Here is a 42,701-nt window from a genome sequence, read left to right on the forward strand (position 1 = left end):
AGATGGGGAGAGGAAGAAATCAGAAAATCAGAATATCGCGAACCCAACTCATTACTGAAAACCCTTGGGTTGCTATTTTCTTTAACTCTTTGCGTAACTCCGATTTTAAATAATGTTTGGGTTATGGGTGATATGAAAAACCAGGTATCTACTCGCAGCCATCCTATACACGAACCAATTACACAACTAAGAAAGAAAACTGCGCGAACTAAAAAGCTTTTTAAGATAACAAAAAAATTAGTAATTTTAAACTCAATTGGCAGACTCAAGCAAAGTATTAATGACATGAATAACACTCCACCAATAACTAATCCAATAATAGCTAATGCGTCCACATCTAAAATTGCTAGTGTCGCAATACCTCCTACACCCAACCATATACCTGCTAAAATACCTAAAATTAAAATAAATCCCAGGTTGGTAGATCCTTCTTTTATAGCACTTACCATAAAAATTGTTAGAGTCAAATTTAAGCTTAAAACAATAATTATACTTAGATAATTTGCTGTTTGCGACTTAAATTTTGATAAAAATCTATCTTTGTCAATGAGTACCAAACCCAAGCTCATAACCCACCCAAAGAAAATAGTATAAAAAACCCCTATCAATATGTATGTAGCATTCAAGGAAAAAAACATATATTTAAGAATTGCCATCCCAGTTAATAATGTAATGAATATGATTACCATTACTTGTATAAGTAACCGATCTATTATGGGATGAAACAAGTATCTTGAAATTTTTTCAGAATTTTTGTTGCGATCGGGAATAGATACTCTAGTGTAGACATACCAGCGCAAGGCTTGGGGAAAGAAAAACATCCAGTATAATAACCGCAAGTAATCGATGGGCTTTGATAATGAAAGAGATCCCTTGAATTTAGGAGCTAAGTCTAAACGGGGAACGTCGGTGTTGCGATCGCTCATTTTACATCCTCCACATATCGCGCATAATTTTGATAGCACAACTTCATCAGTCGTCGTGGATGACCGCCACTTTCTTTTACTAGCTGACTTGTTTCCTCTTCCGTAAAACACACCGAAGTCATCGTAAGACGAGCTTGAATAAAAGCACGGGCAGTTGCTTCATTCCAAGGTTTAATATAAAGGTCTTGAAAAATATTCTCAGGCGGAGAATTTGTTATCTCATCCTGACAGTCATTAAAGAGTCGCTTGAGGGGCTCGCTAGCAGCTACTATCATTTTAACAGACGCGTTTGACCCCTCAGCTAAATATCGCAAGTGTTCTCTCAATTCAAGGCTAAAACCTTCCCTAGCCATCTTTCCGTAATTATCTATAGCCAGCAGCACTCTACGCTTTTTCAAAGCACGATTCAGCATAGTTGGAGAGGTTTCAAAAATGCCAACTTCTTCGCAAAAAGCTGTATAGAATTCATCTTCATCTCTAATTCCATTGAGGTCTAAGTAAATTGGCTGCCGTGGCGATAATAGGAAATTTTCAGCCTGTTGACAAATAGCCCATAGCAGAGAAGACTTCCCGATGCCTTCTTCTCCTATTAAAGCTACACTGACTTTGTTGTTAAGAACCTCAAAAACATCCCTAATTTCCCCTTTTCTGCCAAAAAACAGTTGCGGGTCGTCAACTTTACCAGTCTGAGGAATAAAAGGGTTACAAGAAATAGCAGGGGTGCCATCGCCTGTACTGAATGCACTCCCTTCACTTGACCGCCAGTTTAAATACTTCGGTTTCAGCCAATTTAGAAATGCAGTATCTTTCTCCTCACTCCTCATGTATTTATGACCCAAAAAACCTTCCAGATTTTCTTTTGGACAGAAACGCTCATTGTATATCTTCCGTATTTGCCGTTCAACAGTCTCAAGGTTGCTTGGAATATCAGAATTTATGTCTTTGAGCGCTCCCTCTGCCATCTCTTCATTGCTCTTGAACGTGTTTTCATCGGGAAACTTAGCCAGAAGAATCTCTGTCTCTTTCGGACTCAAGCCATAAACAGTAACTATTTTTAATCTTAAAAAGCTTTGCCATAAGTTCACAGCCCCAGTCACTCCCACCCCTCTAATAACTTAGGATCTCTATTGTTGAGTTTAGCATAACTAGCGCGTAGCTCTAAAAATTTTCCGCTATTTTGAAAAAACGGAAAATTTTTTCCGGTTATTTTTGGGAGATCGGAAAATTTTTTCTGGAACTTTTTTGAAAGTAGCTTATAAGCTGTTATTTAGTGGTAAGCCTTCCACCGCAAACTTTGAAAAACTCAGGAGAGAAAAATGACACAACTAATTGAGTACATCCAGACAGCTAAAGAATTTGCTGATGCTTATGGCATAGCACATCTAGATCGCCTGCTGGCATTAGCTGAAACTGTCCCCGATTCTCCCAAAACTCAATCATCGACTTTTAAAGTTATGTCTAATACAATTTTGGAGGAAGTGGAAATGGCTGGATTTCATCTTAATCCTTGGCTAAAGACTTTGATTCTAAGTAACAATGTTGAAGTAGTTCGAGATGCGATCGCTGTAGTTGAGGAAAATCGCCGCCGGGGAATAGTGCGGAACGGCGAAGGGCTGTTAGTACAAGCTATCCGCAACCAATGGAAACCCCATATTTCAGCTTAAGTCGTTGAATATTACTCTCAATTACTGCTCAAGGGAAGAAGCAAGCTTGAAACTTGGGGGCGATCGCTATAAAGATTTGTGCGAAAAAACAACGGCTATTGATTTTGAACCGCAGATGTCGGCGGATGTACGCTGATGGACGCAGATGAAAATCCGGTTTCTTCTAATTTTTTGCTAATTCTGGCGGCCGCCCCATCAAGCCTGTCATCAAGCGCAAAGCTAAAAACCTCACTGGGGGAATTGTCCGCAAACACCACAATCCAAAGCGGCGAAATGCTACAATTGGCAGCCAAGTATTGGAAAATAATCTGTCTAGAAAATCGGTAAATCCTAACACGATTAAATTCTCTTTTTTGCGCCAGTTGTGATACCGTTTCAATACTCGCAAGTCGCCGATGTCTTCGCCTTTTTGGTGCGCTTGCTGCAAGATTTGGGCGATCGCCCCTGCGTCTCGAATACCCATATTCAATCCCTGTCCGCCGACGGGATGGCAGCAGTGGGCCGCGTCGCCAATTAGTGCTAATCTGGGCAAAACGTAGCGATCGCTCTGCATTAACTGCACCGGAAACAAAAAGCGATCGCTCTCCAATTCCAAACGCCCTAAAAGCCCGCCCGTGCGTTGTTCCAACAAAGTCAAAAACTCTGTTTCATCCATTTGTTGCAAAGCTTTTGCTTCCGCGTGGGGTGCTGTCCAAACTACTTGACAGCGGTTCCCAGGTAATGGTAAGACTCCCATCGGGCCGCTCGGCCAAAAGCGCTCAAAAGCGATATCATTGTGCGGTTTTTCTGCTTTAATAGTGATAGCAACGCAGGATTGCCAGTATTTCCAGCCGCGAGTGCTGATGTTGGCTTCGGTGCGGATGCGCGATCGCGAACCGTCGGCGGCGACTAATAATTTGGTGCGAATTGTCCGAGTTTCACCGTTTTGTTTGACTTCTATTTCGGCGCAATCGGTTAAATATTTTACCTCGACTACTTCCGCCGGACAAACCCAACTAAAATTCGGGTTTTTTGCCAAAGATTCTTGCAAAGCTGACAGCATGACTCGGTGCTCGCCAACGTAACCTAAAGCTGCTTTTGGTACAGGCAATTTGCCAGTATTTCCCAAATCCGGGCGGTGGAATTCGACGACACCGGGATAGTCGCCGTCGCAGAGGCTAATTTGCTCGAAGGTGGTGATTTGCGGCAATATTTGTTGCCACACGCCGATACCTTCTAAGATCATTCCTGATAGCAGGGTGATTGCATAGGCTTGTTTTTTGGCTGCGGCGGCGGCGGGGAGTTGGGTTTCAATTATTGCGATTTTTAATCCAGAATCTTTTAAGGCGCTGGCTAAGGTGGCCCCGACTATGCCGCCTCCGACGATGGCTATGTCAAAGTCGAGTGTCGGTGTTTGCGTGGAGGCTGTGGTTGGAGAAAGTTGGTTTACAGGCATTTTCAAGGGATTTTGTCAAAGTTAATTGGATTGTTACTTTGTTATTGTAAAGAATTATTTCGATTTAGGGCGATCGAGCGACGGAGACGGGAGATGGGGAGACGGGAGACGTTGAGAAATTTATGATTAATGACAACCATCAACGATCAACGATCAACTGCCAACTGCCAACTGCCAACAGTCAACCGTCAACAGTCAACTGTCAACAGTCTAATGACTAATGACCATTTCCTTTGTGTTTTCGGTAGCCAGCGCTGATAGTTTCTGGCAAATGGGAATTTCTATGACAAACTCTGCACCTTCCCCGGGCACGGAAATACACTGCAATTTGCCTCGGTGTTTTTCAACTATAATTTGATAGCTGATTGACAGTCCCAAACCTGTGCCTTTGCCGACTGGTTTAGTAGTGAAAAAGGGGTCAAACAACTTGCTAATAACTTCTTGATTGATTCCCATGCCGTTGTCGGCAATCCGAATTGTTACTGTGTCTGAATTCGCACTTGTGCTAATCCGAATTCGGTTGTGACGAGCATATATTTCTTTGGAATAATGAGTGCTGTTGTAGTCTTCGAGGGCGTCGAGCGCATTTGCTAAAAGATTCATAAATACTTGATTTAGCTGACCTACATAGCACTCAACTTTTGGGAAGTTGCCGTAGTCTTTGATAATCTCAATAGCGGGACGAAGTACATTAGCTTTGATTCGGTGCTGCAAAATTAGCAAAGTGCTTTCGATTCCTTCGTGAATGTCTACTCGCTTCATCTGCGATTCGTCGAGTCGGGAAAAGTTACGCAAGGATACAACTAAGTCGCGAATGCGATCGGCTCCTACTTTCATTGATTCCAAAATCTTCGCAAAGTCCTCCATTAAGAAATCAACTTCAATATCTTCGGCTGCTTCTACAATTTCTGGGACGGGATTTGGGTATTTTTCCTGGTAAAGGTGGAGCAAACCGAGCAAGTCTGTGGCGTATTGGCTGGCGTGGGTGATGTTGCCGTAGATGAAGTTAATCGGATTGTTAATTTCGTGGGCGACGCCGGCGACTAGCTGCCCGAGAGAAGAGATTTTTTCTGTTTGGATGAGTTTAGTTTGTGCTTGGTGCAACTCGTAAACAGCTTTTTCGAGCTCGGCTGCTTGCACGCGATACTGTCCCTCGGACTGCTTGAGCGCTTCCAAAACTTCCACCCGATCGCTAATATCGGTGTGAGTTCCCACCCACTCGCGAACGCTGCCGTCGGCGGCCAAAATGGGAACGCCCCGCACCCAGAAGTATCTGTAGCTGCCGTCAGCAGCCCGCAAGCGGTGCTCGATTTCATAGAGACTTTTTGTTTCTATGGCCCGCATCCAAGCTTGTATTGTGCGATCGCGATCTTCTGGGTGCACTGATTTTATCCAGTAGTCCTTGTCTTCAGAACTCAAGCCCGTATAAGCTATCCAATCAGGCTCAGGTTTCTCGGCGATTCCGTTAGCGTCTGTCATCCAAACCATCTGTGCGGTGGCCATTGCCAGCGATCGATATCTTTCCTCGCTCAGACGCACAGATTCTTCGGCTTCTCGGCTGGCTGTCACATCGCGCAAAATAGCTGTGAATATGATTTCGCCTGCAACTTCTAGTTTGGAAATAGAAGCTTCGGCGGGAAATTGCGTACCGTCTCGGCGACGGGCGAAAATTTCTTTGCGGTTGCCCATTTTTCGGGATTGTTTAACGTTGTCGCCGAAATTGCTGACGAGGTGGCTGTGAAGGGTGGCAAAAGCTTCGGGCAACAGCAGGCTCAGGGATTGCCCGATCGCCTCAGCAGCCGTCCACCCGAAAATCCTTTCTGCACCTTGGTTGAACAGGATAATTTTTTGCTCAGCATCCACCGAAATAATCGCGTCGTCGGCAATTTCTACAATGCCGGCGAAACGAGCTTGAGACAGTTGCAGCGCTTGTTCAGCTTGTTTGCGATCGCTGATGTCGCGGGCGATCGTCGAAATGTATGTGAGTTTACCGTCCGCTGTGGAGTGGGAGATGATGACTTGGCTGACGGGAATTTCGAGTCCTGATGCTGACACGAAGGCGGTTTCTCCGCTCCAAACGCCCCCGGAAACAGCAGTGGCGATCGCTTGATTCAAAGTGCTGCGGGCTGACTCTGCCGTGAATTCTGGAACTTGTCGGTTGGAGATATCTTCGTTTTCGTCTATACCCACCATTTTTCTGCCTGCTTTGTTGATGTAAACAACGCGTCCTTCGAGGTTGCAGATACCTACAAAATCGGGGGTTGCTTCCAGAATTGCTGCCAGACTTCTGTTGGCGATTTCGGCTTGTTTGCTTTCAGTAATATCCCGCGAGATGGTAACTATACCGCTAATATTTCCTAGTCCGTCCCGGTAAGCACTTTTTGTAGAAACAAATGTCCTCAAGTTACCTTTAACTGGCAGGTCTTCTTCGATCGCTTGCGTTTTTCCCGCTGTCATAATTGGGCGATCGGTTTTCCTAATGTTACCCGCAATTTCCGGCGGAAATAACTCGCTGTCATCTCTGCCGATAATGTCGTCTACAGACTTGCCAATTATACTGGCTCCCGCAGCATTCAGCATCAGGTAACGGCCCTGAATATCTTTGACAAATAAGGCGGCAGGCGTACTGTTGATGACTGCAAACAACAGGTTGTAGTTTTTTTGAAGTGCCTGCTTTGTTGTTTGAGAGTCGAGAATTTCCTGCAGCAATTGATCGTTGGCGATTTGTAGTTGGATAGTTCGTTTCTCAACTTTAGTTTCTAAGTCTGATTTAGCTTTCCTAAGTCCCTGTTCCGCTCGATAGCGCTTCCGGTCTGCGCTGCAAAGAGTTTTGGCGTTCTGCCAAATCAGAACTGTAAAAATAATCACGTTCAATACGCTTAACAGCGATATCCCTACCTCCGGCGTGTAGGCTTGTAACCGCTCTCCAGATAGGATGAAATAACCGACTAAAGGCGGGATAATAATTGCCCGTGGCAACAAGCGCCTCGCCATGATGCCGCCCGCGCGATCGCTGGTCATTACTGCGATCAATCCTCGCTCTGGACTGGCAAATAAAATGCCGAAGCTCAGCAACATAAATGCTGCCGACGTGTGCAAAGCCATTCCTGTATAATTGCCAATTTGGTAAAATAAAGCTTTGTCGTAGATGTAGCCTATCAAACCCATAAATGCAATTAAAAATGCACAACAGCTTAAGATTTGAATTCGCAGGTATTTAGGGCGACGTTGTGACAGCAGCAGCAGGGCTATTCCCACCACTAAAAAAGCACCAGCAGTATTCGGAGCCATGCGTCCTGGTATTCCGGCGCTTGTCAAGGTGTAACTTTCTTTAAATAGCAGTTTGTCGATGCCTAAGTCTATATTAAAGCTATATTGAACAAGGGTTAAGAGGCTAATTAATATAATTAAAAATGAACAGCTATAAATTAAAAAATTAGTAATTTTTTGATACTTTCTTGCCCTTAATTCGGCGCGCCGCCGCTGTTGGATGAATAGAGAAAACCCGCCCAAAATAAAGCAGACCGCAGTATTGGCTTTCATGGTCACGAGTCCGGGCAGAATGCTTTTTAACAGTTGCAGATCGAATATCCAACCCAAAAGGACTGTACAGCCGATCGCGATTACTGCAATACTCGCTTTTTTGGAAAAAGACTCGACAGCAGCCATTCGGGTTGAGGGCGTTTGCAGTTGTTGTGCTCGTTCAAAAACTTCCAATTTCTCGCTCCCTCTAATTATTTAGTTTCTACGTATCTAAGGTAACAATAAACACTCTAGTGAGATTGTTGTCCGCTATACAAAGCTGCTTAAAATTTTTTCAAAGCTTTTAAGCATAAAATATTAATTATATTATCTAACTGTAGATAGATAGTCAACTGAAGCTTGAAGGCTCTTATGTAGAAGGCATTCGGCAGAATTTAAAAATTTTTATTGCTTGTAACTTAAAACAAAAAATTGCTTGTTGCTTGTTCCTTGTTGCTTGTTGCTTAAGGCTGAAGCCTTGTTGCTTAAGGCTTCAGCCTTCTTCCTTGGAAATTAGGGCCCGATCGCTCGGCAAGACCGAGTGTTTTTACTCAGTACATCGAGGCGTAATAGTAGCGGATTAGTCGATCGGCAACAAGATCGCTCGCATTGTAAACCGGCTGCTGTGGCTGTGGGAAAGGCGATGGGCAGAACAGATAAGACTCGGCGGTTGAAACCGCTACTACAAAAACAAAGTCCCAGCAGAGAGGGACTAAAGAGGGATATTAAAGTCGGGTTTGGTAACTGTCAACCGACAACAGTCAACTAACTCCCAAATTTTGAAGTGCTTGCAAAGCTTCGGTTGCTGAGGGGTAACGCTGGGGGAAAGCGTAGAGCACCATCTTGTCTAAAACGCGAGCCAACTCCGGGGTGACAGTTGCATTTTTCTGCCAGATGAGATTGCCTAAATTATCCACTCTGAGTTGTTTCGGGCGCATCCCTGTCAAGGCTTGAATCCCGATGAGCCCGACAGCATAGATGTCGCTGCAAAATTTCGGTGAGCCGATGGCTTGTTCGGGGGGAATGTAGTCTTGCTGAGTACCGCCGCGCGATTTCGTTTGACCGATGCTGTTTTGTGAAGTGTTGATTTCTTTAACGGCCCCAAAGTCAATTAATACAATCTTGCCATCTGATGTCCGCCTGATTAAGTTTTGAGGGTGAACGTCGCGGTGAATTACATCTTGTTTGTGAACAAAGACAAGCACTTCCAAGATATCTTTCAACAAAGCAATAACCTGATGTTCTTCCCAGGGTTGACCTTCGATTAGTTCTTGATACAAGGGTTGCCCTTCGATGAATTGATAGACTAAATAAAAATATCCATCTTCTTCAAAGCGAGCTAACAATTCTGGTATCCGCTCGTGTTGGCCCAATCGATATAAAACCCGCGTTTCTCGATCGAATAGGTGGCTGCTTCTCTCAGACTGGTTTTTCAGGCGCTTGACGAGGCACAAAGGTCGATCGGGCAAATTTTCATCTTCAGCCAGATAGGTATCGCTGTACTCCGTGCTGACCAAATGTTCTCTGATTCGGTAACGCATCCGCAGCAGCTTTTGCAATATCGGATCGACTGAATTAGCTGGTTGTGTGCCTTTTTGTACAGATCTCATGATGCAGTCCCAAAGATTTGCTCCGACTACTCTTTCTTCTTCGCCAAGAATTCCTGCTTGTCTCAGTACCTTGGTGAGATATTTCCACAAGTTGTAGCCGACATACCGCCCCAGGTAGCCCACTGTGTACCCGCGGGCGATCGGATCGTTTTGCTGAATTTCTTGATACGTCAAACCCCCTACAACGCCTCGAATTATCGACTGTTGCAACCGACTCAGGTGTTTTTCCGTTTGTTCGTATACCAGATTGTCCAAAAAGATTATTGCTTCTTCTACCGTCATAGTTTCATATTTTAAGTGATTTGTACAGGAGCCACGCATTTTTATATCCCTAGATTTCTGTTATATATGATTTCTCTTAAATTTGCTAGATTGTCTACTTATTGAAATATATTTTTACCAATATGACTTTTATGACTTTATGTTATGAATTTTATGAATTGACGTTTTAAGTAGTTACTGCTACTATCTCAACTACAACTTTTAACGAGAGAGTACATTGCCAAATTAGGGTGTCGCAGATTCGGCTTTACAACTCCAAACACCAGAAACGACTGTTGTCAATTAATAGGTAAATTAATCATGTCTATCTTCAGTACCGCAACCAGCTTCCCTGTCGGCGAAGGGCCGAGTGACGTTGTTGTAGCAGATTTTAACAAAGACGGTAAGCCAGATATCGCCACAGCGAATCAAGGAACTAACAACATCTCCATTCTGTTGGGGACAGGCACTGGCAGCTTTGGCACTGCGAACAACTTTAACATCGGCTTTAGGCCCATAAGTCTGGCATTAGGGGACTTTAACAGCGACGGCAACCCCGACATAGCTTCTGTAAAGAGGAACAGCGCAGATGTAGGTCAAGTAGCCATCCTGTTGGGAAATGGCACAGGTAGCTTTGGCACTCCCACGAGCTTTGATACGGGGGAAGCTGATGGGAAGTCAGATTTTGGCATTGGTGTTGGTGCGGGTGACTTTAACAGCGACGGCAAGCTAGATTTAGTTACCATAGGCAATAACAATCTATCGATCCTGTTAGGAACTGGTACAGGCAGCTTTGGGGAGCCTACTAACCTTAATGTTAATGGGTCGAATTCGCGGTTTTTCGCCGTGGAAGACTTTAATGCTGACGGCAAGCTCGACTTAGCTTTCATAGACTCTTCTGATAATGTATCGATCCTGTTGGGGACAGGGACAGGCAGCTTTGGGACTCCTACTAAATTTAAGGCGGGTAACGATCCGATCGGGCTCGCCACAGGGGACTTCAATGGGGATAACAAGCCAGATTTAGCTGTAACAAACATCGGCGAATCTAAAAACGTATCAATCCTGTTGGGGACAGGGAAAGGCAGCTTTGGGGCTCCCACTAACTTTAATGCGGGGGACTTTCCCAATAGTGTTGCTGTTGGGGACTTTAACAGCGATAACAAATCAGACTTAGCTGTGACGAGCAATGGTATCTCCATTTTGTTGGGAAATGGTACGGGCAGTTTTGGTGCGCCCGCCAACTTTTCGGCTGGGGAAGATCCCTTTATCATTGCTGTTGGGGACTTTAATGCTGATGGCCTGACAGACTTAACTACGACAAACGATACTGAAGAATCTAGCAACGTCTCGGTTTTGCTCAACAACAACAATACGCCTGTAGTGAATTTTGGTGCTGCTACCTACAGCGGCAGAGAAGGAAACGCGAATAGGGTTGTTGATATTCCGGTGACAATCAGCAGCAGTCCCGTCAAAGATTTGACAGTCCCGATCGTAATTGACTCTAGCAGCACAGCCACCCAAAATTCAGACTACACTTTTTCACCTGCCACTGTCACATTCCGTGCAGGTACTAACACTCTCACTCAGAATGTTGCTGTCACTATCAAAGCTGACAATATCGCAGAAAACGCCGAAACAGCGGTGTTCAACTTTGGCACGATTACTGATGGGATTGCAGGTAAAACAAATCAAGCAAAATTGACGATCGCAGCTAATGATACTAATGCCATAGCTTACGCCATTGCTACTGATACTGCCAGTATGACCGAACGCAACATTATCACTACTCCCGTTACTTTTACCGTGACTCGCAGTGGAGGTATCAATGCTGCCAGCAGTGTAAATTACGCAATAGGAGGAACTGCTACAAATAGCAGCGATTACAACAATATCGGTGGCACTTCTGGAGCAACTGCTACTACTGGCCAGATTGATTTTGCTGCGGGTCAGAAATCGAAAACGATTACTCTCAATGTGTTAGGCGACACCATAATTGAAGCAGATGAAACTATTGCTGTCACCCTGTCAAATCCCACAGGTCCAGGGGTAACACCAACTATTACCACTGAAACGGCTACTACTACTATCAAAAATAATGATTTGGCCGGCTTTAGGGTTAATCGAAAAGCGGTATCAACAACAGAATCTGGTGGCAAAGCAGAATTTACGGTCAAATTAAAGGCTGCACCAACTGCTGACGTTACCATCGGCTTGAGTAGTTCCAATACAGGGGAGGGAACTGTTTCGACGAATAGCTTAACTTTCACTCCCGCTAACTACAATAAACCGCAAACAGTAACGGTGACTGGTGTTGACGATTTGGTAGTTGATGGCAATATTGATTACAAAATTGTCACGGCGGCTGCTGTCAGCACCGATCCTAATTACAATAACCTTAATCCTAATGATGTCACCGTCACCAACAGTGACAATGAAACTTGGGGAATTACGGTTAATTCGACTGAGGGATTAACTACTGACGAAGATGGGAACACTGCCAACTTTGATATAGTCCTGAATACCAAACCAACTGCTAACGTGACTATCGGTTTGAAAAGTGACAATGTTGCCGAAGGAACAGTTTCGACTAATAGTTTAACATTTACTCCTATTAACTGGAATACACCGCAAGAGGTAACAGTAACTGGGGTTGACGATCGCATTGGTGATGGTGATATTGACTACACAATTGTCACGGGTACTACTGTTAGTACCGATCCGAAATATAACAACCGAAATGTAGCGGATGTTAGCATTACTAATGAGGACAATGATACTGCTGGTGTTTCTGTTAGTCTTACCGAAACGGAAGTTACAGAAGGCGGCGCGAATGGCAGTTACCAGCTCAAATTAAAGTCGCAGCCAACAGCCCCCGTTACCATCACTCTCACAACCAATAATCAGATTCAGCCGATCGCCCCTGTGACTTTCACTCCAAATAATTGGAATGTTGCTCAAACCGTTACGGTAAAAGCTGTTGACGATACAGTTGCCCAAGGTACAGACAGCGCTAATATTACTCACACTGCAACCAGCACTGATGCTAAGTATAACGAAATTTCGGTGCCAGGGGTGATAGTGGCGATCGACGATAACGACACTACGCCGACACCGACGCCGACACCGACGCCAACGCCGACACCAACGCCGACGCCAGTTACGCCGACACCAACGCCGACGCCAGTTACGCCAGTGACGCCGACACCAGTGACGCCAGTCACCCCGACGCCAGTGACGCCGACGCCAGTCACCCCGACGCCTGCAGAAGTGACGCCGACGCCTGCAGAAGTGACGCCGACACCAGTGACGCCAGTGACGCCGACACTAGGGACGCCCCCACTGATACTTGAAAGTCCAGACATTATTATTAATGTACCACTGGGATTCTTAGTCACTTGGGAAGCAGGTGGCACAGCCAGATTCTTTGTCAAACTCAACAGCCCACCTACTGCTGATGTGAGTATTACTTTTAGTACCAATAATGCGGGAGAAGGAGTAATTGACAGGCCAACTGTTACCTTCAATTCTAGTAATTGGAATGAAATCCAGATGGTGAGCGTAAGAGGCGTTGATGATTTTGTATTTGATGGAGACCAAAATTACCTTATTATTGCCGACCCTGCTGTTAGCGCCGATCCCAATTACTCCGGGTTAACTACATCAATTGTTTCCGCTTACAATAATGACGATGACGATCCTCTTCTTGAGACGAGCGTTAGTATAGGCGAAGGCCATGTTATTGATGGTTACATCTCCGGTGCAACCATCTTCCTAGATGCTAACAAAAATGGCATTAAAGATAGTAACGAACCATCAACTACTACTGACTTTAACGGTGCATATCAGCTCGATATTCCCTTGGAGACTTTCGACAAAAATAAAAATGGGAAAATCGATGCAGATGAAGGCAATTTAGTTGCTTTTGGCGGGACGGATACTGCGACAGGTTTGCCGCTGGAAATGCCTGTTTCTGCACCTGCGGATGCTAATGTTGTCACTTTGTTAACCAGTTTGGTAACTGATTTGATGGCTGGGGGAATGACGCAGAGTGAAGCCGAGTCAAAAGTTAAATCTACTCTGTCTATTCCTGCGGGAGTTGACTTGAGCGACTTAGATCCGATCGCCTCTACAGCAAAAAATGAGCCTGGGGGCGTTGAAACTCTAGTCGCCATGACAAAAGTCCACAACGTCATCACCCAAACCAGCAGCCTCATAGACGGTGCATCTACGGCGGACAATGCTGCGATCGTCAAAGCTGTTGTCGGGGCAATTAACAGTAAAATTAAATCCGGTGGTTCCCTGGATTTGAGCGATGCGGCACAGGTAGAAAGCATTATCGAGCAATCTGTTGCCAAGGTCAAAGAAATTGACACCAATCTCAACACTGAAAAACTTTCCCAAATTTCCCCGGAAGCTGCGAAGGTAATGGCTGAGGCAAATCAAAGCACGGATAAAGTTAAATCTAACTTTTTGCCTGAGTTTATTCCCTCGGAAATTGCCAAAGTCCAAAAGGTGACATTAGGTGAAAGTTCGATCGCCCTCGAAGAAGCCGCCGCTGGCACAAAACCAATCGCCCAGGTAGTTTCCGAAAATACTGGCGAATTTTTAACTGCCAAAATTCAAGGAAATCCAGCACCGGCCGGGCCCGCTGTTCCAGTTGTGCAAGGTGATGTGGAACTTGTCAATACTTCTCCTGAAATTCTGGGCGCTGAGGGCAAAAATCTTGTCGGTACTGATGATAGCGATACTTTAATCGGCGACAGCGGTAACGATTTTATCAGTGGCAGAAAAGCTAGCGATTCCCTCGATGGTGGCGGCGGCAATGACACGATTTACGGTGGGCGGGGACTCGATACGCTGACAGGTGGCAGTGGCGATGATATCTTATTTGGAGGCCGCGGTGCTGACAGTTTGGACGGCGGTATCGGCAATGACAGTTTGTACGGTGGCAAGGGAGACGATACTTTGCTTGGCGGTTTGGGAGATGATTTCCTTAGCGGCGAGAATGGCAACGATTTTCTGATAGGAGGTAGCGGGAGCGATCGCTTTTTGTTAACTCCAAGTATCGGCTCGGATACGGTGGTTGATTTTGAGGTGGGTATCGATAAATTTGCCCTCGATAACGGTTTGACTTTCCAGCAGTTAGAAATTAGTCAAACTGCGGGAGGAACAGTCCTGAAAGTTATATCCACCGATCGAGTTTTGGCAACTGTGACTGGGTTGAATAGTTCGATTACTGCATCGGATTTTGTGTTGGTTTAGATTTACCTCCAGCGTAGGGGCAATCCTGTGATTGCCCTTCTAAATGAGGTAGGCACTAAAAACGAATCATTTGTTAAATCACTTTTACCGGGAGGAGCATCATGTTTAAATTTGGAAAACTGACCCTAGTATTCATCACCGCATCTGTTGCTGTTTTGCAGCCAGCTTTTCGGGTTAGCGCACAAGAAACCAGCAGCGAATTCAGGCAACTGCAAACCTTATTAGAAGCTAAGAAATGGGACGACGCCGATCGCGAAACCATCTCTTTACTCCGCAACAACCCCACGTCTTGTCCGAACCTCCGCGCGATCGACCAATTGTGGATGCAACACAGCAATAATAAATACGGCTTCACTCCGCAGTTAGAGATTTGGCAACAGACGGGGAAGGGTTTAAATTGTCAAACTTGCGAAGAAGAAATTAAAGAATTTAGCAAAAAGGTAGGATGGAAACTTGACTCGCGAGACACTCCTCTGCTAGGGGATTTTCCCGCTCAGTACCCAACTGTTGCTGCATTAGGTTGGCAAAACTACGTTGATAGAGATACAAGTTTTTTTGGCGATCGGCGTAATACATGGCAAGCGTCGAAAGTTCAAGGTTATAACTTGTTCTCTACTTTTGCTAATTGCGGCAAGTAAGTAGACAAACCTAAAAAAACCGAATACTCAGATACCCGACTTCTTTAAGAAGTCGGGTATCTAAAGCGCGAGGTCGTTTTACGTTCTTTTGCTTTCATACTTCTGCTTCTTTTAAAAAGCTGGTTTTGCTGAATACAGGTATGAATTAAAAATTTCCCAATTGCTATGGGCCAAGTATGGTGAGTTTTGTAACGTTGGAGAAAAGTTTATTCATACCGTAAATCAGCAACGCGATTTATAGAACACAGGCAAGATGTCTGTTCCACAAATATAGAATAAGAAATAACAATCAACAGTCAACAGTCAACTACTTAATCTTATTTACATAGCCCCACAAACTATAATCGCGACTCAACCAACCCCGGAAAAAAGCCATCTGAGTTGGATCTTCTTGCACCCGTTTGTAGCGGTAAATAATTCGTTCATTAATCATTTGCAGGGCGGTATTTCTGTTATTTGCCCCTTTCAGCGCTTCCTTGGTGCGCGAGTCAAAAACTCCCGTTTGTGGCAATCCTAATGCTTGCTGCAGAAAGGTAATTGAGTTATTAATACCGAAATTAACGGCGGTGTCAAACATGACGATCGCCAAAGCCGGCTGCATCGTGCCGGAGAGGCTCGAATCCCAGTAATGTTTATAAATTTCTAGGAGCTCTGCTTCCGACATCTGCGTCACGTCGAGGGGCGGAAGCCCACGACTGTAGCGGTAAGCGTTGTATTCCGTTTGCAAGACGCCCCTATAAGTTCTGCCGCCCTTATCTGCAGGGTGATTGCTGAATCCACCCTCAAAATATAGGGTGAAATAAAGAGCAGTTTGAAATAATTTCTGCCGAAAGCTGGCTGTCTGCTGCTGCTGTGCGAAAGTCTTTTGGGCAAAGGGTAAGGGGATTGCTAAGGTTAACAAGAGTATCCCCAACAGGAGGTTTGGTTTCCACTTGATGTTATGTTGGCGCTGTGTCGCTTGCTTGTCGCTCATAAATTCTGTGTGACGATCGCCCGTAATTCCGCTAAAACTGCTACTCTGCAAAATAATATAGATTCAACCTTTAACTTGATAGCACAGATAGGCCGCCAAATGAAGTCCGATTTTCCCAACCAATCCGAAACACCCCAATTTGAAGATGCTGCATCGCTGACAGTCGTTGCAGAAACCTATTACTCTCAAGGCAATTTAGCAGCAGCCGTCGCTGCTTGTCGCCGAGCTCTGGAATTGCAACCGGATTGGGCGGCGGCTTACGTGACAATGGGCAATGTGCAGCAAGCAAGCGGCCAAATTGAGGAAGCGATGCGGTTTTATTCCGAGGCGATCGCTCTGAATCCCGATTTTGCTGAGGCTTATGCTAATTTGGGCAGTATGCTCTACAAACAAGGGCATTTGGTGGAGGCGATTGTCAATTACGAAAAGGCGATCGAACTTAAACCTAATTTGGCTGCTGCTTACTGGAATTTGGCAGGGGCACTGAAACAGCAGGGGCAGCCGGATGCAGCGGTAGCATACGAGCAAAAAGCTCTCGAACTCAATCCCCAGCTTGCTGAGGTAGATTTTCACTTAAATTTAGGAGATAAATTAGCGCGGCAAGGGAAGTTAGATGAGGCGGTGGCTGCATGGCAGCAGGCGATCGCATTCAAACCCGATTTAGCCGAAGCATACTGTCAAATTGGCCGAGTTTTGCGCCACCAGGGTCAATTTAAAGACGCAATACCCAACCTTCAAAAAGCCCTAGAAATTAAACCAGATTTTATTTCTGCCCACCAACATTTGTGCGGCATCCTCAGAGATACTAGCAATTTAGCTGCCGCGCGGCAAGCCGTGCACCAATACAGCCAAATGTGTGGCGAGACAGATCCAATTATGACCGCGATTTACTTCATCAGCACCTATCAAGTGTCGGGATTAAATCAAATTGCGGGCGATCGATTTTTAGAGCTAGAGTCGTACTTGCAGCAAAACTTAGAAACCGCTAGCCCGGTGGAAATTAAATCGCTTTATGCAAACTTGTTATTCAGCACACCGTATGTGCGAGATGACTTGGAAGCCAACTCACAACTTTACAGATTAATTGCCCAAAAGTATATCGACCAATGTATTAAACCTAATTTTTCTCAACCCGCCAATTACAGTTTCAAACCAAATGCCCCATCCAGCAAGTTAAAAATCGGCTTTTTGTCCAATCACTTCAGCCGCCATTCTGTAGGTTGGTGCAGCGCTGACATCATTCGCGAATTGTCCGACATCACACCCAATGTGTATTTGTACGCTTCCGAAAGAATTATTCCTGACGATCGCACTCAGCAATTTGAAACTTGGGGCAAACTGACTTTTCCGACAACCTACCCGAACGGACTTGCCAATTCCGCAGAAATTATCGACAAAATTCAGCAAGATGAATTGGACGTTTTAGTTGATTTAGATTCACTCAGCGTCCCAGTTCACGCTGACATTCTCTACCAAAAACCTGCACCAGTTTGTGTTTCTTGGCTGGGATTTGACGCCCCTTACCTATCGCCAGAAAATTACTTTCTTACAGACTGGCACTCGCACCCAGCCGGGCGGGAAAAATATTATGACGAGCAGCTAATTAGGATGCCTGATTCCTTTGTAGCGGTGTCCGGTTTTCAGAGGTATGGAGTCGATACCGTTGCTTTGAGAAGGTCGCATCGGATCGGTTTGGATCAGATAGTTTACCTGTGCGTTGCACCAGGCAGAAAATTCAATCACGAGTTGGTACAAGCCCAAGTTGCGATTCTCAAACAAGTGCCAAACAGTATTTTAATTCACAAAGCTTTAGGCGATGCTGCGGTGTTTGAGGCTGCATATCACCAAGCTTGCGAAGCTGAGAAAGTGAGCAAGCACCGAATTAAGTTTTTGCCAAGGTTTGCTACTGAGGAAGAACACAGAACTATCTATTTGCTGGCCGATGTTTTGTTAGATTCTTATCCTTACAACGGAGGAACTCACACTTTAGAGGCTTTGTGGTTTAATTTGCCAGTGGTGACTCGCACGGGAGAGCAATTTTTGTCGAGAATGGGTTATTCGTTCTTGCAGGCTTTGGGAATTGAAACTGGTGTGGCTTGGTCTTGGTCGGAATATGTGGAAGTTGGTGTAAAATTGGGTAAAGAACGTGAATTGAGAAATGCAATTAAAGCACAGTTGGTGAAATCTAAACTTCCAGCCAATTTGTCCCCGCTGTGGAATCCGAAAAAGTTTGCTGGTGATATGTATGCGGTGTTTGAAAAATTAGGTAAAATAGGATAAATGCTGACTAATGACTAATGACTGATAACTGATGACTAATGACTTCAACACAGCCAACTATTAAGTTTTTAAAACAGCCGACTTCGGAAGCTTGGGTAGAACAGGCGATCGCCCATTTGGATACAATCTTATTAGACCATTCTCACTGCGAGCGGAAAGCGGCGGGAGTAGCGTTAAATTTAATGTTTCGCTACCCAGCAAGGGAAAAATTGGTGAGGATGCTAACGGCGATCGCCCGCGAAGAATTAGAGCATTTCGAGCAAGTCAACCAGCGGTTAGAAAAGCGCAGCATTGCTTTAGGCCCTTTGGCTGCACCTCCCTACGGTGCTGGTTTGTCCGCCCAAATTCGCAAGCAGGAACCCGAAAGACTTTTGGATTCTTTGTTGGTTTCTGGTTTGATAGAAGCGCGCAGTCACGAACGGTTGGGGCTGCTGGGCGATCGCTGTCCCGACGCGGAATTAGCTAAGTTTTACCGCAGTTTGATGGCTTCGGAGGCGCGCCATTACGGTGTATATTGGATTTTGGCAACAACTTATTTCGATCGGGATATTGTGATGCAGAGGTTGGAGGAATTATCATTAGTAGAGAGCGAGTTGCTGGCAATACTTCATCCTGAACCGAGAATTCACAGTTAAGAGCTAGGTGCATTTAAAGACTGTAAAACACAAAAAATCAATAATTTTACAGTTGCTAAAGTCAACAAATAAATATTAAGTTGCAACCACTAATGAAAACCCAACATCTCGATTTTTTAATTCGTTCCTGGGAAACGCGCGATCGCGCTGAGGCGTTCTATTTAATTCGGGATGTTTTAGCAGAATACGGTTTAAAATGCGAACCTCACGGGGCAGATCGAGATGTCTATGATGTAGAACTACATTATCACAATCAAGGCGGCGAATTTTGGGTAGTTGAACGGCAGGATAAAATAGTCGGTACGGCGGCTTACTATCCGATTGAGCGCGGTAAGAATGCTGTGGAAATTCGCAAAATGTATATTTTGCCAGCAGCAAGGGGACAGGGTTTGGGGAAATTTTTATTGCAAGAATTGGAAAGTAAAATTATCGCTCGCGGCTTTGAGGAAATCTGGATTGAAACTGCTAGCATTCTCAAAGAAGCTGTGAAAATGTACGAAAATAGCGGATATCTACCGACAACTGGTGTGGAGACGCCAAGGTGCGATCGGGTTTACGTAAAATCTATAGGTAGAAAAAACCTACAATAAGGTTTGTGTAAACAATGATTAATTTACTCAGTTTCCATCAACTTTTGGCAACTTTGTTTCTTTTCGGAAGAATAGCGTTTTGGATAGGCTATCTCAAAGCTCCGCTCGATCGAGCTTTTGGCCTGGGAGTTACTCTGTATGCTACTATTGCCGTACTAATTTATGATGCTTACCGCGTAGTATTTTTTAATAGCTGAGGGATTTGAGAGTTGTTTGAAATAAGACTTATGCTTTCATTAGTCCTATGAAACCCTAAAACTAGGAGGAAAATAAATGACTATCCCCACAGAAAACTCTCACTCTCAAAATCAGGCTACCAACAAATTGCTAGACGGCCCTAAAGGCGCTAGATTTGTTCAGACAGTGCGGGGAATTTTAAATCCTCTGTATTATTTAGATAATAATTATAAGCGCTACGGCGATCTTTTTACCAGCAAATTCAGCAACTTTCCGCCGCAAGTAATTATTAGCCATCCTTTAGCTATTCAAGAAATTTTTACAGCCGATTCCAAACTCTTTGAATCCGGTACGGGAAACCAGATAGCGCTACCTTTAGTAGGCTCCAATTCGTTATTGTTGTTAGATGGCGATCGACATTTGCAGCAGCGCAAACTTTTAATGCCACCTTTTCACGGTGAACGCATGAAAGCTTACGGACAAATCATCTGCAATACCACCGAAAAAGTAATTAATAATTGGACTCCTGGTAACTCTGTTATCGCGCAATCAACTATGCAGGAAATTTCCTTGGAAGTAATTTTGCACGCGGTTTTCGGGCTGAGCGAAGGAGAACGCTACCAGCAAATTCAGCAACTAATTACTAATATGTTCAGCCTGTTTAGCAATCCATTAAGCGCTACCTTTTTGTTTATCAAGTCGTTGCAAAAAGATTTAGGTGCTTGGAGTCCTTGGGGAGGATTTATTCGACAAAGACAGCGTTTAGATGAACTGCTTTATCAAGAAATCCGCGAACGCAAAACTCTATCTCAACCATTGGGAGAAGACATCCTGAGCTTGTTAATTTCCGCTAGTGACGAAGCAGGACAGCCGATGAGCGACGTTGAATTGCGGGATGAATTAATGACAATCTTATTCGCAGGACACGAAACTACAGCCACAGCTTTAGCCTGGGCTTTGTATTGGATTCACTACATCCCAGAAGTCCGTGGAAAACTGCTCCAAGAACTCAATTCTATTAATGTCGAAAATTGCGACCCGGCAGAAATAAGTAAACTCCCGTATTTGAATGCTGTTTGTTGCGAAACCCTGCGGATTTATCCGATCCTATTTTTTACATTTCCGCGCCTTCTGCAAGCTCCGATGCAGTTAATGGGTTATAATATTCCCCAAGGAATGATACTTTCTACCTGCATTTATTTGGTTCACCATCGACCGGATATTTACCCGGAACCAAAGCGTTTTAAACCAGAACGTTTTCTAAAACGTCAATTTTCGCCTTACGAATATTTGCCGTTTGGGGGAGGGAACCGCCGCTGTATTGGCACGGCATTTGCAATGTTTGAAATGAAGTTAGTATTGGCGAAAGTGCTGTCACGATACTCTTTAGAACTTGCAGAAAATCGTCCGGTTTTGCCAGTACGCCGGGGTTTGACAATGGCACCCGCTGGTGGTGTGCGTTTGGTGGTAAAGAGTAGGATTTGAATCCTATCAAATCCGGTGGAGCGAGCGGAGATGATATGATATCAATGCAACGGGTTTTAATTTATTTTTTGCCGCATAGGAATTTCGATCGCAAATTCGGAACCTTCTCCCAATACAGAATTGCAAGAAAGTTTGCCGCCGTGTTTTTCTACTATAATAGAGTGCGAAATCGCCAATCCTAAGCCAGTTCCTTTGCCAATGGGTTTAGTAGTGAAAAACGGGTCAAACAAGCGCTTTTGCACATCTTCGCTCATCCCGGGGCCGCTGTCAGCTATCCATATGGCCACGCTGTTATTGTCGGTTACTTGGGTGCGAATCGTAATTGCGAGATTTTTGGCGGTGCGATTGGATTCCTTTATCTCCATTTCCAAGGCGTCTAGCGCATTGCTCAACAAATTCATAAATACTTGATTTAACTGACCGGGATAACATTCCACTAAAGGCAAATTACCGTATTCTTTAATCACCTTAATTGTCGGGTGCTCGGGTTTATGTTTCAGGCGGTTTTGCAAAATCAGCAGCGTGCTTTCAAGGCCTTCGTGAATGTCAACTTGTTTCATTTCGGCTTCGTCAAGTCTTGAGAAAGTCCGCAGGCTCAAAACTATGTCGCGGATGCGATCGGCTCCGACTTTCATTGATGCTAAAATTTTCGGTAAATCTTCAATAAGATAATCAATTTCAAAGTCTTCCCTTGCATTTACAATTCTTGCGCTAGGCTGCGGGTATTCCTTCTGGTAAAGTTGCAGCATTTTTAGCAAGTTTTGAGTGTATTCGCTGGTGTAGCTGAGATTACCGTAGATAAAATTAACCGGATTGTTAATTTCGTGGGCGACACCTGCTACTAACTGGCCCAAACTCGACATTTTTTCACTTTGAATTAATTGAGTTTGGGTGCGTTGGAGTTCGTGTAAAGTTTGTTCTAGCTGTTGAGTTTGAGCTTGAGCTAATCGGGCCGCTGTGCGCGTTTGGGTGTAGAGTTCGGCGTGGTCGATCGCGATCGCAATTTGAGCGACCACCGCTTGCATCAGTTCGACTTCCGATTCGCTCCAATTTCGCATGGATAGGGTCTGATAGCAGGTAATCACCCCAATATCGCCGGAAGCAGTATGAATTGGCAGCGACAGCACGGATTGAAATTTTGAAGCCTGGAAAAGTTCGCGCAATTCTACATCTTCAAAAGTGCTGACATCATCAATTCGCAGAATTTCTCGCCGCAAAATCTGTCGCACTGCGAGACTAGATTTGTAGTCTACAGGATAAGTGCCGAGTATACTCGGCAAATCAGCATTCTTCGCTTCGTAAGTTACGTCCCAAACCGGAGGATTGGTGTTGGGGCGATACCAAGTGAAGATGCACCAATCTAGCTGCATCAAATTGCGAATTTCTTGAACGGCGGTTTCTACAATTGTGTCTAAATCTAAAGAAGTGCGAATTTGGTTGGCAATTTGATTGAGCAGTAGTTGTCGCTGAGCTTGTTGTCTGAGCGCTTGTTCCGATCGCACTAAAGTTTCTTCTGCAAGTTTGCGATCCGTTAAATCTTGGATAACTGCTTGGATGATTTTTTCATTTCCAACCTCGATGATTGTCAGCACGACTTCTGCGGGAAAATCCGTACCGTCTAAGCGCTGATGAACCCAATCAAAACGGTGGTTCCCCCGCTCAAAGGCGAGAGCCATCATTTCGTTAATAAAGCTCACAGAATCTCTGCCGTTGGGTTGAAAAGGAGGCGACAGTTTGCCGGGGTTTTTGCCGTACAACTGTGGCGCGGTAGTGCAGCCAAATAGTTTTAGGGTGGCTGTGTTGGCATCGGTGATGCCATTCTCATATAACATCAAAACAGGCAAACTGGTTAATTCGTAGAGCGATCGAAATTTGGCTTCCGACTGCTGCAATGCGGCTTCTGTTTGCTTGCGATCGGTAATGTCGGCAACCATTGCCAAAGCGCCCACATAGCGTCCCTGTTTGTCTGCCAAGGAATTAGTAGAAACCATCGCCCACAAGTCGCTGCCGTCTCGGCGAAGGAACTTAAAATCGAGCTGTTCGCGAATTCCTTCACGGCGGCGTTCGAGACTGACTTGTGCGAGCGCCATGCCTTCTGCATCCATGAAAGCAAATAGCGACTGTCCGATCATTTCCTCTGGAGTGCAGCCGAGCATATCGGCCATTTTTTGGTTGACAAAAGTAGTTTTGCCCTCCGTATCTACGATCCAAATTCCTTCGTCTGCTGTCTCGACAATACACCTGTATTTTTCCTCGCTTTCCCTGAGCGCTTCTTCTGCTAATTGGCGAGCCGTAATGTTTTGAGTCATTAGCAATCCGCCGATGATTTCTTGCCGTTCGTTTCTGACTGGCAAAGTATAACCGAGGTAAACGCGAGCGCTGTAAATAAATTCTGTAACAACTGTTTCTCCTGCCAGTGCCGCCCGATAATTTTGCTCGAGAGCGGCGCAAAAATCTGGCTCGAATACTTCCCTGATTGTCTTGCCTTCCATCAATTCTTTGGAAAGCCCCACTGCTGCTAATTCTGTACCTTCTACCAGGGTGAAGCGCATTTCTCGATCGAACAACATCACCGCACCGTTAGGAAAATTGCTGGCCATAGTGCGGTAAAGCTGTTCGCTTTTTTGCAGCGCAGCTTCTGCTTGTTTGCGATCGCTAATGTCAATTATGACTGCACCGATGCCGAGAGCCTCGCCATCTTTGTCTAGCAAGGGAAAATAAGAGCCTGTCAGGTGTCGGACAAACCCAGGCTTTCTGGGATTGTCACCACTCATCTCGATATTAATTAAGGGTTGTTTCGTCCTCAAAATTTCTTCGTACAAAGGCTCTACAATTGGAGCGATATTCGGCAATATTTCGCGTACATTTTTGCCTAGGTGCTCTGCTGGACTCAGGCAATTTATTTCTGCTAGAAATTGATTAATTTGCACGTACCGCAGTTGGGAGTCCAAAATACAAAGTCCCGCCGGCGCCTCCTTCAAAAAGGCATCAAATAGTGCTTGTCTCTGTGCTAATTCTTGTTCTAAAGCTTTGCAAATGCTGAGATCTGTTAAAGAACCCATCATTCCCACAACTTCTCCCGTTTTGTCTTTCAAGAGCGAAAGCATCAGGTGCGAGGAAATTTTTTCGCCTGATTTATGGCGTGTTATAACTTCTATTTCATGCTCGCCTTTTTCTTGTAGCGGTTTGATGACTTGCTCTAACAAAAATTCGTGCTGTTCTGGCGGGTAAATTAGAGAAATGTGCTGTCCGATAGCCTCAGTTTTTTCATAGCCGTATAACTTTTGGCAGGCTTGATTCCAAATGGTGATCGAGCCGTCCATATCTGTAGAAATCACCGCTTCGTGAATTTGGTCGATAATTTGACTTTGGAGACGCAATTTTTCTTGAGCCTGTTCCAGTTCGGCGGTTTTTTCTGCGAGTAGTTTCTGAGTTTTTTCCAGTTCAGCAGTCTGCTTGGCCAGCAATTTTTCCAGATGTGAACTGCGGTGCGGCGGCGCTGATTCCAGCGGATTGCTATTTTCTGGCCCAGGATTAAAAATTTCTTCAGCGCTCAGCCAAATCGCGCACTCTCCCCCTGTTTCAATAGCCCGCTCAGAAACTCGCACGGGTACGAGATGGTTGTTTTTATGTTTGTATGCTGCTTCGCACGGGCCCGTGCACCTATCCGCGCACTGCGTTTGCTGAATTTCCCAGTAGTTGAGGTGAAGAGTTTCTGCCACTGTGCGGCCGATAATACTTGCAAAAGCTGGATTTACGTCGAGAAAAGTCCCGTCCGTCCGGCACAATGCCAGCCCTATGGGGCTGAGTTCTAACAATTGGCGGCGGGAGCGATTGCGCTTGGCTTTTCCTAACTGGCTTTGCATCTGACCTAGCTGGACTTGGTTTATTTAATTATATCTTTTCACGTTGTTTATTGCTGTAACTTTTATCCTTCATTAACCAAGAGAGAAGAAGGAAGTTCGGCAACGGATTGTATAACGGATTTAACGGATGTAACGGATGGATGCTGAGGTTCGAGGGAAGAAGGAAGAGGTTGGATCGGAGGTTCGAGGGAAGTTCGGCAACGCTCCCTGTACTGGATTTAACGGATGGATGTTGAGGAAAAAGACAGGATGGGGAAACAAAAATGAGTAAGAATCAACGGGGAGGAGGAAAGAGGGAATGAGAAGAAACCAGAAAAATCACAAAAGAAGAAGTACAAAACTGGTACAAAGACCATTAATTTATACATGGTATCTTCCCTCCAACCTTCTTCCTTCTTCCTTCTTCCTTCTTCCTTCTTCCTTCTATTAATCGCGGGCAATACCTTCGGATCTGGCGGCCAACTGCACTGCACCGGCGACAGCAATGGCAACTCTTTCATCAAAAACAGACGGTATAATGTGCTCTTTGTCAAGCTGGGAAGGACTGACTAAAGAGGCGATCGCGTAAGCTGCTTCCAAATACATACTGGGCGTAATCGTGGTTGCTTTGCAGTCTAAAGCACCTCGAAATATCCCCGGAAATGCCAAAACATTGTTAATTTGATTCGGGTAGTCGCTGCGTCCGGTTGCTATGATCGCCGCATCTTCCATAATTAATTCTGGCTGAATTTCGGGAATGGGATTTGCCATTGCAAAAACAATGGGATTTTCCGCCATCAAACGCACCATCGAACGGGTGAGCACTCCCGGTGCGCTGACCCCTAAAAATACATCGGCACCGGCGATCGCATCTTCCAAAGTACCGCTCGAAGCGACTGCAAATTCTAGTTTTTCTGGGTTCATATCCGTGCGGTCTTCGGAGAGAACGCCTTTGGAGTCGCACATGATGATGTTTTGGGCACCTGCTTTACGCAGCAAGCGGGCGATCGCGACTCCTGCCGCACCCGCTCCGTTAATCACGATACACACTTCTTCTATTGTTTTTTTCACGAGTTTCAAGGCATTAATTAATGCTGCCAAACTAACAATCGCAGTGCCGTGCTGGTCGTCGTGAAAGATCGGAATATCTAAGCTTTCCCGCAATCTTGCTTCGATTTCAAAGCAGCGGGGAGAAGAAATATCTTCGAGGTTAACGCCACCAAAAACCGGGGCGATATTCTGCACTGTGCGAATAATTTCCTCGGTATCTTGGGTGTTCAAACAGATAGGAAAGGCGTCAATACCTGCAAATTCTTTAAATAGCATGGCTTTGCCTTCCATGACTGGCAGTGCGGCGGCAGGGCCGAGGTTTCCCAGCCCCAAAACTGCGCTACCGTCGGTAACAATGGCAACAGTATTTTGTTTGATTGTGAGGTTGTAAACTTGTTGGGGGTCATTGGCGATCGCAGTGCAGATGCGGCCGACTCCAGGGGTGTAGGCCATTGCCAAATCCGACTGGCGTTTGAGGGAAATTTTGCTAACTACGCTGATTTTTCCGCCGCGGTGCAAGTTGAAAGTGCGATCGTACACATCGATCACTTTGATATCCGGCAGCGCTTTCACTGCTTGGAGTATTTCTTCGTTGTGCTCGGTGCTGTAAGCATCGACGGTGATATCGCGAATGGTAGTGGCGCGGGTTTGCTCGATCAAATCGATTTGGCCGAAGTTGCCGCCAACAGATGCGATCGCACTGGTGACTGTTGCCAGCATTCCCGGCCGGTTCGGCAGAGCAACCCGAATTGTTAAACTAAAGCTGGGGTTCGGTGTCAGTTTTACCATTATGTCTTGATTTCAGATTTGAGAATTTCAATCTTAGATTTTATCGCCAATGTTAGGCATAAAATTTAATAATTGACATTTTCAACTGAAATTTTTAACAAATTCTATGAGCTTGTGATACGATCGCTCTGCACTGCCAAGCGTGTCGCTGGGAAACTCATCTTTTTTTGAGTAGAGCTTTCCTCTGTGTATAGCTTGTGACTCGCTCACAAACAGCCTATTTTCTGTCAAGTTCGCCGCCAACCGCGAATATGAAGCGCGGGGCTAGAAATCCGGTTTCTAAGGTCAACGTCCGCAAGTCTTATCTATTTTTGAGAATATTTCTGTTTATTCTGAACATCAGCAGATATTTCCCAAAAGTCTATTCTCCAGCGATACCGCCTAATTCCTGCTGCTGTCTTTTGAAGCGAGACACCCAGGAGAGTTGATGCGGCTTTTTGGTGGCCTTTATTGGGGAGTTAAAAAGTAGATGCACGGCTGCTTGAGCCTGCAGGTAAAAATCTGAGCGACTGACAAGCGGGCATTTGATATATATATGTTGCCTGCTTGTTTAACACTTGCCAAGGATTGCGAGTGCAACCTTGCAAACGATCTAATTACCTGCACGCTTTGCCCGATAATTCCAGCGACTGTAACTAACAGACAATCTATCCCGCGCCGGCACAGGCACAGCTTGGGCCGAACCCTGCACAGTTGCTGGTTGCTAACTGTCAATTTTATCGATCGGCCGCAGCATCGGCCCATATAATAGTAAAGAATTTGCAAGCCAGACAATCCGGGGGAACTTTTTCTAAGTTTTGCAGATCGACTGATTGCTCTGCCTCGCTGCCGGGGGGAACTATGCACAGGGCAACCTGTCCGACTCCTGCCATGAGTTCGGCAACTCGCTCCAAAATACTGTCCATTTTGTCAATTAGTTGCTCTGCTGCATCCAGACTCGGCGCGATGATGAAAAAGGTTTTGACTCCATCGGGACAAGGGGCGAAGCCGAGGGTAGACTCTCGCAATAGTGCTTGGGTGGAGAGACTGAAACCGTCGTAGAAGCGATCGATTACTGCTTGATAAAAGACTTGGGTCAGAGAGCGATCGCCAAAAATAGGTTGAGATAACATAACTGCTTCCTTTCGTAGGATTTTTGGGTGCATTGAAAAAATTTTAACATACCTTAATGTAAGGGATTTAACTAAACGATCAAGCGATCGAGATCATGGACTTGATGTGACATTTTTTAATTTGTGTAGCGATCGCAACTGTGATAAAATGTACTATGTGTTAGCGTTGCCAGTGATTTTTATCGCATCCGCAGCTCAAAGCTAAGTACAAAATTTCCTAGTAGGTGAGGAGAGGGGGAGAGGGCCAGAGGGAGAGAACCAGAGGGAAATTACTTACGTAGTAAAAGTATTATTGGCAAAAAGTGCTGAATCTAGAGTTTAAAATAAACATCCAATCAAAATATTCAAGATGAACTCGATCGCCCAACAGTTAAAAGCAAAATTTGAAAAAGCATTCACCGCTGCATTCGGCGAAAGTTATGCAGGTGCAGATCCGATGCTAGCCGCCGCCAGCAATCCCAACTTTGGGGACTTTCAGTGCAACGCGGCGATGAGTTTGGGGAAAAAGTTAGGAAAGCCCCCACGGGCGATCGCCTCAACAATCATCGAAAACCTAGATATTACTGACATCTGCGAAACCCCAGAAATCGCCGGGCCGGGTTTTATCAATTTGAAGCTGAAACCGGCTTATTTGGAAGCGCAAATTAGTGCGATCGCCGGCGACTCGCGTTTGGGGGTTGAACCGGCGAAAACGCCTCAGACAATCGCGATCGACTTTTCGAGTCCGAATATAGCCAAAGAAATGCACGTCGGACATTTGCGATCGACAATCATCGGAGATGCGATCGCCCGCATCCTCGAATTTCAAGGCCACGACGTACTCCGAATCAACCACATCGGCGACTGGGGCACCCAATTCGGAATGCTGATCGCATACTTGCGCGAAGTTCACCCCGAAGCCCTCACAACCGCTGACGCCCTAGACTTAGGCGATTTAGTCGCATTTTACCGCCAAGCAAAACAGCGCTTTGACGCAGACGAAACCTTCAAAGAAACCGCCCGCCAAGAAGTAGTAAAACTGCAAGCAGGCGCCGAAGACACCCGCCGCGCTTGGAAATTGCTGTGCGATCAATCTCGCCGCGAATTTCAAGTAATATACGATTTGCTGGATATCAAATTAACCGAACGCGGCGAATCGTTTTACAATCCATTATTGCCCGCAGTAGTCGAAGATTTAACCAATCTAGGTTTGCTAGTAGAAAGTGACGGCGCGAAATGCGTTTTTGTAGACGGTTTCACCAACAAAGAAGGCGAACCACTGCCACTAATTGTCCAAAAAACAGACGGCGGCTACAATTACGCTACAACAGATTTAGCAGCAGTGCGCTACCGGATACACAAAGATAATGCAAAGCGCATAATTTACGTCACAGATTCAGGACAAGCAAACCATTTTGCCCAAGTATTTGCAGTAGCCAGAAAAGCCAATTGGATTCCTGAAGATGTCGAAATTGTCCACATTCCATTCGGTTTGGTATTGGGAGAAGACGGCAAAAAATTAAAAACTCGTTCTGGCGAAACAGTGCGGTTGCAGGATTTGTTAGATGAGGCGATCGTCCGCACGCGCCAAGATTTAGAAGAAAGATTAAAAGCTGAGGAAAGACAGGAAACTGAGGAATTTATTGCTAACGTATCTCGAACAATTGGTTTGAGTGCGGTTAAGTATGCCGATTTGAGTCAAAATCGCGCCAGCAACTATGTATTTAGTTACGACAAAATGCTCGCATTGCAAGGAAATACCGCTCCTTATATGCTGTATGCTTACGTGCGCGTGCAGGGAATTCGCCGCAAAGGTGAGATTAATTTTGATAACTTAGATGCTGGTGCGAAAGTGATTTTGCAGTCTGATGCCGAGTTGGTATTGGCAAAGCATTTATTACAGTTGAATGAAGTTGTAAATGCTGTGGGCGGGGACTTGTTGCCGAATCGAATTTGTCAGTATTTGTTTGAATTGAGTCAAAAGTTCAATCAATTTTTTGAGCAATGTCCGGTTTTGAAAGCTGAGGAACCCTTGCGGACTTCGCGGTTGATTTTGTGCGATTTGACGGCGAGGACTTTGAAGTTGGGTTTGGAGTTGTTGGGGATTAAGGTCTTGGAAAGAATGTAATTTTTTAACCCCTTTGCACTCACGAACCGCCTCAAGTCTTGAACTATACCGCTGCAACCAGAAATCATATTACCCGAAATCTGGACACGGCAGTGCCGTTTCCCTACAATTAATCAGGCGATGGTTATATGTCTCATCGAGTGCTCATGATTATTTTGGGGTAGGGAAACGGCATTGCCGTGTCCAGAGTTGCCGTGTTTTCGATGATTATATCCGATCGCTGAAATTCATCGGCAAAGTAAACCTTAATTGAAGGAGAATATTCTGTAAGCGCGATCGCGCTTAACTTAGTGCCGTTCAATCATGGATTTATGGGTTTATGGCAACTTTTATCACACCATCTCGTTGATTGCCGAATAATTCATACGCTTCTTTTATTTGATCTAGCTTAAACCTGTGCGTGATCATAGGTCTCAGGTCGGCACGAGCGGACTGTATGATATTTATCAGCCGCCGCATACGTTCTTTTCCACCGGGGCAGAGACTGGTAACAATTTTCTTATCTCCGATACCGGCGGCAAAGGCATCTACAGGAATGGTAAGTTTTCCAGAATAGACTCCTAGACTCGATACAATTCCGCCGGGTTTAACCACACGCAAACAGGCTTCAAAGGTTTCCTGAATACCGAGTGCTTCAATTGCTACATCTACACCGCGACCATCAGTCAAATCCATGATTGCTTCGACTGGATTGCACTCTTTATAGTTTAAAACAATGTCGGAGCCAAGCATTTGGGACATTTTCAGGCGTGTCGGATTGCTGCTCACGGCAATGATTTTGGAAGCACCTCTGAGTCTGGCACCGACAGTTGCGCTCATACCAATTGGTCCTTGGGCAAATATGGCGACTGTATCACCAATCTTGATATTTCCGCTTTCGGCACCACTGAAACCTGTACTCATAACATCTGGACACATAAGCACCTGTTCGTCGGTTAATTCGTCAGGTATGGGAGTCAAATTGGCGATTGCGTTCGGCACTAGCATATATTCTGCCTGAGAACCATCAATGGTATTGCCGAAGCGCCAACCACCCAGTGGCTTACCGCCGCACTGCGCTTGGTATCCGTCAAGACAGAAATTGCACTGACCACAAGGAGTTATAGCACCAGTAAGAATACGCTGTCCTATTTCATAGCCGTGAACTCCTGCGCCGAGTTCTGCAATGACGCCAACTGGTTCATGTCCTAGTGTCCGTCCAGGCTGGACGGGTACTTCACCTTTGAGTATATGAACATCTGTGCCACAGATTGTCGTCGTGGTGATTTTAATCAGTGCATCAGTAGGCCCAATCTCAGGAATTGGTTTTTCTTGAATTTCGATTCGCCCTTTTTCTACAAAAACGGCGGCTTTCATCTTTCGCATAAATTTTTTACACAATTTTTAAGATGATACTATGTAACATCAATACAGCGCTTTTCTTTCTGCGCGTCTCCTTGCTCCCCTATTTGTGACTGCCATTCGGCTTATATCCCTCTTTTGTCACTTTGGGGTGAAACCTTGAATCTTCATGGACTGTATCCTCGAAAAATCGTCAATTTATCCGAGAGTGATGAAGGATCGCTGCGTCCCAACCGCTGGGGCGGTTGCTATAACGCTTACAGAGTCGGAGGAGCAAGCGTTTCAGGAGGAACTTGGTAGGATTGAGCCAGAGGCACAGGAGCAGGTTATGCAGATTGTTACCAGTTGGGTGCAGACAGGGATTGAGCGGGGGAGACGCGAAGGAATTCAGGAAGGGATTCGCCTTGGCAAAGTTTCTCTGGTGATGCGTTTGCTGCATCGTCGTCGGAGAAAGGAAAAACAACCGTAAACGATAATTGCGCTGAAATTCATCAGCAAAGTAAACCTTGATTGAAAAATACTCACTCTGCATCAATACCTTCCCACAGTTCCGATACAGGTCTAGTTTTTCCTGTCTTTATTTCCAGCCATGCTTGCCGAAAGCTTTCTTCTGGAGATGGGAGTGCTTCTTCGTCTTCGTTAGCAAGAACAATAACGCCAACTCTGCGTCCGGCAATTTTTTCGGATAGGGCGAGAATCTCTTCCCAAGTTCCCTCTAGTTCTCACAGTTGTGATGTCATTGTTTTTACTTATTTGGAAATTTAAATTTACTTAATTGTAGCGCCTCTCTAAAATCGAGGATTTACGGCTTTTTGTTAACAATTAAGGTTTCCAAGATGCCTTTAAACATTGTTACGACAATTGGGCGATCGTTATCTCTGACAAAAATATCATAATTGGGACTTGAGTTAATTTCAATTAACCAATATACTCCGTTTTTATCTACTGCTATGTCAAGCCCAGCATAATTAATCGCCATTTCGGCAAAAACAGGTTTAACAAAATCTTCAATCTCAGACATGAGATGTGCGTTAATTATGTGTTGGGCTTTTGCACCTTCCCAGTGCAGCGGGCTTAAATTGCCCGCAAATTCAGCCTGAGATTTGTCTTTCTCGTACAGCAAAACTAGCTTTTCTTTGCAGAATACAGCCCGATATTCGTGGGCAATTTCGATATATTCTTGAGCTAGCGCCACATAGTCATAATCTTTGCTGTTGACATTAAATATAATTTCTAGGGCTTCTTTAATTTGCTCTCTAGTTTCACACAAAAAAACATTGTTGCCACCAGCACCGCGATTTCTTTTGAGAATCACCGGGAAAGCGAATTTTTTGTTTACTTCTAAAACTATTGATTCAATATCTGGGAAACTCAAATACTTTTTATACTTCTCCTCGCAGTGAGGCGAGACAAAACCGAGAGTTATGGGAGTATTTATTTTGCCGTTTAATAGTTGATAGGTATATCCTTTGTCTTTAAAAATCTCTGCTACTGACGCGCTGTTAAATGGCGTCATGTAATTGACAAAATAATATTCTTCGCCGCCCTGTTTTAGTCTAATCAAGTTTTGGGAAGGATACAGGATTTCGTAAGGGAGATTTAATTCCTCACAAGCTGCCAGCAGGATTTCAATATTGGTTAGCATAAAATGTAACTTAATTAGAAAGTAATTTTAAAGATTTGAGATTTGAGAATCGCTTCCAAATCTCAAACCTCAAATTCGTTAGCGCAGCCCTCGAAGAGGATCGCACTTTTATCCAAACAACCGCTGCTGTCCGTTGGCCGCATCTTTCCCGGCATAAATCTCGCGCGTTCCCTTGGGAATGTAAATCCAATCGAATTCTTGCAAGCGGTTTGTCAAATTGGAAATGCTCACTCCCAACTCATCTCTCATTTTGTATAAATGCGACCACTTAGTTAAATCACGCCCCTGTCTTTTTTCCTCCAAAATACACCGAGGCATCAACAAACAGCTTGCAAAATATTGCGCTTGCCATTCGATCGACAAAACCTTATTATCAGCACTCGCACCCCGACAAACAAACGGTTCCTCGACATCCTGGGCGCTTTTTCCTTCATTGCCCAAGTTTAATTCCAACTGTTCCACAGTGCCGTCTGCTTCGTCTTGATTGACGTGTAGCACCCAGTGTCCGATTTCGTGGGCGATCGTCGATTCGATGAAACCCGGCGGTTTTTCGAGAATCTGTTCGTTGATTTCGATTAACCGCTGCTGCGGCAAAATCCTCGCCGCGATCGCACCTTCTTCATCCGGCTCAATGCACTCCCAAACTACGCCCAAATCCAGAAAATCAGCAACCGTTGTCGCATCAAAAGGCCATCTCGGAGCAAAATTTTGCGTTTTCTGCATCTGCATCAAGATGTCATTTGCAAAACGCTCGATCGTTTCTTTGGGATAGAAGCAATACGGCTTAAAGATACTCACTATGAGGGGCCTCTCTTACGCTTCAAAAGACTGTTTGAGCCAATCTGGATTTTCTTGCATTCGGCGGAAAAGAGCCTGCATTTCCTTGGGATTCTGCTTCAGCAGCGCTTCGTACTGCTGCGGCAGCCTCCCCGCCAAGAAAATCAATTCCTCTTCGTTTATGTCTAGATTCCGCGCTAATGCTCGGATTACCTCCTCTTTTGGCGCATAATCCGCTCGATCGTTCTCCAACTTAGACAAATAAGTAAAATCCACACTTAGCATAGCAGCTAGCTCACGTTGTGAGTAAGCTTTGTCCTTGCGAGCTTGACGGATCAGTCTTCCAAATGTTTGTTCCACGGTTTTTCGCCTCCTGACAAGCATTCTAGCCTGTTTTGATGAAAAGTTCAACAAAATACTTGACGGGAAAATCAACCCGCGCTACCATGAGGTTAGTTGACGGTTTAATCAACTCGCAGAACCTGACTGGTAGGGTTAAAGGTGCAAATTAGCCTAGCTCACACGCTACATATAGCGTCGTCAACTTCAGAGAAGTGAGAAGCGCTGGGCGTCAAAACGCTTGTACGCAGCAAATAAGGAGGAGCAGATAGCAAATGCTGAGAACCTGGACAGACACGCATTACAAGCTCGAAGACGATGACTGGCTATACATCGCCACCCACGAAGAACAAAGCTCAGCCTCACTGGTTTGTCCCGGCTACGCGCGGGATGGCGAAGGGTTCAGCATCCACTTCACCCCAGCGCACCTAGAAACGTTAGAGCATTTGCTCGCCGCGCTGCGGATTATCAAAGCTCAACAAGAGGCGGTGCTTGAGTATACCTATCCAGAACCAAAAGCGACAACACATCTCATTAGGTAATGGAAGTTCGGCCACGAGCAATGTACGAGATTTAACGGATTACCAATTACCAATTCCCCGTAAAACAATAAAGAACTAAGGAAAAACGAACAATGACTAAAACACAAGAAAGACCTACATTTTCAGTATTTGGTGCCAAACCGAGCAATGCTTTGCTAGTACCGGAAATCCCGATCGCAGTACGTAACAATTGCCAGGCCGGCCAGTGGACAATTGGCGACACCGACTACGGTTCCAAGTGTTCCATGACAATCCTCAAATTCTCCAAATTCTTCGGTTCCCTCGGTCAAACTTCCCACACACTGTGGGGCCAACTGTGGTTTGTCGCAGAAAGTGGCGAATTGCCGCAAGGAGTTGTCATGGTGACATACATAAAAAACCGGAGCTTGAACGATTTTAACCGTTTGGTAGCATCAGTTCAATCTCGCGGCGTAGAACCTGCAACCGGAATTTTTATTCCCGAATTTGTCAAGCATTCCGGTCAGAAACCAGACGACAGCGGAGTAGTAAAACCGATCAACTACTACAGCTTGAAATGGTCTTGGAACGAGCGGAAAGATTGGGCAGTTATCGACCAAGCCGCAGCAGTTTTGTCAGATTCTAGCAATCAATCGCGGATGATTGACTTAGAAGGAACAAGGGCGATGGTGTGTTTAGATAACCTGCCCGCGCAGCAAGTTGCCTCCTTGATGGCTGCTCACGCTGGCGGTGAAAGCGATGCTATTGCTTTGAATTCCAACGGCGCTATGTCGCTACCGCCAGCGGAAGACAAATCAACTGCTGACTTGTTCTAATTCTGTTGTAAAGGCGCGATTTAATCGCGCCTTTACCATAACTGTTACAACGCAGAGTGAAATGAAGAAATTAACGAATCTGAAAACCCAACCCAACCTGCAAGAAAGCCGTTTGAAAGAGAATCTTGAGCTAATCGACCAAATTCGAGCCGACGCAGTTAACGACATCGAAAGTCTCACCGAAGACTTCCAACACATGACTTTAGTTGCCGAATCTGTCCAGCGGAATTACCGAGCTTTGTTAGCCGAAAATCAATTGCTAAAAGGCACACTTTTGAGTATAATTGATGAGTGCGGCTGCCGGGAAGGAAATCGGTGCGATCGCTGCTGGAAACTTCTCAAAATTCTAGCCAGCGCCAATCCCGAAGAAAAACCCGACGCCGCCAGAAAGTACCGAGCCATTCTCAGCCAACTCCGCAACTTAGTATAACTGAAAACGTCTCAGTCACAAGTGTCGAAAAGTTATAATCAGGAGAAGCCAACATTATGACAATAGCAACTGCCAAGGATAGCAAAGCCCACATTTTGCAAAACTTTCAGCAGATTTTAGCCGACAAAAAAAAGATCGAATCTAAAGTCGAAACCAAAGAACAGTCCGCCGAAAAAGCCAAAAACAAACAACTCCTCGAAGTCGCCTCCACCTACACAATTGACAGCATCGTCAAAGGCTTAGCAGACTTACAATTAGATTTCGGCAGTATCACCAGCGGACTTTCCGAAAAACTGAAGGCGGAATCTTCAAAATTAGACGAATTAAAACGCGCGATCGAAATAGAAGCCCAACAATTGCAAGAGTTGCAGCAAATCAGAGTTGTAGCAGACGCCCTCCACATTTTAACTCAAGAGCACCGAGAAAAACTGACCCTGCTCGAACAAAACAGCGCCAACCAGCGCGAACTTATCGAAAAAGACACCACCCAAAAACGCAAACTTTGGGAAAAAGAACAACAAGAGTTTGACATAGCAATTCAAGAAGAGATTGCACTAACAACAAAAGAACGCCAGCGGGAAGCAGCAGATTATCACTACGAATTAGAACGCACCCGCAAAGTCGAAACTGACGAATACGAAGAAACAAAACGCAAACTAGAACGGGACTTGCAGCAATCTACTCGCGAAAAAGAGAAAAACTGGGTAGAACGCGAACAAGTCCTGAGTGACAATCAAGCGGAGTTTGAAGAGAATCAAAAAAAAGCGGCTGGATTTGAAGAAGAACTCAAACAGGCTTATGTCAAAGCGAAAGAAGAAGCAATTCAAGAAGTTTCTCGCGAAGCTAAAGTCAAGGCAGATTTAGTCGAGAAAGAATGGGAAGGAAGCAAGCAGGGATATGAATTGAAAGTGCAATCTCTACAGCAGACAATTGGGCGACAAACCGAACAAATCGCCGAAATCTCTGCACAATTGCAAGCGACGATGAAGCAAGCGCAAGACTTGGCAATGAAAGCTTTTGCTACCAAAGCTTAAGGTTTGTAGCTCAATTTGTGATAATAATCGGCGGTTTCAACCGCTCCTTGTCAAACAAAGTCCGCCGATGCGGACTAACAAAGTTAGGAGATGAAAGCGATGGCGAGAATGAATGACAAAAATACGAAGGCTGAAATATTAGAAGCTTATAAACAGTTGGAACAGGAAAAAAATGCACTGGATTCGCAACTGAAGCAGCTTAATAACGATAAATCTGCCAATATTTTTAAACCAGAAATTGCAGTCCAAGAACTAGCAATAGCGGAAGCAAGAAAAGCAATGGAGTTAACTGAAACCAAACAAAAAATGCAGGGGACGATCGACAATTTAATCTTACTGCAATTTGGCTTCGGTGCCGCTGTCAGCGAACTGTCGGAAAAACTGACAACAGAAGCGTCTAAACTGGGGGAATTGCAGCGAACTGTCGGCGACGAAATCCAACAACTGCAAGAGTTGCATAGTTTAGAAGATGTTGCAGAAGATACGCTGGACAATTTAATCCAACAATACGAAGAAAGCGCCAAAACATTTAGTGCGGAACTCAGCGAACAGCGCGAAACTGTTGAACAGGAATTGTTGGAACGCCGGCAAGCTTGGGAAAAAGAGCAGGAACTGCAAAAGTTGGCCGTTAAAGAACGCAATGAGAACCACCAAAAAGCTCGCCAGCGGGATGAAGAGTTGTATGCTTACGATTTGAATCTTCAGCGAAATCTGGACATCGAGGAATACCAACAGCGCCAGAAAAGGCTGTATCAAGAAATCGAAGAGTTTCAGCAAGAACAGGAGAAACAGTGGGCGGAACGCGAAAAATCTATTTCGGAACGCGAAAAACTTTATGCTGAGGTGAAAGCGAAGGTAGAAGCTTTCCCGAAAGAACTGGAAGCTAATATCAAGAACGGGAAAGATAACGGCCGCAATATTGGCAATTACCAAGCTAAAGTTAAGGCGGATTTGTCTGCTAAAGATATCGAAGGGCAAAAGCAAAATTATGAACTGCAAATTCAAGGGATGTTGCAGACAATTCAAAATCAAGATGCGCGCCTTGCTAGCTTGTCGAAACAACTAGATTCTGCTTTGAAACAGGTTCAAGATTTGGCGGTGAAGGCGATTGAGGGAGCATCGAATTTGAGTTCTTTGCAAGCAGTGAGGGAAATTGCGATCGAACAAGCGAAGACTCAGCAGAAAAATAAGTAGATCGGACTCGGCGGTTGAAACCGCTGCATAGAGTCAAACGCAGTCTGCGGAGGCCGACTGGGAGAAGTAAGGTGCTCTTCGGCGCACCTTACGCTATTTTGAGAAAAAACTAGCTTTTCTTAGTGGAGTTTTCAAACTGTCCACTCGCTGCGAGTCTTGCTTGAGGCTCAAACCCTCTCTACAGCGTTGAAATATTTAGTAAAAAGCCCGATCGCACTGTTCAGTTATCGAAACTGTCCCTTCCTCTCCTGACCGCTTCACTCACGCTATCTATTCTTTAAGTTAATGAACCAAAAGATATATTTGACTTAGAGGCACTATGCAAAAACAAATCATCCGCCAAAAAGATACTAATGCTTGGATACTTCAGTGCTGGCTTTCTTTTATTCTTGCCATTTCCGCCACTACTGTAGGTATCATTTATTTACAGGTAGATCCCTGGCAAAAAGCTTTTATGGGTATGGGTTTAACTTTTTCAGTCGGCTCGTCTTTTACTTTAGCAAAAACCATTCGGGATAACAACGAGGCAACAACATTAACTGCCAGAATCGACGAAGCTAGAGTTGAGAAAATTCTTGCTGAACACCATCCTCTCAAATAAATTTGACTATACAATGTATACAAAAAACAGCCCGCGCGGGCTGTTTTTGTTGTTTGAGCCACAGGTTTCAAGCTGCGGATGGGAATTGGGGATTTCAATGGCTACCTTTGAACTTACGATCGCGCAACTTATTCTTTTGTCGCTGGCGAATACCGGCCTTAACTGTCGCCATATCCACCGGAAAACCAACGACAGGCATCACCTGATCCTTGCGTTCTTCTTCCAGATTCTTGAGTTCGGTGTAATCAACCCAGTGAATGCAATTCACCGGACAAGTGTCGATCGCCTCAGCAATCAACTCTTCAGAATCCCCGTCTTGTCGAACTACGCGCGATCGACCGTAATCCGGTTCAATATAAAAAGTATTGCGAGCAACGTGAGCGCAGTGCTTGCAGCCAATGCAGGTAATCTCATCAACATAGACACCTTTTTGGCGCAACACACCGCCCAATTCCGGTTCCAAACCAGAGCGATCGGGCGCATCCCGCAAAAATCCTCCCAACTCCGGCTCTAAACCAGAGCGATCGCTTGCTGTATCTATTCCGAGTCCAGAAAGCTCAGACATTTAGACCCCCACAAGAGTAAATAAGTCCGCGAAAGCGGACTTTGATGAGACAAGATTGCAAAAATCTCGAAAAATTATTAAGCGCACCAGCGTTGCACCACCAAGCGGATCGAACCGTCTTGATTTTGCTTTTGCTCAGAAATTTGGAAACCCTGCTTAGCGCTTTCATTCACCACAGTATGGTAAGCGTAGCGCTGAGTCACCTTATTCAGAAAACGGTCTACAGACCAAGCTTGCTGCCAAAACTGCAAGTCAGCCACTAATTCATACTCAGTCCCGTTCCAGCTAAAACCTACGTCGTAGCCGTTTTTTTGCTCAATCACGACCTCAGCGGTGCTGGTTAGGCCGCGATAGCCACGCACCTCAGTCGGGCCCGACTTCCAGTCGATACCCAAGTCAGTTAAAGCAGCTTCCAAAGAATTCAAATTGCGGATCTGGGTCTTAATTTGGCTAAAATGTGACATGGTGGTTCCAAAAAAACTTAAGTGAACTCAACAAAAAAATTACCAATCGCTAAAAGCCACTTGGGCCGTCGCTTCGGCTGACTGATGCAGCGCTTGCGTGAAATATTCAGATGTTGACTCTTGGTGAAGCACCACGCCGAGCTGAGCTTCAATTGCAGCCGTTACCTCAGCACAGGAAGCACCGACAATGCCGGTGACCGTTTCCTGTACGCGGCCATCTGGATAGATCACAAACTCTAGTGTTTCCATAATGCGGGCTGACTGAATAGGAATATTGAGAACAGACACCGACACCAGCAAGCCAGGGACGATGCCTCCTGAAGTAGCTTCTTGAGAGTTGGCTGACTGACAAAGCGCTATATCAATTTTGACGAATTGATAGGTTTTGAGTCACAACTTAACAGAACTTATTAATAGGTAGAAGCAATACATCAGTTGTATGTAAAGTTTCGCGTAGATCGTGACATCAGTCAAGTCATACATGAGTCGCGAATATTCGCAAGGGCTATTTGGGAGGGATCGGGAGGGAAGAGCGATCGCGGAGGGTGGGTATGTAAGTTAAGTGCGAGGGGAACCGACGTACTTAACTTACATAAAGCTAAGGTGATTGACATTTGTCTGCATGATAGTGGGGATCGCCCAACAGCGAGAGGCAAATGCGGCTCAAATCAAGTCTTTGACTGAAGGGTTGCGATCGCGCTAACATCAGAAGTCGATCAGAAGCGCCTTCAGTAACTTCTGGTCGTGGTGAAGCATAGTCTGTTGACTTTTTAAGCTGAAGTTCCCAGCCGGAGGGAACTTCAGGTTATAATTTCTTGGCAGTGATACAAACCATTCCATTAATCATCTCGTTCTGAAGTACCTGTAAACCTATTTCAGATAGCCGATCGCACAACCAATTTTTATTGAGCCGCAGTTTTTGGTAAGAACTGGCACTGAATGACCACCGATCGCCCTGTTTTTGATAGAGTAAGTCGTGGACTGCTACGCTGTTTTCCTGATACTCCAAGAAACAAGTGAGGATTGTAAATTCATCACTTTGTACAGGAATAAAACGCTGAGTTCCATGAAGCTCTGCTGAGACATAATCGCGGAAAGTTAAAATCAACATCCCATTCTCAATCAGCCAGCGCTGAATGTCCAAAAGTAATGAATCGACAGCACTCAATGATTCTAGGTGTGTAAGTGTGTCGCCCATGCAAACAATGAGCTGCGCCTGTTCCTGAATATGTTGCGAGAAATTAAGCAGATCGTCGTGAATGGTACGGATGGAAAGATGTTTAGCGCGATCGCGTAACTCTGAAAGTAGGGCCTCACAGAAATCTATAGCTACTACCGAAAAGCCTAATTTCGCTAAAGGAATAGATTGAAATCCTGAGCCTGCACCTAAATCAATGGCTAATCCTCGCGGTGCGGAGTCGAGCGCCAATTGACAAAAAAGAGCGTGATTTCGTTCGATCGCTGCTTCAGGATTTCCTGACATCCAACTGTAAACGGCAGCAAGTTGCTGGTTATAGTGGTCTTGTGCTGTGTTCATTATTATGCTAAGTTCGATGACTCGTTGAAAAGGAGCAAAATCATTCAACCCGATGGAAACTAAACCACCACTGCCACCTTTTACCCGGGAAACTGCTAAAACTAAAGTTCAAATCGCAGAAGATGACTGGAATAGTCGCGAGCCAAAACGAGTAGCTTTAGCTTACACCGGAGATTCACCGTGGCGTAACCCTGTCTAATTTTTCAGTGGAAGGTAACAAACCAAGGCTTTCTTAAAACGAAAGTGGGCAAAAGAACTAGACTACTGTTTGAAAAATGAACTGTGGAGTTTTACAAAGAAGCTGATTTCTGTGCGCTTTGAAGAGCAGTGGCACGAGGGTCAGAGTGCGGATTTGTTCCTTGAAATAATCCCAAAATATCGAAGGAAGAGGGAAAGGGGAAGAGCTGAAAGGGTAACAAAAATGGCTACAAGACAGTTCTGCTCAGCTTTGCCGCCCTTTTACATCGTTGATAATTTGACCGTTTATTGGGGTGTAAACTACTATATTCTCTAACTTATTCTTGACAAATATCCATAAAACTTACCCAATTTTTCGCCCACATACCCACTTGAAATGTACAGGGCGAACGATAAATACGTTTGGGTTGTTTTGGACGAGCTACATCTTTTTGCACTCCCATTTTTTTGAGTAATTTTCCTTCAATAATTCTCGCTGTATAAGCGATGCTTACTAACAACATTAAAGTCAATAGCCTGGGTTCTGATACTTGGCAATCTTCAATGTTATAGCTACCGCTTTTATAATGTCTAAACATTTCTTCTATATCAAATCTTTGTTTATCAGCGCTTATAGCAGCTTTTAAGGTTTTCAACTTAGTTAATATAAACCATCCTTCTTTGACTGTGACTCCGCGATATTTTCCTTTCCATTTACAAGCGACATTAGCTTTAAATCCTTTAAATTTTGCTGGCGGGGTGAGAACCCCGCCCAAAAGCCAGACAGGGCAAAGATTTGACTCACCTGTGTTAAAAAAAGATATAGCCTTTATCAGAAAGATGAGGTATCATGTAACTGACTTGAACGAAGTAAAAAATATAGAACCCGAAAATGTC

At 44.9% G+C, this 42,701-nt stretch carries 34 protein-coding genes and 1 pseudogene (1 of these 35 only partly in view); 17 read left to right on the plus strand and 18 right to left on the minus strand.

The annotated features are described in order from the left end of the window. Positions 1 to 449, minus strand: partial view of an ATP-binding protein gene (locus QUA71_RS13155; protein ID WP_333285511.1) — the start only. 1,918 nt of this gene lie to the left of the window's left edge; the window shows 449 of its 2,367 coding nt (coding positions 1–449); the start codon lies at positions 447 to 449; its stop codon lies beyond the left edge, outside the window. Positions 450 to 922: 473 nt separating this feature from the next. Next, positions 923 to 2,011 carry an ATP-binding protein gene (locus QUA71_RS13160; RefSeq protein WP_333285513.1) on the minus strand — a complete coding sequence of 363 codons (1,089 nt, stop codon included), beginning with the start codon at positions 2,009 to 2,011 and terminating at the stop codon, positions 923 to 925. 231 nt (positions 2,012 to 2,242) lie between these two features. Between QUA71_RS13160 and QUA71_RS13165 the strand changes: the two genes are divergently transcribed. Continuing rightward, entirely contained in the window at positions 2,243 to 2,590 is a 348-nt protein-coding gene (locus QUA71_RS13165) for a hypothetical protein (protein WP_333127856.1), read from the plus strand. Between the two features lie 163 nt (positions 2,591 to 2,753). On the opposite strand, the gene QUA71_RS13170 is transcribed toward QUA71_RS13165, so the two are convergent. From QUA71_RS13170 to QUA71_RS13180, 3 genes are all read right to left on the minus strand, one after another. Continuing rightward, positions 2,754 to 4,025, minus strand: a complete 1,272-nt coding sequence (locus tag QUA71_RS13170) for an FAD-dependent hydroxylase (protein WP_333285515.1) — start codon at positions 4,023 to 4,025, stop codon at positions 2,754 to 2,756. A gap of 210 nt (positions 4,026 to 4,235) precedes the next feature. Further along, positions 4,236 to 7,742, minus strand: coding sequence for a PAS domain S-box protein (locus QUA71_RS13175; protein WP_333285517.1), 3,507 nt, complete (start codon positions 7,740 to 7,742; stop codon positions 4,236 to 4,238). A 566-nt stretch (positions 7,743 to 8,308) separates the two neighbouring features. Continuing rightward, positions 8,309 to 9,439, minus strand: a complete 1,131-nt coding sequence (locus QUA71_RS13180) for a serine/threonine-protein kinase (protein WP_333285519.1) — start codon at positions 9,437 to 9,439, stop codon at positions 8,309 to 8,311. A 300-nt stretch (positions 9,440 to 9,739) separates the two neighbouring features. On the opposite strand from QUA71_RS13180, the gene QUA71_RS13185 reads away from it, so the two are divergent. Together QUA71_RS13185 and QUA71_RS13190 are read left to right on the plus strand one after the other, a co-directional pair. Then, a complete protein-coding gene (locus QUA71_RS13185) occupies positions 9,740 to 14,683 on the plus strand; it encodes an FG-GAP-like repeat-containing protein (RefSeq protein WP_333285521.1) in 4,944 nt (1,647 codons plus the stop codon). A gap of 101 nt (positions 14,684 to 14,784) precedes the next feature. Beyond that, on the plus strand, positions 14,785 to 15,321 hold the full coding sequence (locus QUA71_RS13190) for a GUN4 domain-containing protein (protein ID WP_333285523.1): 537 nt from the start codon (positions 14,785 to 14,787) through the stop codon (positions 15,319 to 15,321). 307 nt (positions 15,322 to 15,628) lie between these two features. On the opposite strand, the gene QUA71_RS13195 is transcribed toward QUA71_RS13190, so the two are convergent. Further along, complete coding sequence (locus QUA71_RS13195; RefSeq protein ID WP_333285525.1) at positions 15,629 to 16,294, minus strand: glycosyl hydrolase 108 family protein; 666 nt, start codon at positions 16,292 to 16,294, stop codon at positions 15,629 to 15,631. A 99-nt stretch (positions 16,295 to 16,393) separates the two neighbouring features. Between QUA71_RS13195 and QUA71_RS13200 the strand changes: the two genes are divergently transcribed. From QUA71_RS13200 to QUA71_RS13220, 5 genes are all read left to right on the plus strand, one after another. Further along, positions 16,394 to 18,574 (plus strand): tetratricopeptide repeat protein, encoded by a 2,181-nt coding sequence (locus tag QUA71_RS13200; RefSeq protein WP_445243778.1) that lies wholly within the window; start codon positions 16,394 to 16,396, stop codon positions 18,572 to 18,574. Between the two features lie 38 nt (positions 18,575 to 18,612). Continuing rightward, complete coding sequence (locus QUA71_RS13205) at positions 18,613 to 19,209, plus strand: tRNA isopentenyl-2-thiomethyl-A-37 hydroxylase MiaE (RefSeq protein ID WP_190662242.1); 597 nt, start codon at positions 18,613 to 18,615, stop codon at positions 19,207 to 19,209. Positions 19,210 to 19,301: 92 nt separating this feature from the next. Continuing rightward, a complete protein-coding gene (locus tag QUA71_RS13210; protein ID WP_333285529.1) occupies positions 19,302 to 19,799 on the plus strand; it encodes a GNAT family N-acetyltransferase in 498 nt (165 codons plus the stop codon). Between the two features lie 14 nt (positions 19,800 to 19,813). After that, complete coding sequence (locus QUA71_RS13215; RefSeq protein WP_333285531.1) at positions 19,814 to 19,996, plus strand: hypothetical protein; 183 nt, start codon at positions 19,814 to 19,816, stop codon at positions 19,994 to 19,996. Positions 19,997 to 20,072: 76 nt separating this feature from the next. After that, the gene (locus tag QUA71_RS13220; RefSeq protein WP_333285533.1) at positions 20,073 to 21,461 is read left to right on the plus strand and encodes a cytochrome P450; all 1,389 of its coding nucleotides are present in this window, start codon (positions 20,073 to 20,075) and stop codon (positions 21,459 to 21,461) included. A gap of 56 nt (positions 21,462 to 21,517) precedes the next feature. On the opposite strand, the gene QUA71_RS13225 is transcribed toward QUA71_RS13220, so the two are convergent. From QUA71_RS13225 to QUA71_RS13235, 3 genes are all read right to left on the minus strand, one after another. After that, positions 21,518 to 25,327 (minus strand): PAS domain S-box protein, encoded by a 3,810-nt coding sequence (locus QUA71_RS13225; RefSeq protein WP_333285535.1) that lies wholly within the window; start codon positions 25,325 to 25,327, stop codon positions 21,518 to 21,520. 426 nt (positions 25,328 to 25,753) lie between these two features. Next, positions 25,754 to 27,145 (minus strand): malic enzyme-like NAD(P)-binding protein, encoded by a 1,392-nt coding sequence (locus QUA71_RS13230; RefSeq protein ID WP_333285537.1) that lies wholly within the window; start codon positions 27,143 to 27,145, stop codon positions 25,754 to 25,756. A 716-nt stretch (positions 27,146 to 27,861) separates the two neighbouring features. Next, on the minus strand, positions 27,862 to 28,257 hold the full coding sequence (locus tag QUA71_RS13235; protein ID WP_190662254.1) for a hypothetical protein: 396 nt from the start codon (positions 28,255 to 28,257) through the stop codon (positions 27,862 to 27,864). Positions 28,258 to 28,606: 349 nt separating this feature from the next. On the opposite strand from QUA71_RS13235, the gene argS reads away from it, so the two are divergent. Further along, positions 28,607 to 30,364 carry an arginine--tRNA ligase gene (gene argS, locus QUA71_RS13240; RefSeq protein ID WP_333285540.1) on the plus strand — a complete coding sequence of 586 codons (1,758 nt, stop codon included), beginning with the start codon at positions 28,607 to 28,609 and terminating at the stop codon, positions 30,362 to 30,364. Positions 30,365 to 30,673: 309 nt separating this feature from the next. Here the strand turns inward: argS and QUA71_RS13245 are convergent, their stop codons facing one another. After that, the gene (locus tag QUA71_RS13245) at positions 30,674 to 31,720 is read right to left on the minus strand and encodes an NAD(P)-dependent alcohol dehydrogenase (protein WP_333285542.1); all 1,047 of its coding nucleotides are present in this window, start codon (positions 31,718 to 31,720) and stop codon (positions 30,674 to 30,676) included. Positions 31,721 to 31,874: 154 nt separating this feature from the next. Here QUA71_RS13245 and QUA71_RS13250 point away from each other — a divergent pair, with 154 nt between their 5' ends. Beyond that, positions 31,875 to 32,174: a hypothetical protein gene (locus QUA71_RS13250; protein WP_333216416.1), complete on the plus strand. Its 300-nt coding sequence runs from the start codon at positions 31,875 to 31,877 to the stop codon at positions 32,172 to 32,174. A gap of 333 nt (positions 32,175 to 32,507) precedes the next feature. Here QUA71_RS13250 and QUA71_RS13255 read toward each other — a convergent pair whose 3' ends face one another. The 3 genes from QUA71_RS13255 to QUA71_RS13265 form a co-directional block, all read right to left on the minus strand. Next, entirely contained in the window at positions 32,508 to 33,350 is an 843-nt protein-coding gene (locus QUA71_RS13255; RefSeq protein WP_333285544.1) for a YheC/YheD family protein, read from the minus strand. A gap of 108 nt (positions 33,351 to 33,458) precedes the next feature. Next, complete coding sequence (locus QUA71_RS13260) at positions 33,459 to 34,148, minus strand: ImmA/IrrE family metallo-endopeptidase (RefSeq protein WP_333285546.1); 690 nt, start codon at positions 34,146 to 34,148, stop codon at positions 33,459 to 33,461. 15 nt (positions 34,149 to 34,163) lie between these two features. Beyond that, complete coding sequence (locus QUA71_RS13265) at positions 34,164 to 34,487, minus strand: helix-turn-helix domain-containing protein (protein ID WP_006634885.1); 324 nt, start codon at positions 34,485 to 34,487, stop codon at positions 34,164 to 34,166. Between the two features lie 254 nt (positions 34,488 to 34,741). Between QUA71_RS13265 and QUA71_RS13270 the strand changes: the two genes are divergently transcribed. The 6 genes from QUA71_RS13270 (at position 34,742) to QUA71_RS13295 (ending at position 39,061) form a co-directional block, all read left to right on the plus strand. Next, positions 34,742 to 35,008 (plus strand): hypothetical protein, encoded by a 267-nt coding sequence (locus QUA71_RS13270; protein ID WP_190662273.1) that lies wholly within the window; start codon positions 34,742 to 34,744, stop codon positions 35,006 to 35,008. A 92-nt stretch (positions 35,009 to 35,100) separates the two neighbouring features. After that, entirely contained in the window at positions 35,101 to 35,802 is a 702-nt protein-coding gene (locus QUA71_RS13275; RefSeq protein ID WP_333216422.1) for a hypothetical protein, read from the plus strand. Positions 35,803 to 35,863: 61 nt separating this feature from the next. Further along, positions 35,864 to 36,232 carry a hypothetical protein gene (locus tag QUA71_RS13280; RefSeq protein WP_333285548.1) on the plus strand — a complete coding sequence of 123 codons (369 nt, stop codon included), beginning with the start codon at positions 35,864 to 35,866 and terminating at the stop codon, positions 36,230 to 36,232. Between the two features lie 56 nt (positions 36,233 to 36,288). Continuing rightward, complete coding sequence (locus QUA71_RS13285; RefSeq protein ID WP_333285550.1) at positions 36,289 to 37,266, plus strand: hypothetical protein; 978 nt, start codon at positions 36,289 to 36,291, stop codon at positions 37,264 to 37,266. Positions 37,267 to 37,365: 99 nt separating this feature from the next. Then, on the plus strand, positions 37,366 to 38,460 hold the full coding sequence (locus tag QUA71_RS13290; RefSeq protein ID WP_333285552.1) for a hypothetical protein: 1,095 nt from the start codon (positions 37,366 to 37,368) through the stop codon (positions 38,458 to 38,460). Between the two features lie 319 nt (positions 38,461 to 38,779). Next, positions 38,780 to 39,061, plus strand: coding sequence for a YiaA/YiaB family inner membrane protein (locus QUA71_RS13295; RefSeq protein ID WP_190662287.1), 282 nt, complete (start codon positions 38,780 to 38,782; stop codon positions 39,059 to 39,061). A 94-nt stretch (positions 39,062 to 39,155) separates the two neighbouring features. Here QUA71_RS13295 and QUA71_RS13300 read toward each other — a convergent pair whose 3' ends face one another. The 4 genes from QUA71_RS13300 to QUA71_RS13315 form a co-directional block, all read right to left on the minus strand. Then, entirely contained in the window at positions 39,156 to 39,626 is a 471-nt protein-coding gene (locus QUA71_RS13300; protein WP_006634894.1) for a ferredoxin, read from the minus strand. A gap of 77 nt (positions 39,627 to 39,703) precedes the next feature. Next, entirely contained in the window at positions 39,704 to 40,090 is a 387-nt protein-coding gene (locus QUA71_RS13305; protein ID WP_006634895.1) for a DUF1257 domain-containing protein, read from the minus strand. Between the two features lie 39 nt (positions 40,091 to 40,129). Continuing rightward, positions 40,130 to 40,339, minus strand: a complete 210-nt coding sequence (locus QUA71_RS13310; protein ID WP_015176940.1) for a DUF2997 domain-containing protein — start codon at positions 40,337 to 40,339, stop codon at positions 40,130 to 40,132. Positions 40,340 to 40,895: 556 nt separating this feature from the next. Continuing rightward, positions 40,896 to 41,627, minus strand: coding sequence for a class I SAM-dependent methyltransferase (locus tag QUA71_RS13315; protein WP_333285555.1), 732 nt, complete (start codon positions 41,625 to 41,627; stop codon positions 40,896 to 40,898). Positions 41,628 to 41,679: 52 nt separating this feature from the next. On the opposite strand from QUA71_RS13315, the pseudogene QUA71_RS13320 reads away from it, so the two are divergent. Next, a pseudogene (locus QUA71_RS13320) lies at positions 41,680 to 42,141 on the plus strand (DUF1348 family protein). Between the two features lies 1 nt (position 42,142). Here the strand turns inward: QUA71_RS13320 and QUA71_RS13325 are convergent. Further along, positions 42,143 to 42,580: a hypothetical protein gene (locus QUA71_RS13325; protein ID WP_333285557.1), complete on the minus strand. Its 438-nt coding sequence runs from the start codon at positions 42,578 to 42,580 to the stop codon at positions 42,143 to 42,145. Positions 42,581 to 42,701 lie beyond the last annotated feature (121 nt).

Origin of the sequence: Microcoleus sp. MON1_C5 (assembly GCF_036701875.1) — a bacterium.
Taxonomy (GTDB): Bacteria; Cyanobacteriota; Cyanobacteriia; order Cyanobacteriales; family Microcoleaceae; genus Microcoleus.

Excerpts from the sequence above, each read along its gene's own strand:
- QUA71_RS13165 (WP_333127856.1), top strand. The coding sequence starts at position 2,243 with ATGACACAACTAATTGAGTACATCCAGACAGCTAAAGAATTTGCTGAT.
- QUA71_RS13170 (WP_333285515.1), bottom strand. The coding sequence starts at position 4,025 with ATGCCTGTAAACCAACTTTCTCCAACCACAGCCTCCACGCAAACACCG.
- QUA71_RS13180 (WP_333285519.1), bottom strand. The coding sequence starts at position 9,439 with ATGACGGTAGAAGAAGCAATAATCTTTTTGGACAATCTGGTATACGAA.
- QUA71_RS13185 (WP_333285521.1), top strand. The coding sequence starts at position 9,740 with ATGTCTATCTTCAGTACCGCAACCAGCTTCCCTGTCGGCGAAGGGCCG.
- QUA71_RS13190 (WP_333285523.1), top strand. The coding sequence starts at position 14,785 with ATGTTTAAATTTGGAAAACTGACCCTAGTATTCATCACCGCATCTGTT.
- QUA71_RS13195 (WP_333285525.1), bottom strand. The coding sequence starts at position 16,294 with ATGAGCGACAAGCAAGCGACACAGCGCCAACATAACATCAAGTGGAAA.
- QUA71_RS13200 (WP_445243778.1), top strand. The coding sequence starts at position 16,394 with ATGAAGTCCGATTTTCCCAACCAATCCGAAACACCCCAATTTGAAGAT.
- QUA71_RS13205 (WP_190662242.1), top strand. The coding sequence starts at position 18,613 with ATGACTTCAACACAGCCAACTATTAAGTTTTTAAAACAGCCGACTTCG.
- QUA71_RS13210 (WP_333285529.1), top strand. The coding sequence starts at position 19,302 with ATGAAAACCCAACATCTCGATTTTTTAATTCGTTCCTGGGAAACGCGC.
- QUA71_RS13215 (WP_333285531.1), top strand. The coding sequence starts at position 19,814 with ATGATTAATTTACTCAGTTTCCATCAACTTTTGGCAACTTTGTTTCTT.
- QUA71_RS13220 (WP_333285533.1), top strand. The coding sequence starts at position 20,073 with ATGACTATCCCCACAGAAAACTCTCACTCTCAAAATCAGGCTACCAAC.
- QUA71_RS13225 (WP_333285535.1), bottom strand. The coding sequence starts at position 25,327 with ATGCAAAGCCAGTTAGGAAAAGCCAAGCGCAATCGCTCCCGCCGCCAA.
- QUA71_RS13230 (WP_333285537.1), bottom strand. The coding sequence starts at position 27,145 with ATGGTAAAACTGACACCGAACCCCAGCTTTAGTTTAACAATTCGGGTT.
- QUA71_RS13235 (WP_190662254.1), bottom strand. The coding sequence starts at position 28,257 with ATGTTATCTCAACCTATTTTTGGCGATCGCTCTCTGACCCAAGTCTTT.
- argS (WP_333285540.1), top strand. The coding sequence starts at position 28,607 with ATGAACTCGATCGCCCAACAGTTAAAAGCAAAATTTGAAAAAGCATTC.
- QUA71_RS13245 (WP_333285542.1), bottom strand. The coding sequence starts at position 31,720 with ATGAAAGCCGCCGTTTTTGTAGAAAAAGGGCGAATCGAAATTCAAGAA.
- QUA71_RS13250 (WP_333216416.1), top strand. The coding sequence starts at position 31,875 with ATGGACTGTATCCTCGAAAAATCGTCAATTTATCCGAGAGTGATGAAG.
- QUA71_RS13255 (WP_333285544.1), bottom strand. The coding sequence starts at position 33,350 with ATGCTAACCAATATTGAAATCCTGCTGGCAGCTTGTGAGGAATTAAAT.
- QUA71_RS13270 (WP_190662273.1), top strand. The coding sequence starts at position 34,742 with ATGCTGAGAACCTGGACAGACACGCATTACAAGCTCGAAGACGATGAC.
- QUA71_RS13275 (WP_333216422.1), top strand. The coding sequence starts at position 35,101 with ATGACTAAAACACAAGAAAGACCTACATTTTCAGTATTTGGTGCCAAA.
- QUA71_RS13280 (WP_333285548.1), top strand. The coding sequence starts at position 35,864 with ATGAAGAAATTAACGAATCTGAAAACCCAACCCAACCTGCAAGAAAGC.
- QUA71_RS13285 (WP_333285550.1), top strand. The coding sequence starts at position 36,289 with ATGACAATAGCAACTGCCAAGGATAGCAAAGCCCACATTTTGCAAAAC.
- QUA71_RS13290 (WP_333285552.1), top strand. The coding sequence starts at position 37,366 with ATGGCGAGAATGAATGACAAAAATACGAAGGCTGAAATATTAGAAGCT.
- QUA71_RS13295 (WP_190662287.1), top strand. The coding sequence starts at position 38,780 with ATGCAAAAACAAATCATCCGCCAAAAAGATACTAATGCTTGGATACTT.
- QUA71_RS13300 (WP_006634894.1), bottom strand. The coding sequence starts at position 39,626 with ATGTCTGAGCTTTCTGGACTCGGAATAGATACAGCAAGCGATCGCTCT.
- QUA71_RS13305 (WP_006634895.1), bottom strand. The coding sequence starts at position 40,090 with ATGTCACATTTTAGCCAAATTAAGACCCAGATCCGCAATTTGAATTCT.
- QUA71_RS13310 (WP_015176940.1), bottom strand. The coding sequence starts at position 40,339 with ATGGAAACACTAGAGTTTGTGATCTATCCAGATGGCCGCGTACAGGAA.
- QUA71_RS13315 (WP_333285555.1), bottom strand. The coding sequence starts at position 41,627 with ATGAACACAGCACAAGACCACTATAACCAGCAACTTGCTGCCGTTTAC.